At 59.6% G+C, this 55,707-nt stretch carries 58 protein-coding genes and 1 riboswitch (2 of these 59 cut by a window edge); of the genes, 29 read left to right on the forward strand and 29 right to left on the reverse strand.

Annotated elements, in window-relative coordinates; translation table 11 throughout:
• From NMD14_13105 to serA, 4 genes are all read left to right on the forward strand, one after another.
• Positions 1-1,141 carry the 3' portion of a Na+/H+ antiporter NhaC family protein gene (locus tag NMD14_13105; protein XEI31710.1) on the forward strand. It extends 194 nt beyond the left edge of the window, so 1,141 of the gene's 1,335 nt are visible here — the last part of the coding sequence; its start codon lies off the left edge, out of view; it ends in the stop codon at positions 1,139-1,141.
• Between the two features lie 315 nt (positions 1,142-1,456).
• A complete protein-coding gene (locus NMD14_13110) occupies positions 1,457-2,053 on the forward strand; it encodes a 5-formyltetrahydrofolate cyclo-ligase (GenBank protein XEI31711.1) in 597 nt (198 codons plus the stop codon).
• A gap of 161 nt (positions 2,054-2,214) precedes the next feature.
• Positions 2,215-2,868: a ribose-5-phosphate isomerase RpiA gene (rpiA, locus tag NMD14_13115; protein XEI31712.1), complete on the forward strand. Its 654-nt coding sequence runs from the start codon at positions 2,215-2,217 to the stop codon at positions 2,866-2,868.
• Between the two features lie 208 nt (positions 2,869-3,076).
• On the forward strand, positions 3,077-4,309 hold the full coding sequence (serA, locus tag NMD14_13120) for a phosphoglycerate dehydrogenase (GenBank protein ID XEI31713.1): 1,233 nt from the start codon (positions 3,077-3,079) through the stop codon (positions 4,307-4,309).
• Positions 4,310-4,498: 189 nt separating this feature from the next.
• Here serA and NMD14_13125 read toward each other — a convergent pair whose 3' ends face one another.
• The 4 genes from NMD14_13125 to NMD14_13140 all read right to left on the reverse strand — a co-directional run bounded on the left by NMD14_13125 (position 4,499) and on the right by NMD14_13140 (position 8,736).
• Entirely contained in the window at positions 4,499-5,914 is a 1,416-nt protein-coding gene (locus tag NMD14_13125) for a DASS family sodium-coupled anion symporter (GenBank protein XEI31714.1), read from the reverse strand.
• 245 nt (positions 5,915-6,159) lie between these two features.
• A complete protein-coding gene (locus NMD14_13130) occupies positions 6,160-6,885 on the reverse strand; it encodes a MaoC family dehydratase (protein ID XEI31715.1) in 726 nt (241 codons plus the stop codon).
• Between the two features lie 243 nt (positions 6,886-7,128).
• The gene (gene rlmF / locus NMD14_13135) at positions 7,129-8,100 is read right to left on the reverse strand and encodes a 23S rRNA (adenine(1618)-N(6))-methyltransferase RlmF (GenBank protein XEI31716.1); all 972 of its coding nucleotides are present in this window, start codon (positions 8,098-8,100) and stop codon (positions 7,129-7,131) included.
• 147 nt (positions 8,101-8,247) lie between these two features.
• Positions 8,248-8,736 carry an NlpC/P60 family protein gene (locus NMD14_13140; GenBank protein XEI31717.1) on the reverse strand — a complete coding sequence of 163 codons (489 nt, stop codon included), beginning with the start codon at positions 8,734-8,736 and terminating at the stop codon, positions 8,248-8,250.
• A 275-nt stretch (positions 8,737-9,011) separates the two neighbouring features.
• On the opposite strand from NMD14_13140, the gene NMD14_13145 reads away from it, so the two are divergent.
• Complete coding sequence (locus NMD14_13145) at positions 9,012-9,734, forward strand: 4'-phosphopantetheinyl transferase superfamily protein (GenBank protein XEI31718.1); 723 nt, start codon at positions 9,012-9,014, stop codon at positions 9,732-9,734.
• Positions 9,731-10,579 (forward strand): tetratricopeptide repeat protein, encoded by an 849-nt coding sequence (locus tag NMD14_13150; GenBank protein ID XEI31719.1) that lies wholly within the window; start codon positions 9,731-9,733, stop codon positions 10,577-10,579. The genes NMD14_13145 and NMD14_13150 overlap by 4 nt, the downstream gene beginning before the upstream one ends.
• Before the next feature lie 155 nt (positions 10,580-10,734).
• Here NMD14_13150 and NMD14_13155 read toward each other — a convergent pair whose 3' ends face one another.
• The gene (locus tag NMD14_13155) at positions 10,735-10,977 is read right to left on the reverse strand and encodes an Lpp/OprI family alanine-zipper lipoprotein (protein XEI31720.1); all 243 of its coding nucleotides are present in this window, start codon (positions 10,975-10,977) and stop codon (positions 10,735-10,737) included.
• A 225-nt stretch (positions 10,978-11,202) separates the two neighbouring features.
• The gene (gene ribB / locus NMD14_13160) at positions 11,203-11,856 is read right to left on the reverse strand and encodes a 3,4-dihydroxy-2-butanone-4-phosphate synthase (GenBank protein XEI31721.1); all 654 of its coding nucleotides are present in this window, start codon (positions 11,854-11,856) and stop codon (positions 11,203-11,205) included.
• A 104-nt stretch (positions 11,857-11,960) separates the two neighbouring features.
• Positions 11,961-12,117, reverse strand: a riboswitch (FMN riboswitch).
• 259 nt (positions 12,118-12,376) lie between these two features.
• Here ribB and purU point away from each other — a divergent pair.
• Positions 12,377-13,213 (forward strand): formyltetrahydrofolate deformylase, encoded by an 837-nt coding sequence (gene purU, locus NMD14_13165; GenBank protein XEI31722.1) that lies wholly within the window; start codon positions 12,377-12,379, stop codon positions 13,211-13,213.
• Positions 13,214-13,292: 79 nt separating this feature from the next.
• Here the strand turns inward: purU and NMD14_13170 are convergent, their stop codons facing one another.
• Together NMD14_13170 and cls are read right to left on the reverse strand one after the other, a co-directional pair.
• Positions 13,293-14,555 (reverse strand): YdgA family protein, encoded by a 1,263-nt coding sequence (locus NMD14_13170; GenBank protein ID XEI31723.1) that lies wholly within the window; start codon positions 14,553-14,555, stop codon positions 13,293-13,295.
• Positions 14,556-14,661: 106 nt separating this feature from the next.
• The gene (gene cls, locus NMD14_13175; protein ID XEI31724.1) at positions 14,662-16,143 is read right to left on the reverse strand and encodes a cardiolipin synthase; all 1,482 of its coding nucleotides are present in this window, start codon (positions 16,141-16,143) and stop codon (positions 14,662-14,664) included.
• Positions 16,144-16,240: 97 nt separating this feature from the next.
• Here cls and NMD14_13180 point away from each other — a divergent pair, with 97 nt between their 5' ends.
• Positions 16,241-16,783 (forward strand): DUF1439 domain-containing protein, encoded by a 543-nt coding sequence (locus tag NMD14_13180; GenBank protein XEI31725.1) that lies wholly within the window; start codon positions 16,241-16,243, stop codon positions 16,781-16,783.
• Positions 16,784-16,788: 5 nt separating this feature from the next.
• Here the strand turns inward: NMD14_13180 and NMD14_13185 are convergent, their stop codons facing one another.
• Positions 16,789-17,247: a GNAT family N-acetyltransferase gene (locus NMD14_13185; GenBank protein XEI31726.1), complete on the reverse strand. Its 459-nt coding sequence runs from the start codon at positions 17,245-17,247 to the stop codon at positions 16,789-16,791.
• 281 nt (positions 17,248-17,528) lie between these two features.
• Between NMD14_13185 and NMD14_13190 the strand changes: the two genes are divergently transcribed.
• The gene (locus NMD14_13190; GenBank protein ID XEI31727.1) at positions 17,529-18,248 is read left to right on the forward strand and encodes a lytic transglycosylase domain-containing protein; all 720 of its coding nucleotides are present in this window, start codon (positions 17,529-17,531) and stop codon (positions 18,246-18,248) included.
• Positions 18,249-18,336: 88 nt separating this feature from the next.
• On the opposite strand, the gene aqpZ is transcribed toward NMD14_13190, so the two are convergent.
• Positions 18,337-19,026: an aquaporin Z gene (gene aqpZ / locus NMD14_13195; protein ID XEI31728.1), complete on the reverse strand. Its 690-nt coding sequence runs from the start codon at positions 19,024-19,026 to the stop codon at positions 18,337-18,339.
• A 410-nt stretch (positions 19,027-19,436) separates the two neighbouring features.
• Between aqpZ and NMD14_13200 the strand changes: the two genes are divergently transcribed.
• Entirely contained in the window at positions 19,437-20,603 is a 1,167-nt protein-coding gene (locus tag NMD14_13200) for a transposase (GenBank protein XEI31729.1), read from the forward strand.
• A gap of 81 nt (positions 20,604-20,684) precedes the next feature.
• Here the strand turns inward: NMD14_13200 and NMD14_13205 are convergent, their stop codons facing one another.
• Positions 20,685-20,897 (reverse strand): DUF1653 domain-containing protein, encoded by a 213-nt coding sequence (locus tag NMD14_13205; GenBank protein XEI31730.1) that lies wholly within the window; start codon positions 20,895-20,897, stop codon positions 20,685-20,687.
• Between the two features lie 381 nt (positions 20,898-21,278).
• Here NMD14_13205 and NMD14_13210 point away from each other — a divergent pair, with 381 nt between their 5' ends.
• On the forward strand, positions 21,279-22,493 hold the full coding sequence (locus tag NMD14_13210) for a pyridoxal phosphate-dependent aminotransferase (GenBank protein XEI31731.1): 1,215 nt from the start codon (positions 21,279-21,281) through the stop codon (positions 22,491-22,493).
• Between the two features lie 194 nt (positions 22,494-22,687).
• On the opposite strand, the gene NMD14_13215 is transcribed toward NMD14_13210, so the two are convergent.
• Entirely contained in the window at positions 22,688-23,881 is a 1,194-nt protein-coding gene (locus NMD14_13215; protein XEI31732.1) for a trans-2-enoyl-CoA reductase family protein, read from the reverse strand.
• Between the two features lie 480 nt (positions 23,882-24,361).
• Here NMD14_13215 and NMD14_13220 point away from each other — a divergent pair, with 480 nt between their 5' ends.
• The 3 genes from NMD14_13220 (at position 24,362) to NMD14_13230 (ending at position 27,655) form a co-directional block, all read left to right on the forward strand.
• Positions 24,362-25,117 carry an ABC transporter substrate-binding protein gene (locus NMD14_13220; GenBank protein ID XEI31733.1) on the forward strand — a complete coding sequence of 252 codons (756 nt, stop codon included), beginning with the start codon at positions 24,362-24,364 and terminating at the stop codon, positions 25,115-25,117.
• Positions 25,118-25,480: 363 nt separating this feature from the next.
• Positions 25,481-26,824 (forward strand): anaerobic C4-dicarboxylate transporter, encoded by a 1,344-nt coding sequence (locus tag NMD14_13225; GenBank protein ID XEI31734.1) that lies wholly within the window; start codon positions 25,481-25,483, stop codon positions 26,822-26,824.
• Between the two features lie 174 nt (positions 26,825-26,998).
• Positions 26,999-27,655, forward strand: a complete 657-nt coding sequence (locus tag NMD14_13230; GenBank protein XEI31735.1) for a diphthine--ammonia ligase — start codon at positions 26,999-27,001, stop codon at positions 27,653-27,655.
• A 140-nt stretch (positions 27,656-27,795) separates the two neighbouring features.
• Here NMD14_13230 and NMD14_13235 read toward each other — a convergent pair whose 3' ends face one another.
• Positions 27,796-28,935 carry a M20 family metallopeptidase gene (locus tag NMD14_13235; GenBank protein ID XEI31736.1) on the reverse strand — a complete coding sequence of 380 codons (1,140 nt, stop codon included), beginning with the start codon at positions 28,933-28,935 and terminating at the stop codon, positions 27,796-27,798.
• Positions 28,936-29,069: 134 nt separating this feature from the next.
• Positions 29,070-30,446 (reverse strand): C4-dicarboxylate transporter DcuC, encoded by a 1,377-nt coding sequence (gene dcuC, locus NMD14_13240; protein ID XEI31737.1) that lies wholly within the window; start codon positions 30,444-30,446, stop codon positions 29,070-29,072.
• Between the two features lie 285 nt (positions 30,447-30,731).
• On the opposite strand from dcuC, the gene NMD14_13245 reads away from it, so the two are divergent.
• The 8 genes from NMD14_13245 (at position 30,732) to NMD14_13280 (ending at position 38,087) form a co-directional block, all read left to right on the forward strand.
• On the forward strand, positions 30,732-31,046 hold the full coding sequence (locus tag NMD14_13245; GenBank protein ID XEI31738.1) for a hypothetical protein: 315 nt from the start codon (positions 30,732-30,734) through the stop codon (positions 31,044-31,046).
• A 319-nt stretch (positions 31,047-31,365) separates the two neighbouring features.
• Entirely contained in the window at positions 31,366-31,716 is a 351-nt protein-coding gene (locus NMD14_13250) for an ArsC family reductase (protein XEI31739.1), read from the forward strand.
• Positions 31,717-31,738: 22 nt separating this feature from the next.
• Positions 31,739-32,866 carry a succinyl-diaminopimelate desuccinylase gene (gene dapE / locus NMD14_13255; GenBank protein ID XEI31740.1) on the forward strand — a complete coding sequence of 376 codons (1,128 nt, stop codon included), beginning with the start codon at positions 31,739-31,741 and terminating at the stop codon, positions 32,864-32,866.
• Complete coding sequence (locus NMD14_13260; protein XEI31741.1) at positions 32,863-33,552, forward strand: M15 family metallopeptidase; 690 nt, start codon at positions 32,863-32,865, stop codon at positions 33,550-33,552. Before dapE ends, NMD14_13260 begins: the two co-directional genes overlap by 4 nt.
• On the forward strand, positions 33,549-33,695 hold the full coding sequence (locus NMD14_13265) for a hypothetical protein (GenBank protein ID XEI31742.1): 147 nt from the start codon (positions 33,549-33,551) through the stop codon (positions 33,693-33,695). The genes NMD14_13260 and NMD14_13265 overlap by 4 nt, the downstream gene beginning before the upstream one ends.
• Positions 33,696-33,973: 278 nt before the next feature.
• On the forward strand, positions 33,974-35,701 hold the full coding sequence (locus tag NMD14_13270; GenBank protein XEI31743.1) for a potassium/proton antiporter: 1,728 nt from the start codon (positions 33,974-33,976) through the stop codon (positions 35,699-35,701).
• Between the two features lie 43 nt (positions 35,702-35,744).
• Complete coding sequence (locus NMD14_13275) at positions 35,745-36,848, forward strand: protein O-GlcNAcase (protein XEI31744.1); 1,104 nt, start codon at positions 35,745-35,747, stop codon at positions 36,846-36,848.
• A 30-nt stretch (positions 36,849-36,878) separates the two neighbouring features.
• Positions 36,879-38,087 carry a cation:proton antiporter gene (locus NMD14_13280; protein XEI31745.1) on the forward strand — a complete coding sequence of 403 codons (1,209 nt, stop codon included), beginning with the start codon at positions 36,879-36,881 and terminating at the stop codon, positions 38,085-38,087.
• Between the two features lie 73 nt (positions 38,088-38,160).
• On the opposite strand, the gene NMD14_13285 is transcribed toward NMD14_13280, so the two are convergent.
• Complete coding sequence (locus NMD14_13285; GenBank protein ID XEI31746.1) at positions 38,161-38,793, reverse strand: LysE family translocator; 633 nt, start codon at positions 38,791-38,793, stop codon at positions 38,161-38,163.
• Between the two features lie 231 nt (positions 38,794-39,024).
• Here NMD14_13285 and NMD14_13290 point away from each other — a divergent pair, with 231 nt between their 5' ends.
• The 3 genes from NMD14_13290 to NMD14_13300 all read left to right on the forward strand — a co-directional run bounded on the left by NMD14_13290 (position 39,025) and on the right by NMD14_13300 (position 41,646).
• Positions 39,025-40,647 (forward strand): methyl-accepting chemotaxis protein, encoded by a 1,623-nt coding sequence (locus NMD14_13290; GenBank protein ID XEI31747.1) that lies wholly within the window; start codon positions 39,025-39,027, stop codon positions 40,645-40,647.
• A gap of 175 nt (positions 40,648-40,822) precedes the next feature.
• Positions 40,823-41,353, forward strand: coding sequence for a DUF1523 family protein (locus tag NMD14_13295; GenBank protein XEI31748.1), 531 nt, complete (start codon positions 40,823-40,825; stop codon positions 41,351-41,353).
• Entirely contained in the window at positions 41,350-41,646 is a 297-nt protein-coding gene (locus NMD14_13300) for a winged helix-turn-helix domain-containing protein (GenBank protein XEI31749.1), read from the forward strand. Before NMD14_13295 ends, NMD14_13300 begins: the two co-directional genes overlap by 4 nt.
• Positions 41,647-41,781: 135 nt before the next feature.
• Here the strand turns inward: NMD14_13300 and NMD14_13305 are convergent, their stop codons facing one another.
• A complete protein-coding gene (locus NMD14_13305; GenBank protein ID XEI31750.1) occupies positions 41,782-42,249 on the reverse strand; it encodes a hypothetical protein in 468 nt (155 codons plus the stop codon).
• Positions 42,250-42,473: 224 nt separating this feature from the next.
• On the opposite strand from NMD14_13305, the gene NMD14_13310 reads away from it, so the two are divergent.
• Positions 42,474-43,169 (forward strand): RluA family pseudouridine synthase, encoded by a 696-nt coding sequence (locus tag NMD14_13310; protein XEI31751.1) that lies wholly within the window; start codon positions 42,474-42,476, stop codon positions 43,167-43,169.
• 167 nt (positions 43,170-43,336) lie between these two features.
• On the opposite strand, the gene udp is transcribed toward NMD14_13310, so the two are convergent.
• Entirely contained in the window at positions 43,337-44,092 is a 756-nt protein-coding gene (gene udp, locus NMD14_13315) for a uridine phosphorylase (GenBank protein ID XEI31752.1), read from the reverse strand.
• A 622-nt stretch (positions 44,093-44,714) separates the two neighbouring features.
• Between udp and bamE the strand changes: the two genes are divergently transcribed.
• A complete protein-coding gene (gene bamE, locus NMD14_13320; protein XEI31753.1) occupies positions 44,715-45,053 on the forward strand; it encodes an outer membrane protein assembly factor BamE in 339 nt (112 codons plus the stop codon).
• A gap of 136 nt (positions 45,054-45,189) precedes the next feature.
• Here the strand turns inward: bamE and folE are convergent, their stop codons facing one another.
• Entirely contained in the window at positions 45,190-45,846 is a 657-nt protein-coding gene (gene folE, locus NMD14_13325) for a GTP cyclohydrolase I FolE (protein ID XEI31754.1), read from the reverse strand.
• Between the two features lie 293 nt (positions 45,847-46,139).
• On the opposite strand from folE, the gene moeA reads away from it, so the two are divergent.
• Positions 46,140-47,372 (forward strand): molybdopterin molybdotransferase MoeA, encoded by a 1,233-nt coding sequence (gene moeA / locus NMD14_13330; protein ID XEI31755.1) that lies wholly within the window; start codon positions 46,140-46,142, stop codon positions 47,370-47,372.
• Positions 47,369-48,124: a molybdopterin-synthase adenylyltransferase MoeB gene (gene moeB / locus NMD14_13335; protein ID XEI31756.1), complete on the forward strand. Its 756-nt coding sequence runs from the start codon at positions 47,369-47,371 to the stop codon at positions 48,122-48,124. The genes moeA and moeB overlap by 4 nt, the downstream gene beginning before the upstream one ends.
• Before the next feature lie 66 nt (positions 48,125-48,190).
• Here moeB and NMD14_13340 read toward each other — a convergent pair whose 3' ends face one another.
• The 11 genes from NMD14_13340 to napH form a co-directional block, all read right to left on the reverse strand.
• Positions 48,191-48,967, reverse strand: a complete 777-nt coding sequence (locus NMD14_13340) for an alpha/beta fold hydrolase (GenBank protein ID XEI31757.1) — start codon at positions 48,965-48,967, stop codon at positions 48,191-48,193.
• A gap of 91 nt (positions 48,968-49,058) precedes the next feature.
• Positions 49,059-50,159 (reverse strand): molybdenum ABC transporter ATP-binding protein, encoded by a 1,101-nt coding sequence (gene modC / locus NMD14_13345; GenBank protein XEI31758.1) that lies wholly within the window; start codon positions 50,157-50,159, stop codon positions 49,059-49,061.
• Entirely contained in the window at positions 50,156-50,836 is a 681-nt protein-coding gene (gene modB, locus NMD14_13350; GenBank protein ID XEI31759.1) for a molybdate ABC transporter permease subunit, read from the reverse strand. The genes modC and modB overlap by 4 nt, the downstream gene beginning before the upstream one ends.
• A gap of 111 nt (positions 50,837-50,947) precedes the next feature.
• Positions 50,948-51,676: a molybdate ABC transporter substrate-binding protein gene (gene modA / locus NMD14_13355; protein ID XEI31760.1), complete on the reverse strand. Its 729-nt coding sequence runs from the start codon at positions 51,674-51,676 to the stop codon at positions 50,948-50,950.
• A gap of 87 nt (positions 51,677-51,763) precedes the next feature.
• On the reverse strand, positions 51,764-52,237 hold the full coding sequence (gene moaE / locus NMD14_13360) for a molybdopterin synthase catalytic subunit MoaE (GenBank protein ID XEI31761.1): 474 nt from the start codon (positions 52,235-52,237) through the stop codon (positions 51,764-51,766).
• A 101-nt stretch (positions 52,238-52,338) separates the two neighbouring features.
• Positions 52,339-52,584, reverse strand: coding sequence for a molybdopterin synthase sulfur carrier subunit (gene moaD, locus NMD14_13365; GenBank protein XEI31762.1), 246 nt, complete (start codon positions 52,582-52,584; stop codon positions 52,339-52,341).
• On the reverse strand, positions 52,581-53,105 hold the full coding sequence (moaC, locus tag NMD14_13370) for a cyclic pyranopterin monophosphate synthase MoaC (GenBank protein ID XEI31763.1): 525 nt from the start codon (positions 53,103-53,105) through the stop codon (positions 52,581-52,583). Before moaC ends, moaD begins: the two co-directional genes overlap by 4 nt.
• Before the next feature lie 9 nt (positions 53,106-53,114).
• Positions 53,115-53,621, reverse strand: coding sequence for a molybdenum cofactor biosynthesis protein B (gene moaB / locus NMD14_13375; GenBank protein ID XEI31764.1), 507 nt, complete (start codon positions 53,619-53,621; stop codon positions 53,115-53,117).
• Positions 53,622-53,861: 240 nt separating this feature from the next.
• On the reverse strand, positions 53,862-54,455 hold the full coding sequence (locus tag NMD14_13380) for a cytochrome c3 family protein (protein ID XEI31765.1): 594 nt from the start codon (positions 54,453-54,455) through the stop codon (positions 53,862-53,864).
• 11 nt (positions 54,456-54,466) lie between these two features.
• Positions 54,467-54,922, reverse strand: coding sequence for a nitrate reductase cytochrome c-type subunit (locus tag NMD14_13385; protein ID XEI31766.1), 456 nt, complete (start codon positions 54,920-54,922; stop codon positions 54,467-54,469).
• Positions 54,922-55,707, reverse strand: partial view of a quinol dehydrogenase ferredoxin subunit NapH gene (gene napH, locus NMD14_13390; GenBank protein XEI31767.1) — the 3' portion only. It continues 90 nt past the right edge of the window; 786 of the gene's 876 nt are visible here — the last part of the coding sequence; the start codon falls outside the window, past its right edge — the gene reads right to left on this strand; its stop codon occupies positions 54,922-54,924. Before napH ends, NMD14_13385 begins: the two co-directional genes overlap by 1 nt.

Below are 55,707 nucleotides of genomic sequence, written 5' to 3' on the forward strand. Positions count from 1 at the left end.
GGAGACCTTCTTCAAAGGGGTCGGCCACAGCAACATCATGGCGATGTGCCTTATCTATCTGCTGGCGGGGGCCTTTGCCAGCGTGGCCAAAGCCACCGGAGGCGTTGATGCCACCGTGGCGCTGGGTCTCTCGCTCATCCCCAGCTGGGCGCTGTTGCCCGGGCTGTTCCTCATCTCTGCCTTTATTGCTACCGCCATGGGTACCTCCATGGGCACCATAGGTGCCGTGGCGCCGGTGGCCCTTGGCGTGGCGCAGGCGGCCGGCATCGATCCGGTGCTGATGGCGGGTACCATTCTCTCCGGCGCCATGTTTGGCGATAACCTCTCCATCATCTCCGACACCACCATTGCGGCCACCCGCAGTCAGGGGTGCGAGATGAAGGACAAGTTCCGCGAGAACTTCAAGATTGCGGCCCCCGCCGCCATCACGGTGATCCTGCTCTATCTGACCCTGGGGTCTGTGGGTGAATCCCCTGCCAGCGGCAGCGCCATCGAGCTGTTCAAGGTGATGCCTTATCTGCTGATCCTGGGGCTGGCGCTCGCCGGAGTGAATGTGTTTGTGGTGCTGGGGATCGGTATTCTGGCCGCCGGTGCGGTGGGCATGATCAACGGCTACGCCATCGGTCAGTTCAGTAAGGATATCTATCAAGGCTTTACCGGCATGCAGGAGATCTTCCTGCTCTCCATGCTGATCGGCGGTCTCGGCGCCCTGATGGAGCGTCAGGGTGGACTGGCCTGGATAAGCGAGCGCATCAGCGCCCTGATTGCCCGTTTCACTCGCGAGCACAACGGCGAACAGAACGAGAAAGCGGCGGAGCTCGGCATCGCCGGGGTGGTAAGCCTCACCAACCTCTGCACCGCCAACAACACGGTGGCCATTATCGTCGCCAGCAAGGTGGCCCGGGATCTGGCCGAACACCACGGTGTCACCCCGCGCCGCGCCGCCTCCATGCTCGATATTTTCTCCTGCGTGGTACAGGGTCTGATCCCCTGGGGCGCACAGGCGCTGCTGCTGGGATCCATCTTCGCCCTGTCGCCGTTGGCGGTGGTGAGCATGAGTTTCTACCCGATGGCGCTCGCGGTGGCGGCACTGATTGCAGTGTTCGTGAAGCACCAGATGCACGGCAAGGCTGACAAGTAACAGGATAACGTCCATGCGTTTCTACACAGGATTAGCGCTCGCGGTGGCGGCACTGATTGCCGTGTTCGTGAAGCACCAGATGCGCGGCAAGGCTGACAAGTAACAGGCCAGACGCTGGCGTGCCGACATGCCATCAACAGGGGCCGCACCGCAGCCTCTGTTGATGCAGTATCGGATGCGCCAACGTTCATCCGCCCCCTTGGCATCAGCCGTCCGGGGCGGTTTTTCCCCTGTCGCCCCCTTAACGTACAGAGTGAATGTGCTAAGGTAGAGCGCGTTCAAGCCATTGATGCGCAGCTTTACCAGAGGTTCCCCATGCATGAGTCCCAACCCGAACGTCAATCCCTGCGCCAACTGGTTCGTCAACGCCGCAAAAATCTGAGTCCGGCCGAGCAACAAGCGGCGGCCCAACAGCTGCTGGCCCAGTTCAAGCAACACCCCGAGATCCTCGCCGCCAAGCGCATTGCCCTCTATCTGGCCAATGACGGGGAGATCAACCCCCTGCCCACCATCCATTGGCTGTGGGCCCAGCACAAAGAGGTCTACCTGCCGGTGCTCCACCCCTTTACCCCTGGTCACCTGCTCTTTTTGCGCTATACCGCCACCAGCCCCATGGTGCGCAACCGCTACGGCATTGAAGAGCCCGAGCTGGATATCCTGCAGGTGGTGCCCCACAGCACGCTCGATCTTATCTGCACCCCGCTGGTCGCCTTCGATGCCCAGGGTAATCGCCTTGGCATGGGGGGCGGCTACTACGATCGCACTCTCGCCATCTGGCATGAGCACAAGCTGGGCCCCAAGCCACTCGGCATTGCCCACGACTGCCAGCAAGTGGATGCAGTCCCGCAAGAGGAGTGGGATGTGCCACTGCCCCAGATCATCACCCCGAGTTACTGCTGGCGCTTTGAATAGGCTGTTTTTGGCCGGCGGCCCCGGCTTTGTGCGCGCAAACGCAGAATAAACAGGCAAACGATTTACAAAGTCCCTCTTTTTGCCCCGGAACGTGAGCAACAAGGTCGCGACGGGGTACCGGGTTGGATATAATGCGCCCGCTTTTTTCTTAAGGAATGATCATGACTCAAGATGAAATGAAGAAGGCGGCCGGTTGGGCTGCGCTCAAGTATGTGGTTCCCGGCACTATCGTCGGGGTGGGCACCGGCTCTACCGTCAACCACTTTATCGACGCGCTGGCGACCATGAAGGACGAGATCAAGGGGGCGGTATCCAGCTCCGTGGCCTCTACCGAGCGCCTCAAGGGCTTCGGCATCACCGTATATGATCTCAACGAGATCGACGCCCTCTCCGTCTATGTGGATGGCGCCGACGAGATCAACGGCACCCGCGACATGATCAAGGGCGGTGGCGCTGCCCTGACCCGCGAGAAGATTGTTGCCGCCGTGGCTGACAAGTTCATCTGCATCATCGACAACACCAAGACCGTCGAGGTGCTGGGCCAGTTCCCGCTGCCGGTGGAAGTGATCCCGATGGCCCGCGAATACGTGGCCCGCGAAATCCGCAAACTGGGTGGCAACCCGGTGTGGCGTGAAGGGGTGGTCACCGACAACGGCAACCACATTCTGGATGTGAAAGGCATGGCCATTACCGATGCCAAGGCGCTGGAAGTGCAGCTCAACGCCATCGTAGGCACCGTCACCAATGGCCTGTTCGCCGCCCGTGGCGCCGATGTAGTCCTGATCGGCACGCCGGACGGGGTTGTGACCCAATAATCACAGTATGAATAGACAACGGCGCCTGATGGCGCCGTTTTTATTTATCCCTCAACAAGTTGCATACGGATGTTTACAACAATCGTTGATAACTTCAAAGAATTTGACTTTCGTCACAAATATTCCCTCTCCCAAACGTTTTTGCTACTTTACGGTTTTCTTCGCACACCAAATCTGCACTTACGTTTGCACATACAGAGGGATCGTCATGACTGCCAAGTTTTCGTTGGACAAGGATAAAATCAAGGTTCTGCTGCTGGAGGGAGTCCATCCCAACACCGTAGAGACCTTTCGTGCCGCAGGTTACACCAGTGTGGAGTATCTCAAGACCTCGCTCTCCGAAGAGGAGCTGATCGAGCAGATCCGCGACGTCCATTTCATCGGGCTGCGCTCCCGCACCCAGATCACCGAGAAAGTCCTCGACGCCGCCAACAAGCTGGTCGCCATCGGCTGCTTCTGCATCGGTACCAACCAGGTGGAGCTGGAAGCGGCCCAGATCCGCGGTATTCCGGTCTTCAACGCCCCCTTCTCCAACACCCGCTCGGTCGCCGAGCTGGTTCTGGGTGAGATCCTGCTGCTGCTGCGCGGCATCCCCGAGAAGAACGCCAAGTGCCATCGCGGCGTGTGGGAAAAGCTGGCCAATCGCTCGGTGGAAGCGCGCGGCAAGAAGCTCGGCATCATCGGCTACGGCCACATCGGTACCCAGCTTGGCATCATCGCCGAAAGCATCGGCATGAAGGTTTATTACTACGATATCGAGAACAAGCTCTCGCTGGGCAACGCCATTCAGGTGCCGAGCATGGTCGAGCTGCTCAATATGTCTGACGTCATCAGCCTGCACGTGCCGGAGACCGCCTCCACCAAGAACATGATCGGTGCCGAGCAGCTGCGGATGATGAAACCGGGCGCCATCTTCATCAACGCCGCCCGCGGTACCGTGGTGGATATCGATGCGCTGGCTGACGTGATCAAGAGCGGCCATATCGCCGGCGCCGCCATCGACGTCTTCCCGGTCGAGCCCAAGTCCAACGACGAGGAGTTCCAAAGCCCGCTGCGTGGGCTGGAGAATGTCATCCTGACCCCGCACATCGGTGGCACCACCCATGAAGCGCAGGAGAACATCGGGCTGGAAGTGGCCAACAAACTGGTCAAATACTCTGACAACGGCTCCACCCTCTCCGCCGTCAACTTCCCGGAAGTGTCGCTGCCGGGCCACAAGGGCTCCAGCCGCCTGCTGCACATTCACCGCAACCAACCGGGCGTGATGAACAAGATCAACCAGATCTTCGCCGAAGAGGGGATCAACATCGCCGGTCAATACCTGCAGACCAGCAGCCATATCGGTTACGTGGTGATCGACGTGGAGACTGAGCACAGCGAGAAGGCACTCGCCAAGCTCAAGGAGATCAGTGGCACCATCCGTGCCCGCATCCTCCACTGATAACCCCGTTTATCAGGGCAGCAAAAAGCCCGTCATGATAGTAATGCCAGTCAGGTTAAACCTGACTGGCATCGTTTTTACTGGCTGTTATTCACACTTTACCTCTGTGGCCTTGGCTGTTTCGGTCATCTCCTGCCATGGCCCCCTCCGATGATGGCGCTGGCTACAGTTGAGATGCCAGCCTCACGCTCAAATCAGCCCCCAGGCGGCAATCTGGTAGATCCATACCATCGCCAACAGGGTACCGACCAGCCCCATAATGACGCCGATCCGTACCATCTGGCGGCTCTCCACCAAACCGGTGGCGTGGGCCAGCGCATTGGGCGGGGTACTGATGGGCAGCGACATCCCGAGCGAAACCGACATGGTAACGGCCAGGATCAGGGTGTGACTGCCGCCCCACTCGGTAAGCGTTGGCATGCTGACCGCCAGCGCAGCCACCAGTGGCAGCAGCAAGTTAGCGGTTGCGGTATTGGACATGAAGTTGGCCATCACCACCGCCAGCAAACAGGCCCCGACCAGCACCGCCAATGTGGAGTACTCGTGGAACGGAATGTGGGTGATGAGCCGCTCGGCCAGTCCCGAGTCCTCCAGCGCCAGCCCCAGCGCGATACCGCCGGATACCAGCCAGAGCACGTCGAGGGAGATCTTGTGCAGATCGTCCTTGGTGATGATGCCGGTGGTCAGGAACACAGCCACCGGGATCATGGCGACCACGTAGGAGCTCATGCCGTGCAGATCCCCCAGCAGCCAGAGCACTATGGTGGTGATGAAGGTGAGGTAGACCACCCAGGCGCGAGGGGTCTGCATAAAGCGACCCTCAATCTTGAGCTCCATCCGCTTGAGGGTGCTCGGGAAAAAGCGCCCCAGCAGAAACCAGCCGAGCAGCAACAGTAACACCACAAAGGGCACCGCAAATCCCATCCACTGGCCGAACGAGATGGCATGCTCGCCGGTCAGGTATTTGAGGGCCACCGCGTTGGGCGGGGTACCTATGGGGGTGCCGATCCCACCGAGGTTGGCCGCCAGCGGGATGGCCAGCACAAAGCCGATTTTGGCCGGGTCCTTGTCGGGAAACGCCGCCAGCACCGGGCTAAGGATGGCCAGCATCATGGCGGTGGTGGCGGTATTGCTCATAAACATGGAGAAGGTAGCGGTGATCAGCATCAGCCCCAGCATGACGATCCGGGGATCCTGACCGAACGGCCGCAGCAGTACCCGCGCCAGATTGACATCCAGATGGTATTTGGTCGCCGCAATGGCGAGGAAGAAACCGCCGAGAAACAGCATGATGACCGGCGAGGCAAAGGTCGCCATCACCTCGGTCGACTTGAGCAGCTCACCAAACCCCGGCTCTGCCTTGTCGGCAGTCATGAACCAGAGCCCCTTGTCGGAGAGCAGCAGCAGCTCCAGCACGATGATCAGCACCGAGGTAGCAAAGATAGGGATGGGCTCCAGGATCCAGCAGAGGGCGGCCAGCACGAAAATGGCCACGACCCGCTGCTCGATGACGGTGATCCCCTCCAGCGGGATCCAATGGGTCGGGATCAGCAGGATGGCGAGGCTCAGCAGCAGTGGCAGAATAATCTTGTGATTGATGGGCACTATTTTCTCCAGGATCGGGAGTAAGGAGTCAATAGTGGCATAACATGCTATCGCCTCACGCGGCTTTCTCGCCAAAATGAGAGCTGGCTAACTGCATGGCGCCCGGTTTTGTGAGTCGCATCAAGCTGGAGCCGGCGCACAATGGCTCACTCCTCAACGCTTGCAACAAACAGGCAAAAAAACGGGCCCGCTGTTCGTTGAACACGACAGCGGGCCCGTTTCACCATTCATGCCGGTGAGGGGGCTCAGAAGTAGATGCGGGTCACTGACTCGATGACGCAACCCGGGCGACGGATCCCTTCGATCTCCACCTTGATCTCTTTGAGCAGCTCCAGCCCGCCCTTGATGGGGGTGACCCGGGCCAGCTTGGTGCGGGCGCGGATGTTGCTGTCCACCTTGATGGGGTACGGGAAACGCACCTGATCCAGCCCGAAGTTCACCACCATGCGGGCGGTCGGGAACTCGGGGGTGGCCTCATCGACCGAGCCGGTCAACTGCGGCAGCAGCGCCAGCGTCAGAAAACCGTGCGCGATGGTGGTCTTGAAGGGCGACTCGGCAGCTGCGCGCTCCGGATTGGTGTGGATCCACTGGTGATCCCCGGTCACCGCCGCAAACTGATCGATCATCTGTTGGCTGACATGGAGCCACTCGCCGACATGGGTCTCTTCACCGATGCGGGCCTGCAGGGTGGCATAGAGCTCGGCCGCCTCGGCATCCAGCTCCACCGCAGGTTCCTGAGCCGCGACAGGCTGACCGTTGGCCACCTGTGTCGCGGTTGCTGCATCCTGTTGCTGCTCGCTCTGGGACTCGGCTTGCAAGTCCAGCACACGCCCCAGCAAAGGATGAAGATGTGCCTTTTGCTGAAACTCACGCCAGTAGTCGCGGATCGCTGGAGAGAGCCAATCCTTGAGCTCAAAGGGGTGCTGCGCCAGAATTTCGCGCTTGCGCTTCAGAAAATCGACAACTTTCATCTACCGATCCCTATTTGATTCAATGTCTGTAAAGAGGTCTAACCAGTCCTATTTTATTAAAGTTTCAGCTGTAAGTGCAAAAAATTCTCAGCGTACAGTTGTACCAGGTCAGAAGTTACTACTTACACCATGTAACCAGCACGATCTGCCAAAGAAGAAATAATTGCCAGTGATGCAGTCAGCAGGGGGAATTAACAGGGTTCATCATGAAAAAAGGCCCTCGTCGGGCCTTGTGATGGGGGGTCAGCGTACGCTCGACCAGCCGTTATGTAATTCCTCTTCATTCAGAAAGGTCCAGGCCAGGATCCGACTCACCTTGTTGCCCTGCGCCATGTCGATCACCCGAACCTGACGGGCACCCACCCGGCTCAATGCCTTTTTCGCCCCCGGCAAGTTCTCTTTTTTCGACACCAGCGAACTGAACCAGAGGCACTGAGTGGCAAACTCCTTGCTCTGGGCAATCATGTTGGCCAGAAACGCCGTCTCGCCCCCTTCGCACCAGAGCTCGGCCTTCTGACCGCCGAAGTTGAGCACAGGGGTGCCTGTCACCTCCTTGCCCAGATTGCGCAGCTTGCGCTCCGTCCCCTTGCTCGCCTCTTCCAGCGATGCATGGAACGGCGGATTACACAGCGTCAGGGCAAAGCGCTCCTTCGGCCCAATGATGCCGCGAAACACATGGTTGGGGTTGCCCTGCAGGCGGCACTCAATCTGATTGCCGAGCCCATTGCTCTTGGCCAGCAGGGTGGCCGCCTTGACCGAGACCGGATCGATATCCGATCCCACAAAACGCCAGCCATATTCGCGGCAGCCAAGCAGCGGATAGATGCCGTTTGCCCCCACCCCGATATCCAGCACCCTCACCCCCTTGCCGGTAGGAAGCTGGCCTGCACTCTCGGCCAGCAGGTCGGCCACCCGATGCAGGTAGTCCACCCGTCCCGGAATGGGAGGGCAGAGGTAACCGGCAGGCAAGTCCCAGTGGGCAATCCCGTAGTGATGGGCCAGCAAGGCGCGATTGAGGGTCTTAACCGCATCGGGATTGGCAAAATCGATAGTGCGGGTGCCGTAGTCATTGATAAAGACGTGGGCAGTCAACTCGGGCGTTCGCAGGCAGAGCGCCTCAAAGTCGTAACCCGCCTGATGGCGATTACGGGAGTGAAGTCCGGATTTACAGTCGCCCGACGTGGGGCCACCGGCTGATGGGGTGCGGGGTTTCATGCTGAGCCTGCCGAAGAAAACGGGCCCACACTATAGTGATTTGATTCGGGAAAGTCTAAACGATGGCATAAAAAACCGGGCTATCGAGCCCGGTTCAAGTGAGGTTGGAAAAACAGTCCGTACTGCGAGCCGTTTGTCCAGCCTGACTCAGATGTCGATCCGGCGAGCTTGCCAGAACTTGCTGCGCCAGTATTGGCTGTCCAGCTTGGAGCGAGTCACACCGGCACTGGTTGAGGCATGGATAAATTCGCCATTGCCGACATAGATACCCACGTGGTTGAGACGACGATTGATTTTGAAGAAGACCAGATCACCTTCGACCAGATCCTGCTTCGAAACGCGCGTCCCTTCGTGGACTTGGGAGCGAGTATCACGGGGTAATTCGACACCAACGGCATTGCGGAACACTTCACGAGCAAAAGCGGAACAATCGATACCGCGCTGGCTGCTGCCACCCATCCGGTACGGAACACCACGCCACTCTTTATATACGGTCAGAATTTCATTCACATCGGGTGTCTGGGAAGCTTCCGGTTCGATGACAGGTTCAACCATGGAAACTTCGATCTTGCTCACGACCTCGGGTTGGGGTGCCGAGGCACAACCCACCATTCCGAGCGCGACCAGCAGTAGCATCAGGTGGCGCAATCCTTTATCCCCGCTAAATAGTAAATTTTGTTAAAATATGGCCCCAAAGGGCAATTTATAAGGCAACAGCACCCGACTATATCCAAGAATTCTATCGAGGCAAGTGAAAATCCCTATCAAGCTCACATTTTTGCAAGAAAATGCACGGTTTTTCATAATTAATGTGATCATGACCAAACAATATACAATCGCAAAAAGAGCCATGGGGCTTATAGATAACTGGCTTTTATCCCTGCTTCAGCACCTTTTTTAAGTGAAAAACGATGATCGCAACCGATCTTTTTTTGTTAAATCCGGCAAGCATCTGCCAGGAAAAGCTCATTAAACTGCCTGAATTGTTATCTACCGATGAGCTACATATCTGGCACACCATGATCCACCCCGGGCGGCGTCAGGAGTACCTGGTGAGCCGCGCCCTGCTGCGCCAGCAACTGGCAGAGCGGCTGCAGCAACCCACCGCCAACTTGCAATTTTGCAACGGCCCCCACGGCAAGCCCCGAATACACGATGACGGCTGGCAGTTCAATCTAAGCCACAGTGGCGACTGGCTGGTGCTCGCTCTTTGTCCACAAGGGCCGCTGGGGGTGGATATCGAACTGGGCAAACGGCGGCATCATCCCCTCCCCCTGGCCCGCCGATTTTATGCACAGAGTGAATATGAGTGGCTCTGCACGCTGTCCGCTCAAGAGCAGGAGCGGGCCTTCTACCGGCTCTGGTCACGCAAGGAGGCGGTGTTGAAAGCCCACGGCGGTGGCATAGCCGCCGGGCTCGAGAAGGTGCGCTTTGTTCCGGAGCAAGGGTGGCGACTCGACAACCAGCTCGATGATACCCCTTATCAGGTCCAGGATTGGCCCTTTGGCAGCGGCTGGCTCAGCCTTGCCGCTGCAGAAACGCCAGTGAATCTTTACCGGTTGGATGAGCGCTTGAATTGCCACGCCATCAACCCCATGTTAATCCAAACACTTGCTGAAGAGTCCAACCCATGATCGTCGACATTACTCCCCAGAATTTTCACGCTGAACTTATCGATGCGTCGATGAAAAAGCCGGTTGTCATCTATTTCCATGCTCCGCAGATGCCGGAGTGTCAGGGGATGACACCGTTGATCGAATCACTGGTTGGGCCCGCCAATGAGCAGGTCACCCTGGCCAAGGTGGATATGAACGATCCCCAGTTGCAGCCGCTGGCCAGCCAGCTCGGCCTGCGCGCCCTACCGGCGCTGGTGCTTTTCCATCAGGGGCGCCCTGACGAACAGGGGATCCTAGAAGGGCCGCAAGATGAAGCCACCCTGCGCCAGTATTTCGCCGCCTTCGCCCCCAAAGAAGAGGAAGAGCTGCTGGCCAAGGGACAACAGGCACTGGCTGACGAGCAGCCCAGCATCGCCTATGCCCATCTGACCAAGGCGCACCAGCTGGCCCCTGAGCGTCACGACATCAGCCTGTGGCTCATTCAGGCCGCGCTCGACCTCAATTTGCTGGATGAAGCCCAGGAGCGCCTCGGCACTGTCCCGATGGTGGCGCAAGATGGTCACTTCCATAGCCTGAGCTCACGGCTCGCGCTGGCCCTGCAAGCGGCAGACAGCCCGGAGTTGCGTGCGCTGGAAGCCCGCTATGCAGCACAACCCGATGATTTTGTCCTCACTCAGGAGCTGGCGGTGCAATACAATCAGGCTGGCCGTCAGGAAGAGGCGTTGGGACTGCTGCTGGAGATCCTCAAGCGGGATTTGGCATTCGGCGATGCCAGAAAGACCTATCTCGACATTCTGGCGACCATGGGCAGCACACCGGCGGCGCAGAGCTACCGTCGCAAGCTCTATAGTCTGCTCTATTGATCCGATTCGAACTGGCGAGTCATGGTGGGGGAGTGCCGGGAGACCGGCATGACCTCATGGGTCAAGTACGAAGAGCGTGCAGTAGGAATAATGTTGAAACCGTGAATTTCAGGCAAAAAAAAATGGCGCATAACTGCGCCATTTTTTCGCATGGATTACTTCTTGTAAGAAGTAGCCATGTTGTCGATGCGCTGGTTAGCACGCATAGCTTCTTGCTTGGCTTCGGCAACATCAGCAGCAATTTTGGACTGATCAGCACGAACTGCGCTAACATCTTGAGCCAGTTGGTCAACTTTGTTAGACAGATTCTGAACGGAAGTTTCCAGTTCGCTGGTGTTTGCACAACCGCCCAGCAGAGCGGACAGACCAACAACACCTACCAACAACAATTTTTTCATTTTTAAAGCTCCCTTGAACTCGCCAGACGTTTAGCAAGCGGCGTGATTATGGCACAAAAAAAACCTACTTTGCATAGCCCCCACCACAGATAAATGTATTAAAACCCTCATTTTTTTTTGAATGAACAGTTTTTGTTCAGATCCGTCTAAAAAATGAGTGCCGAGTGGTAAGGGCACGAACAAAGGTTAACCAAAAATTTGCTTTTTTACAATTTCGTATGAGGCTCAGGCTGTACGTTCTGACAACAATTGGCGATATTGCACCAGATCCTCGATGGTCAGCACCGGCATCCGGTGCTGGCGACCGAACGTAACCAGGTCTGGCAGACGAGCCATCGAACCATCTAGTTTGGTCAGTTCACACAACACACCAAACGGTTTGAGACCGGCCAGTTGCATTAAATCGACCGTCGCTTCGGTATGACCACGACGGGTAAGCACCCCACCGGTTCGCGCACGCAGCGGGAAAACATGACCCGGGCGGTGCAGATCACCCGGTTTGGCGCCGTCGGCGATAGCTGCGCGGATGGTGGTGATACGATCTGCCGCCGAGACACCGGTCGTGACACCCTGCGCCGCTTCGATGGTCACGGTAAAGGCGGTCTGGTAGTGGCTGGTGTTGGCTTCCACCATCATGGGCAGTTCCAGCTGACGAACCCGCTCGTCGGGCAAGCAGAGACAGACGATGCCGGAGCACTCGCGGATCATCAACGCCATCTGTTCATTGGTCATGGACTGCGCGGCGAAAATGAGATCGCCCTCGTTCTCCCGATCTTCATCGTCGACCACCAACACGCCGCCTCCGGCACGCAAGGCCGTCAGAGCCGCTTCGACACGAGCAATGGGATCACCGAATTCACTGAGTAGAGACTGATTCATGGTAAAACTCCTAAACAAGACAAGGACCAGAATCAGGGCATAGAAAGGCAGACAGAGATGGGTATGCAGCGGCCAGCCCACCAGGGCAAACGCGGCAATATCTGTCTTATCCTCTTTCATCCGGACTATCACCGTCGGCTCCGGCCTCTCACCGGATCTGCTGACCCCAACCCGGTAATCAGCCGGGTCGGGCGCTCGCGGGCTCCCCGAGTCAATCGGGATACCGCCGGTGGGGAATTGCACCCCGCCCTGAGAATAAGCGCAGACAGCCTAAAGAAAAACGGTTGCAGATGCCAGCCAAAAACCCCCGCTAACTGAAAAGCGTTTCAACATTGCACTCAGGATCTCGATCTTCCACCTGCTCGCCAGCCCGAGAGGTCATGACCGGCGAATTTCTTTATGGCGCGGATCGGTTTATGGCATAGTGCCCGAAACAAAAAAACAGGGCCCGAAAAGAGAGCCTGAACAACGCTGCCGGCGCAGACAGCGGCACCAACACCACAAACGGAAAATGACAGAGATGGAAAAGAAAATACTGCTCACGGATTGCCCGGATGCCAAAGGGCTCATCGCCAAGATCACCAACATCTGCTACAAGCACCAGCTCAATATCATCAAGAACGATGAGTTTGTGGATCACGAGAATGGCCGCTTCTTTATGCGCACCGAGCTCGAGGGGCGTTTCAACGACGAGACCCTGCTGGCGGATCTGGACGATGCGCTGCCCACCGGCTCCCAGCGTCATCTGGTCAAGGCGGGCAAGAAGCGCATCGTCATCCTGGTGACCAAGGAGACCCACTGCCTCGGCGATATTCTGATGAAAAACTACGCGGGCGCGCTGGATATGGACATCGTCGCGGTGATCGGCAACTACGACACCCTGGCCGAGCTCACCGGCAAGTTCAATATTCCGTTCCACACCGTCAGCCACGACGAGTTGAGCCGTACCGAACATGAAGAGCAGGTACGTGCCATCATCGACAGCTATGATCCTGACTATGTGATCCTGGCCAAGTACATGCGGGTGCTGACCCCGAGCTTCGTCGAAGCCTATCCACGCAAGATCCTCAATATTCACCACTCCTTCCTGCCCGCCTTCATCGGAGCCCGCCCCTACCGGCAGGCTTTTGACCGTGGGGTCAAGCTGATCGGGGCCACCGCCCACTTCGTCACCGACGATCTGGATGAAGGCCCCATCGTCGAGCAGGACGTGATCCACGTCGGCCACGCCTTCAGTGCGGACGACATGGCCAAGGCGGGCCGGGATGTGGAAAAATCTGTGCTGAGCCGCGCGCTGGAGCTGGTGCTGAACGAGCGGGTGTTCGTCTACGGTAACAAGACGGTAGTCTTCAAGTAATCAGCCACCGCGGCACGTATGAACACACCAGAAACAACAACGGCTCCCGCGAGAGCCGTTGTTGTTTCTACGCCATGCATCAGAGCGGCAGATCGTTTACCGTCACGGCGCCCTTCTCCAGCTTCAGCTCGGAAGTCAGCGCTTGCTTGTAGGCCTTCAGATAGCCCATCAGGGTCAGCTGATCGAGCATGGGGGCCAGTTGCGGCACCGCCTTACCCAGCTGGTCGCTGAGGTTGGCATGCAGCACGCCGCTGAGGGCCTGCATCCCCGCCTCGCTGTTGAACAACTGCTCCAGCGAGGTAGAGGCCAGCTTTATGTCGCCTTTTATGGCCACCGCCTCACCGTTGAGCTTGGCGCTGAGATCGGCCAGCTCCAGGGTCGCGCCACGTTTGAGCATCTTGTCCAGCGCCTGCTGGATGGCGGCATCTTCAACCCCCTTGCCACCAGCGGCCTGCAGCCCCTGATACCCTTCCAGATCCAGACCGTTGAGGTTGAGCGCCAGCTTGCTGTCGGTAACCGCCAGCGTGTCAGTCTCGTTTTCCAAATCCAGCTTCGCAATCTTCACCTGATAGCTGCTGGAGAGAGTCTGGGCATCATCGCCGGTCAGCTGAGTCTCGGTGCTCATCCCCTGCAGGGCGACCTTGACGCTGTCAGGCAGTTGCACCGTGAGGGCCGCGAGGGTCATCGCGCTCTGTGGCGAGAGGAGCACACCGCTGATCTCGGCAATGTCGGCACTCCCTTTCAGATCGGCCAACACCAGGTCCATCTTGCGCTGCTCTTCGTGGACCGTCATCCCCTGCCAGGTCATGGTGAGGTGTCCACTCCCCTCCAGATTGCCGTGAAACTCACCGCTAAGAGGCAGGAAGCTGAACTCGTCCAGCCCCTGTTTGACCTTGAATTCGTTGGCCCAGAAGCGGCTGCTGTTACCCTGGGTCCAGAGGCTGGTGACCGACTCCAGACCGAGTTCCCACTGCTCCATGCCCAGTGCGGTAAAGACCGGCGCCAGAGTGCCATTATGGGTATCGAGCAGGAAGTGGCTCTTGATGTAAAGCGGCAGGATCTGGCTCTTGACCACCAGTTGCAGCTCGATGGGCTGACTGCCCTCCAGTTCGCTGTCGATAGCAGCCAGCTCCTGTGGCGACACCACGACCTTCAGGATCCCGTCACGGGTGAAGAGGTTGCTGCTACCTGGCTGCCACTGCATGTCGAGCCCGCTCTCTTTCTCCACCCTGGCGATCTGCTCCGCCATGATGTTGTCGAAGCTGTTGCCCGTGTACCAGCACGCAGCCAGACCACCACCTACCAGTGCCGCACCCACGGCAAGGGCCACTATCTTTTTCATATATCCATGGTCTCCAGGGAGTTGTCACTGCACTCTACGGGGCGGACTCGGGGCGAGGCAAGCCCAATCAGATGGCGAACCCCCATTCTTGCCGCTCGCCACCGCCTCACAGCAAGGGACTGAAGAGATAGAAGATATTCTCCATCGCCTTCTTGTACCAGGGACGTGCCTGCCATTGGGCCAGGGTCATCGGGGTGGCTTCCGCCATATAGCCCTGCACCAGCCGATTCATCTGGGCCACGAACGAGGGGTTGTCCACCAGCAGGGTCACCTCGAAGTTGAGCCAGAGGCTGCGCCGATCCAGATTGACCGTCCCCACCAGCGCGAAGTCGTCATCCACCAGCACGCTCTTGGTATGGAGCAGCCCCGCATCATAGCGGTAGATCTCCACCCCGGCCGCCAGCAGCTCCTCCATAAAAGCGTTGCAGGCATAATTGGCCATGATGGAATCGTTGCGAGCCGGTAACACCAGTTGCACCTGCACCCCGCGCACCGCCGCCGAACTGAGTGCCGCAGCCAGCGGATCATCGGGTACAAAGTAAGGCGTCGTCAGCACCAGATGGCTGCGCGCCTGATAGATGGCCAGCAGCAGGCTCTGCTGGATGCAGTCGCCACCAACGAAGGGGCCGGATGGGACCAACTGAGCACGGTAGTTGGTCTGGGGCCAGGCTTCCGGCTCATGCTGCAAGCTGTCGAGCAGCCGCTCGCCGGTCTCCATCTCCCAGTCCCAGACAAAGATCGACCACATCAGCGGCACCATGGGCCCCTGCACCCGGATCATGATGTCGACCCACTGGCCGACCCCGGCATCTTGCTTGAAGAAACGGGGATCCACCATGTTCATGGAGCCGGTGTAACCCACCCTGTCATCGATCACCACCAGCTTGCGGTGCATCCGCAGATCCTGACGCTGGAACAGAATGCGCCAGGCGCCGACCGGCAGCACCTCCACCAGTTTGACTCCCACCTTGCGCAGCTTTTTGGGCCAGTGAGAGCGGAAGAACTGCTTGCTGCCCACCGAATCGAGCAACAAGCGACAATCCACGCCGCGTTGCGCCACTTCAATCAGTGCCTCGCACACCTCGTCGGCATCGCCGCCCGGGTGCCAGATGTAGAACTCCAGATAGCAGGAGAGAGTCGAGCGGCGAATATCCTGAGCAATCTCGCGCAAGATCCAGTCCGGCTTGTTGAGCAAGGTCATGCGGTTGCCGGAGAGCATCGGCATGGCGAGCCGCCCCTGGATGAGATCGTGCAGCGGCTGCGCCTTGTCGCCCACTTCACAGCAGTGCTGGGGAAACAGACGGGCCAGCTGGCGGATCCAGATGGCGTAAGGGCGATACATGGCCTGGGCACGCTCGGCACGGCGGCGCCCCAGCTTTATTTCACCAAACAGCACATAGAAGCCCACCCCGGCAAACGGAATGGCATAGATCAACGCCAGCCAGGCCAGCGACACCCCGATGGGGCGGCGCTTCATCACCACCCGAAACGACACACCGGTGACGATAACTGTGTGAAAAAGCAGTAGCAGCCAACCCAGAAAACGGGAAAACAGCAGTTGAAGATCGTGTTCCAGACCGTTGAACAACGGGGACTCCTTCTAATCGACAAACAGCGCGATGGGCAGACCCCAACCGGCTGGGATGGTATGCTGTTAGACAAATCCATTCTATCAGGTCGCACGCATGATCCTGCAATCTATGCTGCTGAGCCTGGCCATGCTAGGCCAAGGCTCATATGACATCAATGAGCAACAGATAAACCAGTACCTGCAATCTCAGGTACAAGTCGATAAACAGCTGGAGCTGCCGGGCATCATCAAGGCCCATGTGCAGCTGGAGCAGAGCGATGTCCAGATCGGTCGCCAACGTCCCGATACCGCTCGGGTCTATGGCAAGGGCAAGCTCAAAATCGCTCTGCCAGACAATACCGAATATGACGCCCGCCTGCAGATGACCTATGAGGCGAGACCCCGCTATGACAAGGCCCAGAGCGCGCTCTTTCTCGACAACATGAAACTGGTGGAGTACAAGCTGGAGCCTGAGGCAGCCGAGAGGAAGTTCGGGCTGATGCTCAACATGCTGCTGCAAAGCATGGAGCAGCGGCTCGAGACCAAGCCGGTCTACAAACTCAATGACAAGGATCCGGATCAGGCCTGGCTGAAGGCAAATCTGCTGGGGCTGGAGCTGTCACCGGGCAAGATCCACCTGCTGACCAAACCCCGCTAAACCGCTCAATTCAGGAGGGGCTGAGTGGTATCCCGTACCAGCAGCTCCACCTGATAGCCCTGCTGCTGCTGCCGCTCGTAGAGGGAGAAGAGCGACCCGCTCAATTGATTGAGGGGCATATCGGCAAAACCGGCCTTGAGATAGAAAGGCTTCTCGAAGGGCAGCGCCTGACAGACCACAGGTTTGTCCGCCAGACCGTGGCAGGCGTGCTGCAGCAGCCGTGACCCCAATCCCAGCGATTGGTAGTGGGGCAACAGGCGAAAGCCACACAGATGGTAAAACTCCTCCTCGTCCCGCAACCGTACCGCCCCCACCAACCAGTGAGCATCACGCACGACAAAGACCCGCTCGGCCAAGTCCGGCACATAGTGGGAAAATGTCGTCTCGTAATAGTCCCTGATAAGGGATAAGTCGGCATCGCAGTACTCTTCGAAAGTGAGTTCTATCGCCAGCTTGCTTGTCACAGACAAATCCTTTGATATTCAATAAATAAGATTAGAGATGGCAAACTAATCCGACCAGCTGACGCCTGCACGATAGCATGCCTTCAAGCCACCAGCCACTACCAGAAGATCTGCACCATGATAACAACTACTTATCACAACGGATACATTGATCCCGGTCACTGAATCGGATCATTTGCCCCCTGCTCGCCGCTTGTTCTGCCCTCGTCATGATGCTTTACTCAACATGGTCATCACTGGAAGGAGTATTACGGTTGAAAGCATGGCTGTTAGCAGGGTATATGTTGTTGATTCCCTTGAGCGGATGGAGCCAGACTCCCCCGCCCGCGGAGGTGATCTTCCTGACTGCCGCCTCCCCACCGCGCCCGGTCAACGAGCCCTCGCCCGCCCAGCAACCCGAAGCCGCTCAAACAGCGGCAACCGCGTCTAACGGCAAGCAGCAGATCCAGGTCTATAAATCGGTACAGCAGAACGGGGTGGTACGCTACTCCGACATGGCGCCCGAACAGGGCCATTACGAGCTGCTGCTGTTCAACGACTGCTTTGCCTGCGACCCCAAATCCAGCGTCAACTGGCAGACCACAGGGCTGTTTCTCTATGACTATGCCAGCACCATCAAGGCGGCCGCCAAAACCTATCAGGTTGAACCTGCGCTGATCCGGGCACTGATCCATGCCGAATCCGCCTTCAACCCGCTGGCGGTCTCCCGCAAGGGTGCGATGGGCTTGACCCAGCTGATGCCCGCCACGGCGCGGGAACTGGGTGTCGGCAATGCCTTGCTGGCGGAGCAGAATATCTTCGGCGGGGTGAAATATCTGGCAGGACTACTCAAGCAATATGACGGCAACGTGGCGCTGGCAACCGCAGCTTACAACGCCGGGGCTGGCGCCGTACAAAAACATGGTGGTATCCCGCCCTATGCGGAAACCCGTGCCTATGTGGAGCGCGTCCAGCTCCTTCACTTGCGCTACAAAGAGATGCTGCAGGCCAAAGGGCTCTAGCCCTCGGTGCGGATAATTCACTCTTCCCCTCCAGAAACAAAAAACACGCCCGCAGGCGTGTCGATACCACACGTTGTTTCGCAAATGATTACTGCTGCTCAGCCGCCACCAGGCGATATGCCAGCGCACCCAGAATGGCACCGACAATCGGGGCAACCCAGAACAGCCACAGCTGGCTAACAGCCCAGTCACCGACAAACAGCGCAACACCGGTACTGCGGGCCGGGTTGACCGAGGTATTGGTCACCGGAATGCTGATGAGGTGGATCAGGGTCAGGCACAGGCCGATGGCGATCGGCGCGAAACCGGCAGGCGCGCGGCTATCGGTGGCACCCATGATGACGAACAGGAAGAAACCGGTCATGACAATTTCACACACCAGTGCGGCAGTCAGGCTGTAACCACCCGGAGAGTGCTCGCCGTAGCCGTTGGAGGCAAAACCGGCAGAGAGATCAAACCCTGCCTGACCGCTGGCAATCACGTAAAGCACCGCAGCAGCAGCTATGCCACCCAGCACTTGCGCCACGATATAAGGCAGGACACCGGATGCCGGGAAACGACCGCCCGCCCACAGACCAACGGTGACGGCCGGATTGAGGTGGCAACCGGAGATATGGCCGATGGCAAACGCCATGGTCAGCACGGTCAGACCGAAGGCCAGCGAGACTCCCAGCAAACCAATCCCGACGTGAGGGAAGGCTGCAGCCAGCACGGCACTGCCGCACCCGCCCAATACCAGCCAGAAAGTGCCCATAAACTCAGCAGCAACAGGTTTCACATTATTTCTCCCATTTGAGATAACACCGAACAAGACCCGAGGAGGGCCCATGCTTGAACACTCGCAGTATTATGGGAGTGTGAGTCCAGATTGCGAACTCTGCCGACAAGGTTCACTAGATGTGACACTTATCACAATTTATTGATTGGATAAGAGATTTGTCATTAATGCCGCTGGCTGCACGTCTTATCCACAAGGGCGTCATGCGACAACTTGTGACGCCTTTAGCAGATGCCCCGTAAACCCTAGCCCAATCGGGCGGGGATATAAGGGGAGCTAATCTGATGCGTTTGCGAGCCCGCCTATGTCTTCAGTGTCTCGATAGTCGCGCCTGCCGCACGTCCGCAGCGGTTGTTGATTTCACTGGCACGCGCTATAACTGTACTTATATACAGCCTGTGTTTTTAATCATGAAAAGAGCCACAAAAGTACGCATTTACCCCACCGACGAACAAGCGGCATTCCTCAATGCCCAGTTCGGCGCGGTGCGGTTCGCGTACAACAAAGCCCTTCATATTCAGCGGCACATGTTCCAGCGCCACGGGGTTTCACTGAAACCCAAACGCGACTTGAAACCCCTGCTCGCTGTGGCAAAAAAATCGCGCAAATACAGCTGGCTGAAAGAGTACGATTCACAAGCCTTACAGCAGGCGGTGATCAACCTGGATAAGGCATTCGCCAATTTTTTCAACCCCAAGCTCAAGGCCAGGATGCCCACCTTCAAGAGCAAGAGAGGCAGGCAATCGAGCTACCACCCCAATGGCAAAGTGCTGACCGATGCCATCCTGTTACCGAAGATGACGCCCATCCGAGCTGTCATTCACCGAGATATTATCGGCGTGGTCTCCAGCATCACGGTCAGCCGTGGCCCGACAGGGAAATACTATGCCTCCATCCTTTGCGATGATGGCCGTGAGGCTCCCGCCAAGCCCTCCCTCATCACAGCGGTGACAGGCTATGATATGGGGCTGTCCCACTACCTCATTGCGTCGAGTGGCAAAAAGATGGCCAACCCGCGCCATCTTATCAACGCCAGTCGCAATCTGCGGCGAAAGCAAAAAGCACTGTCTCGCAAGAAAAAAGGCAGTGCCAATCGTAGTAAGGCCAAATTACAGCTGGCCGCCCTGCACGAGCGGGTAGCCCATGCTCGCGCTGATTTTCAGCACAAACTCTCTCGCACGATAGTTGACGATAACCAAGCGATCATCGTGGAGACGCTTAAAACAACCAATATGATGAAAAACCACAAGCTGGCCCGCGCCATTGGCGATGCTGGCTGGTATGGTTTTATCATGAGGCTGGAGTACAAAGCCCAAGCGGCGGGCCGCCACCTAATCAAACTCGATCAGTGGTTTGCCAGCTCTAAACCATGTAGCGAGTGCGGCCACAAGATGCCGGAGATGCCACTTCACCAGCGACAGTGGGTATGTCCAGCGTGTGGGGCAGAGCATGACCGCGACATCAACGCGGCCATGAACATTCGACAGCAAGGAATATTGGAATTAAAAGCGGCGGGGCTCGCCGTTTCTGCCCATGGAGGCCAGCGTAAATCCGTCAATCTGACGGTAGCGGCCTAAGAAGTGGGAAGCCTCGCCGCTTGCGGCGGGGAGCAGTCACCTCAATTGCTCATCTGTTGAACGATATAAACGGAGGTGTGGTCAGTTTCCTGCCGGTGCAAAGCGGCTGACAATCTGTCCCTGATGCTCAATCCACTCCATGAACATGGCGACAGGGCGGGCATAGACCTGACCATCCTGCTCCGATTGATAGATCACCAACTGCTCCTGGGTTTCGGTATGCAGGGCCAGGGCCAGCACTTGATAGTAACCCCCCTTGAAGTGGCGATAGCGGCCGGGAACGGGTGCATGCATGGGAAAACCTCGCAGGAGTAAAAGTCGATGAGCGAACCACGTAAAGATGACACCGTCGGTGTCATGCAACTCATCGAAAAGGGGGACGAATACGATTTTTCACACAAGCCAATCGTGCCATAGGATCCGGATATTGCAACACAGTCGGGCAGCTTTGTTAATTCACTCCCCATGTTTCACTGGTGAACCTCGGCTAGCACAAACGATCATGCTGAATTTAACGTTCTGGCAACCCTGTTTTATGGCTAAAAATCAGGGAATTCTTCTAAAAAGAGGATTGTTCTAGCATTCAATTCTGTGAAGAATAGGGGAAAAGAAATTTGATACTAAAAATCGCCTTTTTCGCCAACGCGTCCCCATGGGGAAGGAATCACAGTCACCATGTTCACTATCGACAAGTCGCACAAGCTCGACGATGTCTGCTATGACATCCGCGGCCCGGTGCATAAAGAAGCCCGCCGTCTCGAAGACGAAGGTCACCGCATTCTCAAGCTCAACATCGGCAACCCCGCTCCGTTTGGTTTCGATGCGCCAGAAGAGATCATCAAGGATGTGATCCTCAACATGCCGCTGAGTCAGGGCTACTGCGACTCCAAGGGGCTGTTTTCTGCCCGTAAAGCGGTGATGCAGTACTACCAGCAAAAAGGGATGCGCAAGGTCGATATCGATGATATCTACATCGGCAATGGCGCCAGCGAGCTGATCGTGATGGCGATGCAGGCACTGCTCAATAACGGCGACGAGATGCTGGTGCCCTCCCCCGACTACCCGCTCTGGACTGCCGCCGTCACCCTCTCCGGTGGCCATGCGGTGCACTACCGCTGCGACGAAGGGGCCGATTGGTATCCGGATCTCGACGATATCCGCGCCCGCATCACCCCGCGCACCCGCGGCCTGGTGCTGATCAACCCCAACAACCCGACCGGCGCCGTCTACGGCAGCGAGTTCCTGCTGGAAGTGATCGAGATCGCCCGCCAGCACAACCTCATCATTTTCGCCGATGAGATCTACGACAAGATCCTCTACGACGACATCTCCCACACCAGCGTCTGCACCCTGTGTGACGACGTGATGGTGGTGACCTTCAACGGCCTCTCCAAGGCCTACCGTGCCTGCGGCTTCCGCCAGGGCTGGATGGTCATTACCGGCCCCAAGGGCCGTGCCCGCGGTTACATTGAAGGACTGGAGATGCTGGCCTCCATGCGGCTGTGTGCCAACGTGCCGATGCAGCACGCCATCCAGACCGCTCTTGGCGGCTACCAGAGCATCAACGAGCTGATCCTGCCGGGCGGCCGTCTGCGCCGCCAGCGCGACAAGGCATGGGAGCTGCTCAACGACATTCCTGGCGTCTCCTGCGTCAAACCCAAGGGGGCACTCTACATGTTCCCGCGCCTCGACCCCAAGGTGTATGACATCCGCGATGACCAGAAGATGGTGTTCGACCTGCTGCAACAGGAGAAGCTGCTGCTGGTGCAGGGTACCGGTTTCAACTGGCCGGCACCGGATCACTTCCGGCTGGTGTTCCTGCCCCGCGAAGAGGAGCTGGAAGAGGCCATTGGCCGCCTCGCCCGCTTCCTCAAGAGCTACAAACAGTAAGCATAACTCATCGCAACAAAAAAAGGCTCCTTTGGAGCCTTTTTTTGTTGCGCACCATGATGCTGGCAACTCATGTGGCACTATCCCTCTCACGACCATAGTGCGAGGTAACCACGCCACCGCAACACCATTGCGTTGATATAAAAGCCCCCTCTTTTTCCAAAGAGAGGGCCCTGTTTTCACTTGCGTCAGGATCAGAGCTCGACCACGTCGAATTTCACATCCGGATTCACATCCGCATCGTAATCGACCTCGGCCAGACCGAAACCGAACAGGCGCAGGAACTCCTGCTTGTAGCCGGTGTAATCAGTCAACTCGGAAAGATTCTCGCTGGTAATGGAAGGCCACAGGTCGCGGCAGGTCTGCTGCACGTCTTCGCGTAGTTCCCAGTCATCCATGCGGATACGAGCCTGATCGTCCAGCGCCATGTCGGACGCGTAGAGACGGGTGCGCATCATGCGATCCACCTGCTCCATGCAGCCCTCGTGAATGCCCTTCTCCTTCATGATCTTAAAGGCCATGGAGATATAGAGCGGCATCACCGGAATGGCGGAAGAGGCCTGGGTCACCACGGATTTCAGCACAGCCACGTGAGCGGTGCCACCCTTGGCAGCCAGGTCACCACGGATGGCGGCAGCGGCGCGGTCCAGATCTTCCTTGGCGCGGCCCAGAGTACCGTGCCAGTAGATGGGCCAGGTCAGATCGGTGCCGATGTAGGAGTAGGCCACAGACTTGGCGCCGTCGGCCAGCACGCCGGCATCACGCAGGGCAGCCATCCACAGCTCCCAATCCTGACCGCCCATCACGGTGATGGTGTTCTGGATCTCTTCCTCATTCGCCGGCTCGACGGTGGCGGTGATGATCTGATCCTTGTTGGTGTCGATGGCAGTGGTGGTGTAGACCTCACCGATGGGTTTGAGGGCAGAGCGCACCACTTCGCCGGTGTCCGGCAGCTTGCGCACCGGCGAGGCCAGGGAATAAACCACCAGATCAATCTGACCCAGATCCTGCTTGATGAGCTCGATCACCTTGGCGCGGCACTCGTTGGAGAAGGCATCGCCGTTGATGCTCTTGGCGTAGAGACCTGCCTCTTTGGCGGCCTTGTCGAAGGCGGCGGAGTTGTACCAGCCAGCAGTACCGGTCTTTGACTCGGTGCCCGCTTTTTCAAAGAAAACGCCGAGGGTGGCAGCGCCGGAGCCAAAGGCGGCGGCAATGCGGGAAGCCAGGCCATAACCGGTGGAAGCGCCGATCACCAACACCTTCTTGGGACCATTCTCGATGGTGCCCTTGGCCTGGGTATAAGCGATCTGGCGACGAACATTGGCTTCACAACCGACCGGGTGAGTGGTGGTGCAGATAAAGCCGCGAACCTTGGGTTTGATGATCATATGGGGTCTCGGATCCGTTTAATGGATGAAATCGGGGCATAAGATACCTCATCTTGCCGCGATAAGGTGCTCTGATGTGTAGCCCGCCGCCGAAAATGAAAAAGACTGACGGGAAAATGAAAAACGACCCGCCCGGCGGGTGCCTGATCCCGAGGCCGTGGCAGCCCCACTCCGCGAGGCGCTCGGCACCCCATCGAGTAAAAGAGGTTGTTTTCCACATCGCGCCCCCAATCATCATGAGAACTCACTCGAACCACCGACACCGACAGGGAACAGCGTCGTCTCTCGTGACTGGTCGCGTTATTAGTACGACGGCGTGCGGCTAGAGCGGGAAAACGGCTCACAGACAGGCTAGGTACATTGACGCAAACGATGTCCGAAAATCAGTTCAAGCTTGCAGATAAGGAGAAGTCCAGACTTTTTTATTACCCCCATTATGGGTAATACTCAGAACCAATCGACACAAGGAATCGGTCGTTCATGGGATATCGTCAGCTTCTGACACTCTTGCTGCTATGGCTTCCCCTGCAACTGCGGGCAGAGCCTGTGCACCTGACCACCCTGGAGTGGCCGCCCTATACCAGCCAACATCTCCCTGATGGTGGCCTTATCGGCCATATCGTCAAGCGCGCCTTTGCCGAGGCGGGGCTTGAGGTACAATTTGACTTTTATTCCTGGCAGCGAGCCATATGGCTGGCGTCCGATCCCACCCAGCACTACAGCGGCTACTTCCCCAGATACTTCGCCGATGATCTGGATAAACGGTGGCATATCTCCACCAGCGTGGGCAATAGTGTGCTGGGCATGGCGCAGCAAGCCGGCCCTCTCATCCACTGGCGTCGACTCGAAGATCTCGCCTCCTACCGGATTGGCGTCGTCGCCGGTTATATCAATACCCGTGAATTTGATGCCCTGATGACAAGCAAGCGCCTCAACACCTTTGCGGTGGACAGCGATCACCTCAACTTGCGAAAATTACAGCGAGATCGGCTCGATCTGGCTGTTATCGATCGGGATGTTTTCTACTGGCTCACCTACCACGATGACAAACTCCACCCCGCACAGTTGCAGTTCAACCCGAAGCTCCTCGGGCACAAGAGCCTGCACATCATGTTCCGTCCCGATCAGCAGGCGCTGCAGCAGCGGGTGGACAAGGCACTCGCCAGACTCGATATCAAGAAGTTAAGCGAACAGTATCAGCATCACTATCTGCTATCAGCGCCTCCCCTCCAATGAGCCGCGTCGTAGAACGCCCCATTTGGCGGAAAAAGATGGCGTGAACCCGCGTTTTTCCTGCCTCTTATCCCGAGTTCAACACCTTTCTTACCGCTGTGTTTCTCATCACGATGCCCCTGACTGCGTCCTGACAAACAGGCCTTGATTGACACCAATTACCTGAAAGGTGAGGTTTTTTGTCAGCACGTAGTTTTTAAGTTCTTTAATCTGACATTCATCGAGTTATTGAAGTACTTCAACTTTTTCGTCGAGACGGGAGAGCAGAATAGCAACTAACCCTTTTGGGCTAAATAAAACAGACAATGACAATTCATGGTTCAGGCTACCCGCGGCAATATGGGTTGAATCACACGAGGTAACGGAATGATCTTGATGGAATTTTTGGTGGTACTCGGCTGCTTGCTGCTGGGTACCCGCTTTGGGGGCATGGGACTCGGTCTCATCAGTGGTATCGGTCTGTTCCTGCTGACCTTCGTCTTCGGCCTGGTGCCGGGCGAACCGCCGGTGCAGGTGATGCTGACCATTCTGGCGGTGATCGGCTGTGCCGCCACCCTGCAGACTGCCGGTGGCCTCAACCTGATGATGCAGGTGGCCGAGCGTCTGCTGCGCCGTCACCCACAATACATCACTATCCTGGCGCCGCTCACGACCTGGACCCTCACCTTCCTGTGCGGTACCGGCCACGTGGTCTACACCATGTTCCCCATCATCGCTGACATCGCGCTGCAGAAGAACATCCGTCCCGAACGCCCGATGGCCGTGGCCTCCGTTGCCTCCCAGATGGCCATCTGCGCCTCCCCGGTCTCCGTTGCCGTGGTCTCCATGGTCTCCATTCTGGCGGCCGGTCACGGTATCGGTCAGGCTTACGGCCTGCTCGACATCCTGATGATCGCCATCCCCTCCTCCCTGACCGGTGTCATCGTGGCAGCCCTGTGGAGCCTGCGTCGCGGCAAGGATCTGGACAAGGACGAAGAGTTCCAGGCCAAGATCAAAGACCCGGAGCAGCGTGCCTTCATCTACGGCGGTGGTGAAACCCTGCTCAACACCAAGTTCCCGAAAGAGGCCTACTGGTCTACCTGGATCTTCTTCGCCGCCATCGCTGCCGTGGTATTGCTCGGTGCCAACGAAGGTCTGCGTCCGGTGTTCACCATCAAGGACAAGACCGGCCCGCTCTCCATGAACCTGGTGATCCAGATGATGATGCTGATCGCCGGTGCCATCATCCTGATGCGCTGCAAGGTCAAGCCGGGCGAGATCGCCAACGGTGCCGTCTTCAAGGCGGGTATGGTCGCCATCTTCTCCGTATTCGGGGTGGCATGGATGAGTGAGACCTTCTTCCAGGCCCACATGCCGCTGCTCAAAGAGACGCTGGCCCACGTGGTACAGGCCCAGCCCTGGACCTACGCCCTGGTGCTGTTCCTCATCTCCAAGCTGGTAAACAGCCAGGCTGCCGCCCTCACCGCCATCGCCCCCATGGGTCTGGCGCTGGGTGTTGAACCCAAGCTGCTGATCGCTTTCCTGCCGGCCAGCTACGGCTACTTCGTGTTGCCGACCTACCCGAGCGATCTGGCCTGTATCGGCTTCGACCGCTCCGGCACCACCCGCATCGGCAAGTTCATCATCAACCACAGCTTCATCATTCCAGGGCTGATCGGGGTGGTGACCTCCTGCTCGCTGGGCTTTATCCTGACCAGCATCCTGCTCTAATCGCAGCGGCATTTACCACGCCATTGCAATACAGGCCCCCGCTTCGGGGGCCTGCTCTTTTCCCCGCACTGTTACCCCAACCATTTCCCCGCAGCCATTTCCGGACACTATGCCTTTACCTCTGCCCCCGCCGCTGGGTAGCATGCCCCCTCGTTCACCACCGGAATCTCATTCATGTCTCGCGTCATCCTGCTCTGGAGCGGTGGCAAAGATGCCATGCTGGCCCTCTGTCATGCCCGTCAGGCGGGCCATCAGGTGGTGGCACTGGCCACCTTTGCGCCACCAGAGCCCCACTTTCTCGCTCACCCCTTGCCGCTGGTGCGCCTTCAGGCGGAAGCCCTCGGGCTGCCCCATCTGCTGGTTACCATAGAAGCGCCGTTCGAACAGAGTTATGAGACGGCGCTGAGTCGCTTGCAGCAGGAGTGGGTTCTGGATGGGGTGGTGACCGGCGATATCGACAGCGTAGGGGGCGCACCAAACTGGATCCGCGAACGCTGCCAGCCGCTCGGGCTCACCGTCCACACCCCGCTCTGGCAGCAATCTCGTCAAACCTTGCTGGCGGATATGCTGGCCCGCGGCATCGTCGCCCACCTCTCCTGCGTCGATACCCGGGTACTGACCCCCGAGTGGGTGGGACGCACCCTCGATGCCGCCACCCTCAGCGATCTGCAGCAACTGGCCGAGCGCGAGGGCTTCGATGCCTGCGGCGAGCAAGGGGAGTACCACACCATGGTGACCGACGGCCCGGGCTTTGCCGCCCCGCTGCGCCTCGATGGCTGGCAGGTGGCGCGGCAGGATCATCTGGCCTATCTGGCCAAGCCGCAGGGGTAACGGCCTCAAACCATCTGGCCTTCTCACTCCGCGCGCGCGAAAAATCGAGATAAAAAACGGGAGGCAACAGCCTCCCGTTGGGGGTTGAGCGAACCCATTTTGAGCGGACCAATGACGCCCAGGACAGGGGATAAAGCGGCTTATTTCGCCAGCTTGCCCAGCACCCGCTGCAGCAGACGGATGCGCGGCTCGATGCTGTCGAGCAGCAGGAATTCCGCCTCCGAGTGGAAACCACCGCCCATGGGGCCGAAACCATCGAGGGACGGCACCCCCTCGGCGGCGGTGAAGTTGGCATCCGAACCACCACCGGCCTCCAGCCAGTTGAAGGAGATCCCCTCCTCTTTCGCAGCCGCCTCCACCAGCGTCATCAGCACCTCTGTGTCGCCACTCGGGCGCATCGCCGGCTTGAAGGTCTGGCGATCCACCTCGACCCGACAGCCTGCGAGGAAGGGGTTGTTGGCCATAAAGGTGAGCCGGTCGTGCACCGCAGCAGCCTCTTCGTTACTCCAGAAGCGCAGATCCACGATCGCCTCGGCAAAGTCCGGCACCACGTTGACGCCGGTGCCGCCCTGTACCACCCCCACGTTCATGGTGGTGCCCGTGGTCATGTTGACCTGCTCGTTGATGGCCAGCACCCAGTGCGCCAACTCGGTGATGGCAGAGACCCCTTCGGTCAGGGCCGAACCGGCATGGGACGCCTTGCCGTGGAAGGTGATGCGGTACTTGGCATTGCCCTTGCGAGCGCTGATGAGATCCCCGCTGGGGCGCGCCGCTTCAGCCACCAGCACGCAGCTACTCTGCTTGGCACGCTCGACTAGCCAATCCTTGGACCAAGGGGAACCCACCTCCTCGTCGCAGTTGTAGCAGACCAGCACCTTGAGCTTGGCAAGCAATGCCGGATCCATCTCTTTGAGGGCATACCAGATAGAGAGCAGGCCGCTCTTCATGTCCGACACACCGGGGCCAAAGGCTTGATTGCCTTCGATTTTAAGTGGGCGCTTGGCCGCCGTCCCCTCGGGGAAGACGGTATCCATGTGGCCGCACAGCATCACGTCGTAGTGATCGGCACCCGGCGCATTGGTGATCTCGAGGCAGGGGCCACACTCGGCAGCGAACTGGTGGCGGGTCACCTGCCAGCCGATGGCCTCATATTTCTCGGTCATGATGTCGGCGACCCGAGCTACCCCGGTCGGGGTGCGGGTACCGCAATCAAGATTGATAAGCGGGGCCAGATCGGCCAAATAGCTATCGAGGGAAAACGGGCTCTTTACAACTGTCATTATCGTCTCCATGCACCAATCAGCCTTGATAGCCGATCGTCTATTGCAACAATGCGACACAGTGAGAAAAGGGCGGGCAGCCATGCCACCCGCCCGACCGGTAACGTCCAAATACCACTACATGACCCACATCACTACATAAACAGCAGATAGTTGAGTACCAACGCCGTCACCAGTGCGCCAGCCATGGGCACGCTGGTGCGCTTGATCACCACGAAGGGCGATACCTTGGCAATCCCCGCGCAGGCGATCACCACCGCCGCGATGGGGGAGACGGTGCGCCCGATACTGGAGGCCAGCTGCATCGGCAGCAACATGGTGACCGCCGGTACGCCAAACTTGGCGGCCACCGCCGGTGCCAGGCTCGAGAAGCTGAGGAACGCTGCGTTGCCGGATCCCATGATGACCGCAGCCACCATGATCAGCGCCACCATCACCAGCGTCATCAGGCCGCTGCCGATACCGGCATTGCTGGCAGAGTGCAGCAGGGTGTCGATGGCACCGATGGCCTTGAGGGATTCGGCAAACAGCTCGGCACAGACGATCAGCGCAACTACCGGGCCAAACACCTTGCCCATGCCGTCGAGGAAGCTCGACAGCCCGGCAAACGCGGTACGCACCGAGCGGCTACGCAGCAGCTCGCACAGCATGCCGATAAAGACCGACAGCAGCATGGCAACTTCCACGCTCATCTTGATGTCGCTCACCAGCAGCTTGGAGAAGGTCATCATCAGCGCAAAGGGGATGATCGGCAGCAAGGCATACCAGGTCGGCGCCGTTACCTCATCGGCACCCTGCTCGTCCAGCTCGGCGTGATCGCCGCGATGCAGGGCCGGATCCCAGCCATCCTGGCGATCGCAGTGACGCTGCCAGAAAAAGTGCAGCACCATGGTCACCAGCAGCATGGGGGCCACCAGCCAGATCTGGTAGTCGACGAAATAGCTGGTCGGATCCATGCCGGATTGACCAGCCGAGAAGATGGCGTTGGTCTGGGTCGGGCCGATTTCAAACGCCTGGGAAGTGGCGATAACGCCACAGGCGGAGGCCGGACTGATGCCGAGGTTGCGCATTACCGGATACATGGTGACCATCAACAGCAGGCCAAGACCGGTGGCAGAGGTAACGAACAGGGAGACGAATACCGCCACCAGATAGCAGATGGAGAGCATCAGGTAGCTGGACTGGATGCCCGCCACCGGCTTGACCGCCACCCGCACCAGCGCCTGGGAGGCACCTATATGGGACATGTAGGTGGCAAAACCCGCCACCGCCATGATGGTGAGGCCCAGCCCTGCCGCACGGTAGGAGAAAATCCCCTTGAACACCTCGAACAGGTCGAACAGGGCGAAGCCGGTGCTCTTGTCAGCGGGCAGAATGGGGTGCAGCCCCAACCAGTAGGCCACGGTGAAAATGGCCATACCGGCCAGCGCCAGCACCGCCTGCGGGTTGTAATCCTTGATAATGCCGTAGACCACGACGACCAGAACGAGCAAGACGAATAAAAGTTCCAATATTCACTCCTGATAAATTTATTGAAGGGCGAAATCTAGTGTTCTGACCACGGTTTGCCTTTGATCCCTATCAAGAAAGGTGCCGTCATCGGGATTTATCAGCAGAATATGTCAGCTATGTAACAATTTTTCGTTATTTCAACTACCGAAAAACCTTTGTCACCCCTTATCCGGGCATTGTGTGACGCGACTCCCCTCTTTTTTGCGTTGGATCAACATATGACGACGCCGAAGTGGCGAAGATGCGCTTCGACATATAGCGACCATTTCGCGCCGGAGAGAGTTATGACAAGCCAAGCCACCGCAGGTGCTTCGACCTGCGACTACAAGCTGTGGGACATCCTCGTCGAGTCTGCAAAGGAACGCACTACCATTCGTTACTCCAAACTGGCCAAGCAGGCCGGGCTGGAGCAGTGCCAGGATGAACTGCGCACCCTGCTGCAACGCATCCGCATGTACTGCACCGAAAACAACCTGCCGATCCTCTCCGCCATCGTGGTGGACGACGTGGGCAAATACACTGGCCTCTCTTCCGGCCTGCCTGATGCCCCCTGGGAACGAGCCCGGGTCTTTGACCATGAGTGGAGCACCCTGCACTGATTGAGGTGCTTGATGATGCCGACCAAAACGCGCCCGCTGGCGCGTTTTGGCTATCTGGCGTTTGCCCCGTCTCTTTTTCTCCAGCAATAGCCGCTTTTCTCCCGCAATAACCGCCCCCATCGGACACTCCCGCCGCACAGCTTCTCACCTTGAGCTCAAAAGTGCCGTTCAGGTGCGACCAGTCACGATAATCCCCTCACTCCAGACCATCGGCGTTGCCATGGGATCGCCACAATGCCAGAATCGGGCCCTTGCACTCTGTTGATTCGGATTTTCGGGACGCGGCCCACGGCCAGCGCCCACAAGAGAAGGACGCCCCATGGCCACCACCCTCTATGGCATCAAGAACTGCGACACCATCAAGAAAGCCCGCAAGTGGCTGGATGAGGCCGGTATCGACTACCGTTTTCACGACCACCGCGCCGACGGCCTGAACCCCGACGATCTGGACAGCTGGCTGGCAAAACTCGGCTGGGAAGCCCTGCTCAACAGTCGTGGCACCACCTTCCGCGCCCTGCCGGATGAGGCCAAACAGGGGCTCGATACCGCCAAAGCGCGCGCCCTGCTGCTGGAACACCCGGCCATGATCAAGCGCCCGCTGCTGGATCGTGACGGCGAGCTGACCCTGGGTTTCAAGGCTGATCACTACCAATCCCTCTTCTCTCGTTAAACTTTTTTGCTAAGGAACGCTGATGTCGGATGTCATCGCACTGGCCAAGGATCTGATCCGCCGCCCCTCCGTTACCCCCCTCGATGAAGGGTGCCAGACCCTGATGGCGGAGCGCCTCGCCAGGATCGGGTTTGTTATCGAGCCCATGGTGTTTGAGGACACCACCAACCTCTGGGCCCGCCGTGGCAGCGAAGGGCCGCTGTTCTGCTTCGCCGGCCACACCGACGTGGTGCCCGCCGGGCCGCTGGACAAATGGCACACCCCACCGTTCGAGCCGACCATCAAGGATGGCGTGCTCTACGGGCGCGGCGCCGCCGACATGAAGGGCTCACTGGCTTCCATGGTGGTAGCGGTCGAGCGCTTCGTGGCCGAGCATCCGGATCACAACGGGTCGATTGCTTTTCTCATCACCTCCGATGAGGAGGGGCCCTTTATCAATGGCACCACCCGGGTGATCGACACCCTGGAGGCCCGCAACGAGAAGATCCGCTGGTGCATCGTCGGCGAGCCCTCCTCTACCGCCGTGGTAGGGGATGTGGTGAAGAACGGCCGCCGCGGCTCCATCACCGGCGATCTGCTGGTGCGCGGGGTGCAGGGGCATGTGGCCTATCCCCATCTGGCTGACAACCCGATCCACAAGGCGGCGCCAGCGCTGGCCGAGCTTGCCGCGACCGTGTGGGATGAGGGCAACGCCTACTTCCCTCCCACCAGCTTCCAGATCGCCAACATCTCGGCCGGCACCGGCGCCTCCAACGTCATTCCGGGCGAGCTGCACGTCCAGTTCAACTTCCGCTTCAGTACCGAACTGACCGACATGGATATCCGCGAGCGGGTCGAAGCGCTGCTGGATAGACATGGCCTCGATTATCAGCTGAGCTGGACCCTCTCCGGCCAACCTTTCCTCACCGACACCGGCGCACTGCTCGATGCCGCCGTGGCGGCCATCGAGGCGGTGAACGGTCAGCGACCAGCCCTGCTCACCACCGGCGGCACCTCCGACGGGCGCTTTATCGCCCCCACCGGCGCCGAGGTGATTGAGCTTGGGCCCGTCAACGCCACCATTCACAAGGTGAACGAGTGCGTGAAGGCGGACGATCTGGATCTGCTGGCGGACATGTACCAAGGGGTGCTCGAGAGATTGCTGGCATGACGCAGGAACAACTGCTGGGGCTCGATGAGAGCCACCTTATTCTGGTGGGGCGCGGCCCTCATCGGCTGACCGCAGCCACCGCGGCGGCCTTCAACGACATGCAGGTGGCGGCCGCCTATGAGGGGTTCAACCTGCAGGCAGCCTCCAGCTGGCGCAGCTTCGAGCGCCAGCTCGCCATCTGGAATGGCAAGTGGCGCGGTGAGCGACCGCTGCTCGATGCCAACAGCCAGCCCATCGATGCCCTGCAACTAAGCGAGGTGGAGCGGCTGCACGCCATCCTGCGCTGGAGCGCCCTGCCCGGCACCAGCCGTCACCACTGGGGGACCGATCTCGATATCTACGACCCGGACTGCCTGCCCGCCGATACCAAACTGGCACTGGAGCCGTGGGAGTATGAAGCCGGGGGCTGGTTTGCGGATCTCAGCGAGTGGCTCAGCGATCATATGAGCGACTTCGGCTTCTTCCTGCCCTATGCCAAACCAGTCGGTGCAGGTAGCGGCGTCGCCTACGAGCCCTGGCATATCAGCTTCTCGCTGGAGTCCGACGAGCAGCGACTCGATCCCGCGGCACTGGCGCTTTGTCTGCAACAGGCGGATATTGAAGGCAAGTCGACCATATTGGCCAACCTTGATGAAATTTTGGCCCGTTATGTCACCACCTGTCCTGACGAAAGGAAAATCCCATGAATCTCTGGCTGTGGATAGGGTTGCCGCTGCTGTTCCTGCTCGGGCTGTTTCTCAATGCCATCAAAGACATGAAACGGCTGGAGAAGCAGTTGCCCAACTACAAGGACAAGATCCGCGAAGTGAAGGATGACGAGGACGACTGAATCCCGCCCCCATCCCGTGGGGAGCGCCCTTGTGCTCCCCTCTCCCTCTGCTGTGCCGTTTCGCGTTTCCCGCCCTCTCCGTCCTGCGCATCCTGAAATCGACGCTCCTTTGACTCCGCTTTCGTTAACCCCGTTACAGTCAGAATATGGCGCTGCCATGCAGGGAAAAGGGATTAAAAATGTAAAAAAATGCAAATTGATGCACAATAAAGCCACACAGGGGGGGATTAACTGCATATAATGTGCCTACTTTGCACATTACAGGAAGGAGTTCGCCCTTGGATGCCGCTACCATCAACAGTTTCTTTTTTGTCGCGGCCCTGTTGGTGGGAGCAAGCGTACTGTTGAGCGCCCTCTCTTCCCGCCTCGGTATTCCCATTCTGGTCATCTTCCTCGCCGTCGGTATGCTGGCGGGTGAGGATGGCCCAGGTGGCATCCACTTCGCTGACTACTCCATCGCCTATCTGGTGGGCAACCTGGCGCTCGCCATCATCCTGCTCGACGGCGGCATGCGCACCCGGGTCTCCTCATTCCGGGTGGCGCTCTGGCCTGCCCTCTCGCTCGCCACGGTCGGGGTGGCCATCACCACCGGCCTGACGGGTCTGGCCGCCGCCTGGCTGTTTGACCTCAACCTGATGCAGGGGATGCTGATCGGCGCCATCGTCGGCTCCACCGATGCGGCAGCGGTCTTCTCACTGCTCGGCGGGCGCAGTCTCAACGAGCGGGTAAGCGCCACCCTGGAGATAGAGTCAGGCAGCAACGACCCGATGGCGGTGTTTCTCACCGTCACCCTGATCGAGGTGCTCGCTACTGCCCAGCAAGGACTGGATGGGGGCTTCCTGCTGCTGCAACTGGTCAAGCAGTTTGGTCTTGGCGCCGGGATTGGCCTTGGCGGCGGCTGGCTGTTGTGGAAACTCATCAACACCGCCCGCCTGGCCCCCGGCCTCTATCCGCTGCTCACCGTCAGCGGCGGCCTGCTGATCTTCGCCCTCACCACGGCGGTGGGTGGCAGCGGGATCCTCGCCATCTATCTCACCGGCCTGTTGCTCGGCAACCTCTCCCTGCGCAGCCGCAGCACCACCTTGTCGGTGCTGGACGGTCTGACCTGGCTCAGCCAGATCGGCATGTTTCTGGTGCTGGGCCTGCTGGCGACCCCCAGCAACCTGCTGCCCATCGCCCTGCCGGCGCTGGCGCTGGCGATGTGGATGATCCTGTTTGCCCGCCCGATGTCAGTCTGGATCGGGCTGCTGCCGTTCAAGAACTTCGCCCCGCGCGAGCGCTGGTTTATCTCCTGGGTCGGCTTGCGCGGCGCCGTGCCGATCATTCTGGCGGTGTTCCCCATGATGGCGGGGCTGCCCAACGCCCAGCTCTACTTCAACGTCGCCTTCTTCGTGGTGCTGGTCTCGCTGATTTTGCAGGGTAGCTCGCTGCCGCTGGCATCAAAACTGGCGCGGGTGGAGGTGCCAGCACCGCCGTCGCCCATCAACCGCTCCGGGCTCGAGATCGATCTCGACAGCCAGTGGGAGACCTTCGTCTACCAGCTGGGGGAGGAGAAGTGGTGCATCGGTTCGCCGCTGCGGGATCTGCAGATGCCTGCCGGCACCCGGATCTGCGCCCTGTTTCGTGGCCGCGAGCTGCTCCACCCCTCGGGCAGTACCTGTCTGCAGGCCGATGACATCCTCTGCGTGATCGGCCACGAGCGCGACCTCCCCGCCCTCGGCCAGCTGTTCAGTCAGGCGCCGGAGCAGGATCTCGGCCCCCGCTTCTTCGGTGACTTCCTGCTGGAGGCGGCGGCACGGCTGGTGGATCTCGCCCCTCTCTACGGGCTGGATGTGAGCGAGGTGGCGGATCAGACACTGGGGGATTTTATTGCCAGCCAGTTGGGCGATAATCTGGTGGTCGGTGACAACATCGAATGGCAGGGCCTGATCTGGACCGTGGCCGAAATGGACGAGAGCGTGCCGAGCAAGATCGGGGTGCGCTTTCAGGAAGAGGACCCGGTCTGACCGACCGTCCCGTATCAAGTCCCCAGCAAGAAGGGAGAGTGTTATGCCATATCAAAGTTTACTGTCCGGCCCCCTGCCCCCCGCGGCCAATCTGGGGGTCATTGAAGGCTTTTTTGGCAAGGGATGGAGCTGGCAGGCCCGCGCCCGCTACGCCCAGTGGCTGCCGCGCCACGGTTACGGCTTCTATATCTACGCCCCGAAAGAGGATGGTTATCTGCGCAAGCACTGGGCACTCCCCTGGCCCGAGCAACAGCTGGCGGATCTCGCCGAGCTGGCGCGCCAGTGCCGCGCCAACGGGCTCGCCTTCGGCGTGGGCTTAAGCCCCATGGGGGCGCATCACGACTACGATCGCAAGCGCCCGGCGCTGCTCGAAAAAGTGCGCCTGATCGACGAGATGCTCCAGCCCGATATTTTGGCGGTGCTGTTTGACGACATGAAGGGGGATACCCCGGATCTGGCCCGTCACCAGCTCACCATCGCCCACGATATTGCAGCGTACAGCAAGGCGGCCCGCCTCATCTCCTGCCCCAGCTACTACTCGACCGATCCGGTGCTGGAGAAGGTGTTTGGCGCCATGCCCCCCCGCTATCTGGAGGAGCTTGGCGAGCAGCTTGACCGCCGCTTCGAGATCTTCTGGACCGGCCCCAAGGTCTGCTCCAGCGAGTATCCGGCGAGCCACCTCAAACAGGTGACCGAACTGCTCGGCCGCAAACCCTTTTTGTGGGACAACTACCCGGTCAACGATGGCAGCAAGGCAAGCAGCTACCTCCATCTGCGCGCCTTCGAGAACCGCCCCGCCGAGCTGGCAGAGCTGGTCAGTGGCCATGCGGTCAATCCGATGAAGCAGGCGGCGCTCTCCGCCCTGCCGCTCGCCACCCTGCCGATGAGCTACCGACTCGGCAAGCAGTACGATCCCGACAAGGCGCTGCACGCCGCCCTCAACGCCACCTGCGGCCCGCAGATCTCGGCGATGATCGAGGCCGATCTGCCGCTGTTTCAGGATCTGGGGCTGGCGCAGCTCACCCCCCAGCAGATTACCACCCTCAAGGTGCGCTATCTGCCGTTTCGGGATCAAGCCTGCGTCGACGAAATCGTGCGCTGGCTGGATGGGGAGTATGTGTTTGACCCCGACTGCCTGACTGATTAAACAGCCCCGCAGGGGCAGAAAGGAGGTTGTATGGATGCACACCTGCTTTACCAGAACCTGGCGGTGATCGCCGCTTTCTTGATGGTCTATAGCCTGATCGCCGGGCGCTTCGAATCAAAACTGGTCAACGGCCCCTTGCTGTTTATGCTGGCGGGCTGGCTGCTGGGGCCGGGTGGTGTGGAGCTGATCGCCCTCTCCATCGACAGCGATGGCATCAAGCTGCTGGCCGAGCTCTCGCTGGTCATCGTGCTGTTCAACGATGCCGCCAACACCAACTGGCAGGTGTTGCTGGCCAACCGCCAGCTCCCGATCCGGCTGTTGCTGATCGGTCTGCCCCTCACCCTGCTCTGTGGCGCCCTGTTTGGTCACTGGCTCTTCCCCGACTTGCCACTGCTGGAGATGGCGATCCTCTCCACCATACTCGCCCCCACCGATGCGGCGCTCGGCAAAGCGGTAGTAAGCAACCCGGCCGTACCGGCACCGGTGCGCGAAGGGCTCAATCAGGAGAGCGGCCTCAACGATGGCATCTGCGTGCCGGTGCTGCTTCTGCTGCTGGCCCTTATCGCCCCCACCGAGCAGCACACAGGCACCGCGACACTTGCTATCACCCTGATGCTGGAGGAGATCGGCATTGGCCTATTGGTCGCCTTTGTGCTGACCAGCCTCACCATCCGGCTGCTAAAAATCTCCTATCTCAACGGCTGGCAACTGCCGCTGTGGCGCCAGCTCACCATGCCGGGGCTGGCCCTGCTCTGCTTCGCGCTGGCCCAGAGCCTGGGAGGCAGCGGCTTTATCGCCGCCTTTGTCGGCGGTCTCTTTATCGGACGCAGACTCGGTGAACACAAGCACGCCTATATGGATAGCTGCGAGGGGTATGGCGACCTGCTCTCAGTGGTGATCTGGATGGTGTTCGGCGCCACCCTGCTCCCCATGCTGCCGGAGCTGATGCACTGGCAATACTGGCTCTATGCGGTTGCCAGCCTCACCCTGCTGCGGATGGTGCCAGTCTGGCTGAGCCTTATCGGCACCGGCCTCAAGCCGGAGCTCAAGCTCTTTATCGGCTGGTTCGGGCCGCGGGGCCTTGCCAGCATCGTCTTTGCGGTGATGGTGCTGCAAAACCAGCCGGCGCTGCTCGGCCAACGCCCCATCATCGCCACCGTGCTCTGCACTATCATCCTGAGCGTGTTGCTCCACGGCCTCACCGCCAACCCCTGGGTCGCACGTTTCAAACCCCGCTGAACCACTTGGCACTCATAAAAAATGCCACCGACCGGTGGCATTTTTCTTGTCTGGTGCGGGTCACTGACAGCTCTTAACCAAGCGCCAGCCAGACGCCCACTCCCAGCATCAGGGTACCGGCGATGCGGTTCATCAGAGTGACGTTGCCGCTCTTGGCGAGGAAGTGACGCAGGGTGCGACCACCACTGGCGTAGAGCAACAGGCAAGAGAACTCGATGATCAGAATAAGCGCCACCAGCGAGGTGATCTGCGGTGCCATCGGTTTGCTGGCCGAAATAAACGGCGGCAACAGAGAGATCATAAAGGCCCACCCCTTGGGGTTGGCGATGGCGGTGACAAAGCCCTGCACCGCCAGCCCCATGGCGCTGGTCTGCTGGCCGGCCGAGAGATCCGCCGGAATGGCCATCTTCCCCTTGGCCTGCCACATCTGAATGCCGAGCCACACCAGATAGGCCCCCCCCACATATTTGAAGGCGGCGAAGATCCCCGGATAGTTGAGCATGATGGCGGCCACCCCGATCACCGACAGCACCGAGACCAGCCCGACCCCGATCAGCTCCCCCCACATCATGTGCAGGGTACGGCGCACCCCCAGACTCATCCCCAGGGTCATCGACAGGGTCATGCACATGCCGGGGGTCACCGAGACAAAGAAAAAGGTCGGGATAAACAGAGCCAGAATGGCCGGATCGATCCAGCTGGACACAACACACCTCCATACGACGAGCGCGGGAAATCACGAAAACGGGACAGGATTGACACAACCCAGCCAGTTGTACCACATATTCAGGGGATAAAGCGCTCAGCCATGCCTAAATGGCCCCTTTCTCACAAGAAAAAACCTTATCTTCCGCTCATTTCAACAATAAAAGCCTGTGACAGATCCTGACGTTCACGTGTAATATCTCGGCTCCTCCAATTCCGGATAGAACCATTTATGTCATTGAATAATATATCAATACGCATCCAGGTCTTGATACCTTTGCTGCTGGCCAGCCTGCTGATGATGGTGATGATTGCCATCAGCAAACAGGGTCTGGACGAAGCCATCAGTGACATAGATGAGACGACCCAGAGCGTGGTCCAGAACAAGGACGACATCGCCAAACTGATCCACGCCACCTACCATCTGCGCACCAGCGCCATCTATGGCCTCTACGATGCCAAGCAGTTTGCCGCACTGCCCACCAACCTCAACAACGCCGAGCAGGAGATCAACACCATCCTCGGCCGGCTGGTGATCCACGGGGCCGAGCAGGATAACCGCCAGGTCGCTGCCGCCCTGCAGGCCTACCTCAGCCATACCCGCGGCAACATGCTGCCGCTGCTGGCGCAAAAACATCAGGGTGGCGGCGATCCGGTCGCCTACGAGGCGGCCCGCCTCCATTTTCGCGAGCTGGGTGAACAGCTGATCAAGCAGATCGACAGCCTGTCGGCCCACATCAATCAGCTGATCCAGCAAGAGCTGGCCCGAGAGCAGGCCCACTACGATGCCACACTGTTGCGTACCCTGCTGCTCACCGCCGGCACCCTGCTGGCGGCGCTGATCTTCGGCTGGGTGCTCTCCGGTCGCATCGTCAGCCCCATCGGTCAGCTGCAAGAGGTGATGCACGCCGTGGCGCAAGGGCGCTTCAACGTGCGCGCCAAAGCGGAGGGCAACAACGAGCTGACCCGTTTGGCCAAAGATATCAACCTCACTCTGGGGCAACTTGGTAGCACCATCGAAACCCTGACCGGGATCAGCAACAGCGTCGCCTCCGCCGCCACCGAGCTGGCCGCCGTGATGACCCAGTCCGAGGCCAATGCAAGGCAGCAGCACAGCGAGATCGAACAAGTCGCCTCCGCCGTGACTGAGCTTTCCAGCACCGCTGACAACGTCAACCACAACGCCGCCATCGCCGATGAACTGGCGCGCGATGCCAATGGCCGGGTCGAACAGGGACTCGCCCTCTTTACCGAAAGCATCGCCGCCAACAGCCGGATGGCGGGCAGTCTGGAAGATGCCGCCGCCATCGTGGCCCAGCTCAAATCCCAGTCCGAGCAGATCGGCAAGGTGATTGAAGTGATCCAGGGGATCTCCGAGCAGACCAACCTGCTGGCGCTCAATGCCGCCATCGAAGCGGCCCGTGCCGGTGAAACGGGGCGTGGTTTTGCGGTGGTGGCCGACGAGGTGAGAATGCTGGCGGCCCGCACCCAGGACTCCACCAAGGAGATCCAGACCATCATCGAGCGGCTGCAGAGCCAGTCCCAATCCGCCAACAACGGCGTGCAGGAGACCCTGGAGATCCTCAGCCATAACCAGCGCCTCTCGGCTCAGGTGCAGGAGCTGCTGAGCGGCATTACCGGTGCCGTGCGCCAGATCAACGACGCCAACGCCCAGGTGGCCACCGCCGCCGAGGAACAATCCTGCGTCACTGCCGACATCAACCGTAACATCACCAACATCCACGAGATCGTGAGCCAGAGCTCCGCCGGCATCAGCCAGAGCGCCAGTGCCAGCAACGACCTCTCCCAGCTCGCCGAGCAGCAACGCAAGCAACTGGCCCAATTCCAGCTGTAAGCGCACAAAGTGAACCAGACAAAAAGGCCCGCGAGGGCCTTTCTTGTTGATGGGGCAATGGCTTTGTCTCTGTTTTAAACACGATTTTTTGGCTTATGGAGCCATAAGGGGCTGGGCTGCCCCCTCAAATATCGGTATGGTAGAGGCACGTTACTCCCCCTCACGTGAGCACACCATGAGCCTGAGATTCAAAAAACCCGCCTTTATCGCTTTAGGGCTCATCGCCCTCATTTCCGCCACCTGGCTCGACTTCTATCTGCCGGAGCACACCATCGCCACCATCACCGGGGTCGAGGTGAAGCGTACCGACAAAGATGGCCCCATCAACCAGAAGAACCCGGCTGACGGCCCCACCACCGACGTCTACTACATCTATACCGAGCGCCCCGGCGAGCAGATCCGGGTGTTCCGCAATGAAGATACCGAGTGGGGCTGGCCCTTCTACTTCAAGTTCAACGCCGCCGATGTGCAGGCCAAAGCCAAATCAATGGAGTTCGAGAAACGTCTGGCCATCATTACCTCCTACGGCTGGCGCGTGAACATGTTCTCTCTGTTCCCCAACGTAACAAAAATTGAGAGTACTGAGCCTGACGCCTCCACCTGGAGCTTCTTCCGCTGGTTCTGGTTCGGTCTCTGGGCACTGGTGATGGGCAAAGCAGCCATTGCGACCTGGCGCTACTTCGATCGTCTTGAGGACGAGATATGAGTGAGCCGAGTAAAACCCGCACCAGTTTCTACCGGCGGCTCTACGTGGCTTGGCTGATCAGCCAGGGCACGGATACGGTGCCCGCCATCATGGAAGCGACCGGCATGCCGCGCCGCACCGCGCAAGATACTCTAAGCGCGCTGGCCGAACTCGACATCAGCTGCGCCTTCGAGCAGACCGAAGGGGCTCGCCACCTGCAGGGACACTACCGCATCAGCAACTGGGGTCCCATCAATCCTGACTGGATCAAGGCTCAGCTGCCGCTTATCAAGGAGACGCTGAGCTATCCCTGATCCGGGAAACGCTCTGCCTCAGCAATAACACTCTCTACGAGATAAAAGAGGGACCAGCCGACAAGGCTGGCCCCTCTTTTTCCGGCCGCGTATTTCAGGCCGCAAGAGAAACTGAGGATAGGGTGATTGGCAGCCCTACTCGGGCATGGCCGCATCCTCCAGCTCTTCGTCAGACTCCCCCTTGGTGCAATCGATGATGGATCGCTTGGGGTTGTTGGGGTCGCGCAGCAGCAGGGGGGCAGAACCCTCGCTGTGCTTCTGTTCATCGCCAAACTCGCTGCCGTAGGCGTTGTGGGTCAACCGGCGGGCGTTGGCGATGGGCGTATCGACAAACAGGGCGTGTACCTCGAAGCTGGCGGCGGGCACGATAAAACCGACCACCGGCAGGCCGTGCAGCTCCTCGTGCACCTTGTACCAGGCAAAGCCGTCGCTCACCTTGTAGGGGGTGTAGTTGGCCAGCTGTAGATTGGCGGCCCTGCCGCTCTCATTCACATAGAGATCGGTAAATTCACAGGTCGCCAGCCCCTGCCACATCCGCTCGAATGGCGTCGCACAGCCCGCCAGTTGCAACCCAGCCAGCAGCATCAACCCTCTCTTCCACATTCCCCGCCCCTTCTTGCAAAAATGAATCGGCGCTCAGTCAAACGCCCGCAGCCGGATGGCACCTGCGAATTGGCCAGCTTACCCTTCAGACCATACTATCCGCCACCGCTGTATCATCGGCAAGGGCACGGTCAGGTGCAATAGCCACGCATCATTTAGCCCCACACACAGATCCAGATCTGGCATTGAGGTATGATGACCGCCCTTTTTCTAGCGGCTTCGTCATGTCGACCATCATAGATACTTTTATCGCCCCGCCCTGCAGTGCCGCCATCGAGATCCTGTTTGAGGATGAGCACCTGCTGCTCATCAACAAGCCGAGTGGCCTGCTGAGCCTGTCGGGCAAGAACCCGCAGAACCTCGATTCGGTGCACTATCGCTTGGTGCAGGATTATCCTGGCTGCACCCTGGTGCATCGCCTAGATTTTGGCACCTCAGGCATCATGGTGGTCGCCAGAAACAAGGCCATCAACGCCCTGCTCTGCCAGCAATTCAGCCAGCGCGCGGTAAGCAAGGCCTACAGCGCCCTGCTCTGTGGCCATCTGGCTGACGATGAGGGGGTGATCGATGCCCCCATCGCCAAGGATCCGGCGATTTTCCCGCTGATGAAGATCTGCGCCGCCAGCGGCAAACCCGCCCGCTCCCGCTATCGGGTGATTGAGCGGCTGGCGCAGCAGATGCAGGGGCAGACCGTGCCACTGACCCGGGTAAGGCTGGTGCCGGAGACCGGCCGCACCCATCAGCTGCGCATTCACAGCCAGCTGCTGGGCCACCCCATCCTCGGCTGCGATCTCTATGGCGGTCTGCGGTTGCCTGGCTGCAAGCAAGCCCCGCGGCTGATGTTGCATGCCAGCGATCTGGATTTTGCACATCCGGTGAGCGGTGAGCCGATGCAGATCCGCTGTGCAGCGCCTTTTTAGGGGCAATCAGTAGAGGCCGTCAGTAGATGGCAATAGACGCGAGTGCGGCGGGAACAGTGAAAGGCGTGACGGGAGAAGAAAGGGACAAACGGCGGATAAAGATAGGGGCCGCGCTTTCGCAACGGCCCCCACCCCCCACTCGGTACTCTTTGTTACAAAGAGGGCTATCAGATCAGCTTGCGGGCGGCGCCCAGCACGATCTTGATGGCATCAGATTCGGTCTTCGCCATGGTTTCGGCGTTCGGGATTTCCTGCTGGGTACGGTTGACGATAACGCCAGCTACCATACCGGCACGCAGGCCCTGGCTGGAGCACATGGTCAGCAGGGTTGCAGACTCCATCTCATAGTTCAGCACGCCCATGGCTTGCCACTCTTTCATGGAACCCTGGAAACGGCTCACTACGCGGCCGGATACGGTGTCGTAACGCTCCTGACCCGGGTAGAAGGTGTCGGAGGAGGCAGTCACACCGATGTGCAGCTTGGAGCCCATCTCTTTGGCGGTGTTGACCAGCGCGGTGGTGCAGTCGAAGTCGGCAACAGCCGGGAACTCCATCGGTGCGAAGTGCAGGCTGGCACCGTCGAGGCGCACGGAGCCGGTGGTCACGATCACATCACCCACGTTCAGGTGCGGCTGGATGGCGCCGGTGGTGCCGATGCGCAGGAAGGTGCGGATACCCAGCTGGGCCAGCTCTTCTACTGCGATGGAGGTGGACGGGCCACCGATACCGGTAGAGCAGATGATCACGGCCTTGCCGTCCATCTCGCCGCGCCAGGTAGTGAATTCACGATGGCTGGCCAGGTGCACCGGGTTATCCAACAGCTCTGCGATGCGCTTGACGCGCTCGGGGTCACCGGGGACGATCGCCAGGGTGGCGCCTTGCAGATCCGCTTTCTTCAAACCCAAGTGAAATACATCAGACATAGTGGACTCCTGGTTGCCCCCTGCCAGCATGGTCAGGACGCAAATTAAGATGATTCTTTGTGGTACTTTCCAGCCGTTACCCCCCTCTTTGGGGAGGCGCCAACTATGGTCGAAAGCGCTTTCCAATTCCTTGAAGCGCCTCACACTTCCACGCATTGACAGTCACAAACTCCGCGCAAAACGTTTGCTAACTCAATGAAATAATTGACAAACGTTTTTCTTGGAAATGAGCGCAAAGCGGGAAAGTCAAGCCTAGTTCAACGCTTAATTAACGACTCGTGATCGACCCGTAAAGTTGCAAACAAATTGCTTTTGTATCCCTTTCATGAGGCTAGTTTAGCCACCAATGACCACTTAATGGTGTAACAATGCCGTGCGACTGCCCCTGGTTCAGGCCCACAACGTTTTGAAGATGCCTGCGACTTCACCAACCCGAAACCGGCACGCGACAAGAAGATCGTCGCCATCTTCAGCGCGGCAATGTAATAGTTGCCTGCTTGCCAGAAAGGGTCGCAGTACGACCTTTTTTATTGGCTGATGGATCAATGGCTTTTTACTTCCGTGGAGGGAGTCGGTATGATTTGCCGAGCCAAAAAGACTGTATGGATGATCTTAACTCGATATGCGGATGAAACACCTGATTGCCGCGGCTTTGACCGCCCTCACCCTCTCCGGTTGCAGCCTGGTCTATCGCATTGATATTCCTCAGGGCAACTATGTGGAACAAAAACAGGTCGACAAACTGCGCCAGGGTATGACCCGCGAGCAGGTCAGCTATGTGCTGGGAACCCCCATGCTGCGCGACGGCTTTGACCCCAACACCTGGTACTACCTCTATGAATTCCAGCCGGGCCACGGCGACAAGGAACGCAAAGAGTTCACCGTCACCTTCGCCAACGACAGGCTCACCACAGTGACGGGCGACTTCCCGCTACCCGCAGCTTTCAGTACCCCGCTCTGATATCCCACAAAACCGGCCTCGCGCCGGTTTTGTTTTATCCAGCCATCGCCCTCATCGGCGCACTCAATGAAAAACGCCAACAATGGCTGCTGGCGTTTCGTTTATTCAGCGCAGTGGTTACAAAAGAACCGAAATTTTATCCGCGCAGGCCGCCCAGAAACTCGGCACGGGTATCGGGCTGGGTCTTGAACACCCCGCCGAGGGAGGTGGTGGTGGTGTAAGAAGTCGAATCCATCACCCCACGCGCCTTGACGCAGTAGTGGGTCGCCTTGATGCTGATGGCCACGTCCTTGGTGCCGAGCAGGGTCTGCAGCGCCAGCAAGATCTGCTGGGTCAGCCGCTCCTGCACCTGGGGACGGCGGGCGAAGAACTGCACGATGCGGTTGATCTTCGACAGGCCAATCACCTTGCCACGAGGGATATAGGCCACATGGGCCAGCCCGTCGATGGTGACGAAGTGGTGTTCGCAGGTGCTGGTGAGGCTGATGTCCCGCACCATGATCATCTCGTCCACCTGCATCTTGTTCTCGATCACCGTCACCTTGGGGAAGGTGGAGTAATCGAGGCCGGAGAAGATCTCGTTGACGTACATCTTGGCGATGCGGTGCGGCGTCTCAGCCAGACTGTCATCGGCCAGATCCAGCCCCAGCGTCTCCATGATGGAGCGCATATGGCCTTCGATCTTCTCCCGCTTCTGCTGGCTGTTCAGCTCGTTGGCGACCAGGGGGGTTTCCAGTCCCTGGGCTTCGAGGGCAGCCCTGACCAGCAAGGCTTCCGGACTTAAGGTTGTCATTATCTTCTCTCCCACGCTCAGGGACTATAAGGGCCGCTCAAGGAGCAACCCCTTATGTTATGGCGGCGCACAGGGCCGACAGCATCGCGATGATGGTAGCCACACGGGATGTGACGGCCATCGGTTATGGCGGCATAGTAAACGGCCATTGCCGCCAAGATTCAAGTCAACTTGTGCGTCACCTCATACTTTATGGCCGTTTCAGCACCAATTGCCTCGAGATTCCCTTGAGATAACCTGCCCATCCCCGGGGATTTTTGTGATAATCCCGCCTTCAATCATAGAAAGAGGTCATGACGATGGGATTTGATACCAGCGGACTACTCCCCTTAAGCGATGCCCTGCAAGGGATGCTGGAACAACTCGCCTGCTGCTGCGACAGCGAGCAGCTGCCCCTGCCAGAGGCCCTTGGCCGGGTGCTGGCCAGCGACATCGCCTCCCCCCTCGCCGTGCCCCCCTTCGACAACTCCGCCATGGACGGTTACGCCGTGCGGTTGGCCGATCTCGCTGCTGGCACCCCGCTCATCATGGCGGGCAAGGCCTTTGCCGGTAAGCCCTATCAGGGCGAGTGGCCCGCTGGCCACTGCGTGCGGATCATGACCGGCGCCCCGGTCCCCCCAGGTACCGATGCGGTGGTGATGCAGGAAGAAACGCAGGCCGACGGCGATCGGATCACTTTTCTGGCACAACCCGAACCGGGCCAGAATATCCGCCGCGCCGGCAGCGATATCGGCAAGGGCGCCTGCGTGCTGCCAGCCGGTACTCGCCTCACCCCAAGAGAGATGCCACTGCTGGCCTCCCTCGGCGTGGCCACCGTCGCGGTGCGCCGCCCACTGAAAGTGGCCATCTTCAGCACTGGTGACGAGCTCAAACCGGTCGGCACCCCGCTTGCCCACGGCGATATCTATGACTCCAACCGCTATGGCGTGCGGGCCATGCTGGCGCGTCTGGGCTGCGACTGCCTCGACCTTGGCATCATCCCGGACGATCCCGCCCAGCTACGCGCCGCCTTTATCCGCGCCGATAAAGAGGCCGATGTGCTGATCACCACCGGCGGCGTATCGGTGGGGGAAGCGGACTTCACCAAACAGTTGCTGGACGAGCTCGGCGAGATTGGCTTCTGGAAGCTCGCCATCAAACCGGGCAAGCCGTTTGCCTTTGGTCGCCTGCCCCGCGCCTGGTTCTTCGGCCTGCCGGGCAACCCGGTCTCCGCCATGGTCACCTTCGATCAGCTGGTGCAACCGGCGCTGGCCAAGCTGGCGGGTCAGCACTTCGAGCGCCCGCTCCAGCTGCAAGCCATTGCGGCCGAGCTACTCAAAAAGAGCCCCGGCCGACTCGACTTCCAGCGCGGCATTCTGAGTCAGGGGCCAAATGGCCTCGAGGTGCGCAGCACCGGCTCGCAGGACTCCGCCGTGTTCAGCTCCCTGTCACGAGCCAACTGCTACATCGTTCTTGAACGGGAACGGGGCCGCGTCGCCGCGGGCGAGACGGTGACCGTGGAGCCATTCGGGGGATTGCTGCTGTGAGCGAGATCCTGAGCGACGCCGAACTGCTGCGCTACAACCGCCAGATCATCCTCAAATCCTTCGACTTCGAGGGGCAGGAGGCGCTCAAGCAGGCCAGGGTGCTGGTGATCGGCGCCGGTGGCCTTGGTTGCGCCGCCAGCCAGTATCTGGCGGTGGCCGGGGTTGGCCAGCTCACCCTGGTCGATTTCGACAAGGTGGAGCTCTCCAACCTGCAGCGTCAGGTGCTGCACAACGATGAGCGGATCGGCCACCACAAGGTGGACTCTGCCGCCCGGTCACTGCGCGCCCTCAACCCCTGGCTCAACGTGGAGACCCACGCTGCCGTTGCCGACGAGGCGCTGCTCGATAGCCTGCTGCCACGGCATCAGCTGGTACTCGACTGCACCGACAATCTGGCCATTCGCAACATGCTGAATCAAAAGGCTCGCCAGCATGGCGTGCCACTGGTCAGCGGCGCCGCCATCCGGCTGGAGGGGCAGCTCTGCAGCTTCACCTGGCAGGAAGATGAGCCCTGCTACGCCTGCCTCAGCGCCCTGTTTGGCGAGCAGGCCCTCACCTGCGTCGAGGCGGGGGTACTCGCCCCCGTGGTGGGATTGGTGGGCAGCCTGCAAGCACTGGAAGCCATCAAGCTCCTAGCAGGTATGGGCAAAAGCTACAGCGGCCGCCTGCTGATGATCGACGGCCTGAGCGGCACCTTCCGCGAGATGAAGCTGCCCAAACGCCCCGACTGTCCGGTCTGCTCCCATCCTTAAACCCGCGCGATACCCACAAAAAAGCCGAACCCTGTGGTTCGGCTTTTTTGTATCCCGGACCCACATTCAGTGGGTGGAGAGGATCCGCTGCAGCAGGTGGTTAAAGCCCGAGGGATCTTCCGCGGGCCAGGCGTGGTGGCCGTTGGGTGTGTGGATGGTGGCGTTGGGCAGGGCGGCAAACTGCTCTACCCGTTTGGCCAGCGGCAGGTAGTCGTGACTGGTGGAAATGATGGCCACCGGCTGCCAGATGGTGCCGAGCCGGGCGCGTACCGACCAGCCGGGTAACGCCTCCAGCAGCGCCTTGTAGGTTTTCTTTTTATTGCGCACGAAACGCAGCCGGAAGGTGTGACGCACCTGCGCAAGATCCGGGCCCGGGAAGAGCTCGCGTCCCAGCCACCAGGCGAGCGGGCGCATGCCAAACCAGCGCAGCCACTTGAGGCGCTGGGCGTAACGCTCCTGCTCTTTGGGGGTCTCCAGCAGAAACTCGCTAAAACCGTTGACCAGCACCAGCCCCTGCACCTTGTGGGGCAGTTGCAGCGCCAGCTCCAGCGCCACCATGGCCCCGAGCGACAATCCCACGACCCAGGCGGGCTCGGGCTGCTCGTCGAGCCAGTTCACCACATCGGCTGCCAGGGTCGCCACATCGAACGGCCCCTCCTGCATGCTCTGGCCGTGGCCGCGCAGATCCAGTGCCACCACCCGGTAGTGTTCGGAAAACCGTTCGATCTGCGCCTGCCAGTCGAGGCTGGAGGAGCCCAACCCATGCAGCAGCAACAGCAAGGGGCCCTCCCCCGCGCTGCGCAGGGCAAGACCGTTGAATTTCATCACCTGATTGCGGCGCATCAGTGTATTGCCTCTCGACTCATCACCTGAATCATCTCTTGTTGTTATGTCGCCCGTGGCCATCCTGCCACGTTATCAGCACGGCGCCCAATCAGCCTTCGCTGACCAGACTCACCGCCTTGATATAAGCGTAGATCTGCTGCTCCGGTGCCAGCGCCAGGCGCCTGGCGGAGCGGCTGGTGATCCGGGCCAGCAGTATCTGCTCACCCAGCGCCAACTGCAACAGGGTCTGGCCGGGGCGCACCTCGCGCACCGCCAGCAAGCGAGTGACGAGACAGTTGGAGAGACTGGAGTGCTCGATGGGGGCGGTAGCGATCACTACATCGCGCCCCGCCACCTTGATCTGCAAGGGGCCGCTCTCATCCGGCACATGGGTCATGGTAACCCGCAACTGCTGCTCGCCAAGCTGCAGGGTCGCCATCTGCTCGTCATCATCGTAGTGAGAGAGGGTCGCATCCAGCATCACCCCGGCATCGTCACGGCTGGCGAGTGACAGGTCGGTACGGGCGAAGATCTCGCTCGGCCGCCCTTGCGCCTCCACCCTGCCACTTTCCAGCAGCACCAGCTGATCGCAGAGCAGGCTCACCTCCTCCATCGCGTGGCTGACGAAGATCATCGGGATGCCGCTCTCCTGCTGCAAGCCTTTGAGCACATGGGCCTGATGGATGCGGCTGCGTCGATCGAGCGCCGAGAAAGGCTCATCGAGCAGCAGCAGATCAGGCTCGGCCAGCAGCGCCCGCCCCAATGCCACCCGCTGGCGTTGACCGCCAGATAGGGCATGGGCAGGTTGCCCCAGCAGATCGGCAAAACCGAGCCGAGCCGCCAGCGCTTCGGGCTGCCAGCGCCCTCGCCCCTTGCGGGCCGCCAGTTGCAGATTGCCGAGCACCGTCAGATGGGGGAAGAGCCGCGAGTCCTGAAACACCAGTCCGATCCGGCGCGCTTCGGGCAGAAGTTGAGCATACTCCCGATCGCGCCACAACAAGCGATCCCCGCTTTGGCGATCGAGCCCGGCGATGATGCGCAGCAGGGTGCTCTTGCCGCAGCCGGAGGGGCCGAACAGGCCGAGGATCCCCCCCAGCTCGAGGGCCAGTGCGCAATCGAGGGTAAAGGGGCCAAACTCACGCCGGGCATGGAGGCTCAAGGCATGGCGGTGCGGCACGTTCACAGGCGGCATAGTGGCGGGCTGGTTCATCCAAACACTCTCCGCTGTCTGCGCTGCAGCACACCATAGACCAGCACCAGCATCACCAGCGAGAAGACCATCAAGCCGCCTGCCAGAATATGGGCGTTCTGGTAATCCATCGCCTCTACATGATCAAACAGGGCAATCGAAAGCACCTGGGTCTCGCCGGGGATATTGCCGCCAATCATCAGCACCACGCCAAACTCCCCCAGGGTGTGGGCAAAGCCCAGCGCTGCCGCCATCACGAAGCTGGGCAGGGTCATCGGCAAGATGATGTGGAAGAAGCGCTCCAGCGGGCCGAGCCCCAGGGTCGCAGCAGCTTCCAGCTCCTTGTTGCCCATGTTGACGAAGGCGGAGGTGAGCGGCTGCACCACGAACGGCAGCGAATAGAGGATGGAGGCAAACAGCAGGCCGAGAAAGCTGAAGGCGAGCGGGGCGCCAAAGGTGTCGCGCCACCAGGCGCCAAAACCATATTCGGGGGAAAAGGCGAGCAGCAGATAAAAACCCAGTACCGTGGGAGGCAGCACCAACGGCAGTGCCACCAGCGCCTCCACCAGCGGCCGCAGCCGGTTCTGACTGCGCGACAGCCACCAGGCGAGCGGCGGTGCCAGCAACAGCAAAATCGCTGTGGTGCAGGCCGCAAGCTTCAGGGTGAGCCAGACCGCCAGCAGATCCCCTTCACTCATTGCCGACCTCCCGGTTGATAAGTGCCCCCAACGGCATGGTCTCCATCCTTATTGCAAAGAGTGGCCGACCCGAAGGCCGACCACTCAGGGTATCGCATCAGCCCCATCCCCTTATTGGGGCAAGGCATAACCAGCTGCCTTAATCTGCGCCTGACCCGGCCCCTTGAGCCAGGCCACCAGCGCCTCGACCGCGGCGCCTTTCTTCAATACCAGCCCCTGCTGCTCGATGGGGGGATAGAAGCTCGCAGGCACTGCCCAGGCTTCACCAGTCTTGCCCGCTTCCACCAGATTGGCCCAGGCGACAAAGCCCAGCTCGGCATTGCCGGTGTCGACAAATTGCCAGGTCTGGCCGATGTTGGCGCCGGTCAGCAACCGGTACTGCTTGGGATCGATCTTGAGATGGGTGAGGGTCGCCATGGCGGCAGCACCATAGGGTGCGGTACGGGCATTGGCGATGGCAAGGTTGCCTTTCCAACTGCGCAGGGTCGCCTCGTCAGGGGCCGGCCCCCCTTTCTTCCACAGCCCCAGCTGGCCGATGGCGTAGGTGAAGCGATCGCTCCCCTTGCCCTCTTTTTCCAGCTTCTCGGGGGTCGCCGCATCGGCAGAGAGGAAGAGATCGAACGGTGCGCCGTGACTGATCTGGGTGTAGAGCACTCCGGTGGCGGCAGACGAGATGGCCAGGGTGTGGCCGGTCTTGGCGGTGAACTCCTTGCCGATACGATCTATGGTGCCCTTGAAGTTGGCCGCCACGGCCACTTTCACTTCATCGGCCTGAACGGCACCGGTATGCAAGGTGGCGGCGCAGATGCCTGCGATAACAACAGATAACAGCGGTTTCATTCCCTTTCTCCTGATGGGGCCCGCACATCCGCGCCCCTTGACGGGGCCGTGGTTCCCGTTGAACCTGCGCCCCTCGTGATGAACAGGTCAGGCTTGCCAGCGGGCAGCGGCGGCGTTATCGCTCTCCTTGGCCTCGACCCAGCGTTGCACACCCTCGGCGGTCAGCTCTTTTTTCCAGAACGGCGCCCGGGTTTTCAAGAAATCCATGATGAAGTGACAGGCATCAAAGGCGGCGTTGCGGTGGGCACTGCTCACCGCCACCAGCACGATCTGATCGCCAAGCCACAACTCGCCGATACGATGAATGAGGGTACACTCCTGCAGCGGCCAGCGGCGACGGGCCTCCTGCACGATATCGGCCAGCGCCTTCTCGGTCATTCCGGGGTAGTGCTCGAGGGCCAGCCCCTTCACCTCCTCCCCCTGATTGAAGTCGCGCACCTTGCCAACGAAGGTGACGATAGCGCCACTGTCTGGGCGGGTGGCGAGGCGGGCATATTCGTCCGCCAGCGAGAAATCCTCCCGCTGCACCACAATGCGATCTGTGATGGCTACGTCGTTCATGGCTCAGCCTCCGGTCGTTACTGGAGAGAAAGGAAAGAAGGCCACTTCGTCACCACCGCACAGCTCAGTGGTGCGATCCACGGTCATTATCTCGCTCATCCTTAACCTCCGGTCACCGGCGGGAAGAAGGCCACCTCATCGCCATCGTTGATGGGGGTATCGAGGGGCACCAGGGTCTGGTTGACCGCCACCAGCAGTTTGCCAGCTTCAAGCGCCAACGCCCACTTGTCGCCGCGCTCACAGAGCGCTGCGCGCAGTTGTTCGGCGGTGGCGTAGTCGCACGGTAGGCTCAGCTCATCGCAGGCAACCAGCTCTCTTACTTGCGCAAAAAACAGTACCTTGATCATGCTTGCTCCCCACTATTTGACCCCAGCTGAAAATGGCCGGACTTGCCGCCCTTTTTCTCGACCAGTCGCACCTGCTCGATCACCATGTCCTTTTGCACCGCCTTGCACATGTCGTAGATGGTCAGCGCTGCAACCGACGCGGCGGTCAGCGCCTCCATCTCGACACCAGTCTTGCCTGATAGCTTGCAGAGAGTACGGATATGCACCTTGTGCTGCTCGGGCAGCGGCACTATCTCCACCTCGACTTTGGTCAAGGCCAGCGGATGGCAGAGGGGGATAAGATCGGAGGTCTTCTTGGCGGCCATGATGCCGGCGATACGGGCGGTGGCAAACACGTCACCCTTGTGGTGCTGGCCGCTCAGGATCAGCGCCAGCGTCTCGGGGGCCATGGCAACAAACGCCTCGGCACGGGCTTCGCGCTCGGTCACCAGCTTGTCGGTCACATCCACCATATGGGCTTCGCCACTCTGGTTCAGATGCGTCAGGTTGGGCTGGGTCTGCTTGGGATCGGTCTGGTTCATCGTTGGCCCTCAGAGGTGGGAGACAAAGTTGCACGGCTTGGTGCGGGCATCGAGCTGATCGCGGATCAGTTGCTCCCAGCCCAGCTGGCAGGCGCCGGTGGAGCCGGGCAGGCAGCAGATTAGAGTGCGATTGGCGAGTCCCGCCAGCGCACGGCTCTGCATGGCGGAGCCTTTAATCTCGGCAAAAGAGAGCTGACGGAACATCTCGCCAAAGCCCTGTACGGTGCGCTCGAACAGCACACCGACCGCTTCCGGTACCCGGTTTTGTTCATTGAAGCCAGTGCCGCCATTGATCAGCACCACCTGCACCCCTTCATCGGCGATCCACTCGCTCACCCGCGCCCGGATGCGAAACAGGTTGTCCGGGCAGAGCGCCCGATCGGCCAGCTGATGGCCCGCATCGGTGAGGGCCGAGACCAGATAGTCACCCGAGCTGTCATCGGCGGCGGTGCGGCTGTCGGAGACCGTCAGCACAGCGATCTTGAGGGGAATAAATGCGTTTTTTTTCTGTCCCATCGGGCAGCTCCTTGTGGCTATGGACCGTCAACGAGGCAGGAAGATAAGGGGTATGAGAGGCCAGCTGTCAGGGCTCAGAAACTGACGCGGACAGGTGTGACCAACTTGCTCAAGCGTGTGACGGCGGGCTGATTCTATCAAAGGTTTCACGAGATATGGGATTTAAAAGACAAACATCTCAATGCTTGTCCCAGATATGAACAAAAGCAGGCCGGGGTAACCCGGCCTGTCGTCGCAGGATCAGAACCCTTTAACCCCGGTCATGTCGGGCAGCTGGTGAGCAATCCCCTTGTGACAGTCGATGCAGGTGCCCTGCCCCTCCTTGCCGAGGTTGGCCGAGTGCATCTTGGCGGCGCGCTGCCCCTGCAGGGAGAAGTCCATGTACTCGAAGTTGTGGCAGTTGCGGCACTCACGCGAATCGGTCTCTTTCATTCGCTGCCACTCCCGCTCCGCCATCTCGCGCCGGTGCGATTCGAACTTCTCGCGGGTATCCACCTTGCCGGTGATCATACCCCACAGCTCCTTGGAAGCCTGCACCTTGCGGATGATCTTGTAGGTCCACTCGTGCGGCACGTGGCAATCCGGGCAGCTGGCCCGCACGCCGGAGCGGTTGGCGTAGTGGATGGTGTCTCGGTACTCCATGAAGACGTTGTCCTTCATCTCGTGACAGCTGGTACAGAACTTCTCGGTGTTGGAGGCCTCCATGGCGGTGTTGAAGCCACCCCAGAAAATCACGCCGCCGAAAAAGCCCATCAGCAGGATGACCCAGAGGGCCGCCCTGGACGGAGACTTGAAGGTGGTCCACAGACGCTGGATAAAGCCGGGTAATTTCATCTATGGATTCCTCAGTTCAGCGCTTCAACCGGTTTAAAGGTATTTTCCACCAGCGGCTTGGCATCCGCTTGCGGCACATGGCACTGCAGGCAGAAGTAGCGACGGGGGGAGACTTCACCCAAGGTCAGGCCGTCGCGGGTCTCGAAGTGAGTCGGACTGATCTTGGGGGCCTTCATGGCACTGGCATTCTTGAAGCTGTGGCAGGCCAGGCACTTGTTGACCTTGGTATCCACCTCGTAGTTGCGAATGTCGTGGGGGATCAGCGGCGGCTGATGCATGTACTGGCGATCATAGGGCGCGCCATCCTTGCGGAAATTTTTCAGCGGCGCAGCGGTGTCTTCGATCACCAGATCGGTGGCACCACGCTCGGACTTGAGGCCACCGGTACTGTTGGTGATCTCGGGGGCGGCGGCCATCAAGGATCCCGCCATCAGGCAGGCCAGCATTGCTCCAATCAGCTTTTTCATTATTTGTTCTCCGACGTTTTTTCTGCCTTGACGGCAAAACCTACAGTGATTTCAAAAACTTGTTCCGCGCAGACATCGATGCAGCGGCCGCAGTTGGTACACTCCTGAGCCGCAATCAAGGGCCCGTGACCGCGCTTGGCACCGTGAACAGGCCCGCGCAGGATGGGACGCTCCGGGCAGACCGCATAACAATCCATGCAGTTGTTGCACCGCTCGCGCCCCTTGGCAGAAATCTTGATAAACCCGACCCGGTTGACCAGGGCATAGAAGGCCCCCACCGGACAGAGATGACCACACCAGCCCCGCTCAACAACGAACAGATCGAACAGGAACAGCGCCACCAGCAGGGCCCAGCCCGCCCCCATGCCAAACAGCAGACCGCGCATGGCGAGCGACACCGGATTGACCAGCTCCCACGCCATCACCCCGACCACCGCAGGCACCACCAGCACCATGGCCAGTAGCCAATAGCGGGTCGCACGGCTGAACTGGCCATTGCCCTTGAGGCCAAGGCGCCCCCTGAGCCAGGCCGCCGCATCCGTGATGAGGTTGACCGGACAGACCCAGGAGCAGAACACCCGCCCACCGACCAGCCAGTAACCGGCCAGCACGATGATAGCCCCCAGCCAGAGGGTGGTGATGGGCCAGTGGCCCGCCGCCAGCGACTGCAGCAGGGTCAGCGGATCGGTCAGCGGCAAAGTCTCCAGCAACAGCGAGCTGGAGAGGTTGCCCTTGAGGATCCAGATCCCCGCCAGCGGCCCCAGCAAAAACAGCGCGAGCACGCC

The sequence above is a fragment of the Aeromonas veronii genome, assembly GCA_041319085.1.
GTDB lineage: Bacteria > Pseudomonadota > Gammaproteobacteria > Enterobacterales > Aeromonadaceae > Aeromonas > Aeromonas veronii_F.

What these genes read in the sequence shown, in the direction of transcription:
- NMD14_13265 (XEI31742.1), top strand. Translation starts at nt 33,549, where the DNA reads ATGAATCTCTGGCTGTGGATAGGGTTGCCGCTGCTGTTCCTGCTCGGG.
- bamE (XEI31753.1), top strand. Translation starts at nt 44,715, where the DNA reads ATGCGGATGAAACACCTGATTGCCGCGGCTTTGACCGCCCTCACCCTC.
- NMD14_13275 (XEI31744.1), top strand. Translation starts at nt 35,745, where the DNA reads ATGCCATATCAAAGTTTACTGTCCGGCCCCCTGCCCCCCGCGGCCAAT.
- NMD14_13220 (XEI31733.1), top strand. Translation starts at nt 24,362, where the DNA reads ATGGGATATCGTCAGCTTCTGACACTCTTGCTGCTATGGCTTCCCCTG.
- rlmF (XEI31716.1), bottom strand. Translation starts at nt 8,100, where the DNA reads ATGAAACCCCGCACCCCATCAGCCGGTGGCCCCACGTCGGGCGACTGT.
- purU (XEI31722.1), top strand. Translation starts at nt 12,377, where the DNA reads ATGGAAAAGAAAATACTGCTCACGGATTGCCCGGATGCCAAAGGGCTC.
- modA (XEI31760.1), bottom strand. Translation starts at nt 51,676, where the DNA reads ATGAAACCGCTGTTATCTGTTGTTATCGCAGGCATCTGCGCCGCCACC.
- NMD14_13230 (XEI31735.1), top strand. Translation starts at nt 26,999, where the DNA reads ATGTCTCGCGTCATCCTGCTCTGGAGCGGTGGCAAAGATGCCATGCTG.
- NMD14_13155 (XEI31720.1), bottom strand. Translation starts at nt 10,977, where the DNA reads ATGAAAAAATTGTTGTTGGTAGGTGTTGTTGGTCTGTCCGCTCTGCTG.
- moeA (XEI31755.1), top strand. Translation starts at nt 46,140, where the DNA reads ATGACGATGGGATTTGATACCAGCGGACTACTCCCCTTAAGCGATGCC.
- NMD14_13145 (XEI31718.1), top strand. Translation starts at nt 9,012, where the DNA reads ATGATCGCAACCGATCTTTTTTTGTTAAATCCGGCAAGCATCTGCCAG.
- NMD14_13260 (XEI31741.1), top strand. Translation starts at nt 32,863, where the DNA reads ATGACGCAGGAACAACTGCTGGGGCTCGATGAGAGCCACCTTATTCTG.
- NMD14_13110 (XEI31711.1), top strand. Translation starts at nt 1,457, where the DNA reads ATGCATGAGTCCCAACCCGAACGTCAATCCCTGCGCCAACTGGTTCGT.
- NMD14_13280 (XEI31745.1), top strand. Translation starts at nt 36,879, where the DNA reads ATGGATGCACACCTGCTTTACCAGAACCTGGCGGTGATCGCCGCTTTC.
- NMD14_13200 (XEI31729.1), top strand. Translation starts at nt 19,437, where the DNA reads ATGAAAAGAGCCACAAAAGTACGCATTTACCCCACCGACGAACAAGCG.
- NMD14_13380 (XEI31765.1), bottom strand. Translation starts at nt 54,455, where the DNA reads ATGAAATTACCCGGCTTTATCCAGCGTCTGTGGACCACCTTCAAGTCT.
- NMD14_13190 (XEI31727.1), top strand. Translation starts at nt 17,529, where the DNA reads ATGTTGTTGATTCCCTTGAGCGGATGGAGCCAGACTCCCCCGCCCGCG.
- NMD14_13385 (XEI31766.1), bottom strand. Translation starts at nt 54,922, where the DNA reads ATGAAAAAGCTGATTGGAGCAATGCTGGCCTGCCTGATGGCGGGATCC.
- ribB (XEI31721.1), bottom strand. Translation starts at nt 11,856, where the DNA reads ATGAATCAGTCTCTACTCAGTGAATTCGGTGATCCCATTGCTCGTGTC.
- NMD14_13250 (XEI31739.1), top strand. Translation starts at nt 31,366, where the DNA reads ATGGCCACCACCCTCTATGGCATCAAGAACTGCGACACCATCAAGAAA.
- NMD14_13340 (XEI31757.1), bottom strand. Translation starts at nt 48,967, where the DNA reads ATGCGCCGCAATCAGGTGATGAAATTCAACGGTCTTGCCCTGCGCAGC.
- udp (XEI31752.1), bottom strand. Translation starts at nt 44,092, where the DNA reads ATGTCTGATGTATTTCACTTGGGTTTGAAGAAAGCGGATCTGCAAGGC.
- NMD14_13130 (XEI31715.1), bottom strand. Translation starts at nt 6,885, where the DNA reads ATGAAAGTTGTCGATTTTCTGAAGCGCAAGCGCGAAATTCTGGCGCAG.
- dapE (XEI31740.1), top strand. Translation starts at nt 31,739, where the DNA reads ATGTCGGATGTCATCGCACTGGCCAAGGATCTGATCCGCCGCCCCTCC.
- moaB (XEI31764.1), bottom strand. Translation starts at nt 53,621, where the DNA reads ATGGGACAGAAAAAAAACGCATTTATTCCCCTCAAGATCGCTGTGCTG.
- NMD14_13235 (XEI31736.1), bottom strand. Translation starts at nt 28,935, where the DNA reads ATGACAGTTGTAAAGAGCCCGTTTTCCCTCGATAGCTATTTGGCCGAT.
- NMD14_13140 (XEI31717.1), bottom strand. Translation starts at nt 8,736, where the DNA reads ATGCTACTGCTGGTCGCGCTCGGAATGGTGGGTTGTGCCTCGGCACCC.
- NMD14_13300 (XEI31749.1), top strand. Translation starts at nt 41,350, where the DNA reads ATGAGTGAGCCGAGTAAAACCCGCACCAGTTTCTACCGGCGGCTCTAC.
- NMD14_13215 (XEI31732.1), bottom strand. Translation starts at nt 23,881, where the DNA reads ATGATCATCAAACCCAAGGTTCGCGGCTTTATCTGCACCACCACTCAC.
- NMD14_13245 (XEI31738.1), top strand. Translation starts at nt 30,732, where the DNA reads ATGACAAGCCAAGCCACCGCAGGTGCTTCGACCTGCGACTACAAGCTG.
- serA (XEI31713.1), top strand. Translation starts at nt 3,077, where the DNA reads ATGACTGCCAAGTTTTCGTTGGACAAGGATAAAATCAAGGTTCTGCTG.
- NMD14_13305 (XEI31750.1), bottom strand. Translation starts at nt 42,249, where the DNA reads ATGTGGAAGAGAGGGTTGATGCTGCTGGCTGGGTTGCAACTGGCGGGC.
- moaC (XEI31763.1), bottom strand. Translation starts at nt 53,105, where the DNA reads ATGAACCAGACCGATCCCAAGCAGACCCAGCCCAACCTGACGCATCTG.
- modB (XEI31759.1), bottom strand. Translation starts at nt 50,836, where the DNA reads ATGAGTGAAGGGGATCTGCTGGCGGTCTGGCTCACCCTGAAGCTTGCG.
- NMD14_13180 (XEI31725.1), top strand. Translation starts at nt 16,241, where the DNA reads ATGATCCTGCAATCTATGCTGCTGAGCCTGGCCATGCTAGGCCAAGGC.
- NMD14_13210 (XEI31731.1), top strand. Translation starts at nt 21,279, where the DNA reads ATGTTCACTATCGACAAGTCGCACAAGCTCGACGATGTCTGCTATGAC.
- NMD14_13150 (XEI31719.1), top strand. Translation starts at nt 9,731, where the DNA reads ATGATCGTCGACATTACTCCCCAGAATTTTCACGCTGAACTTATCGAT.
- modC (XEI31758.1), bottom strand. Translation starts at nt 50,159, where the DNA reads ATGAACCAGCCCGCCACTATGCCGCCTGTGAACGTGCCGCACCGCCAT.
- NMD14_13225 (XEI31734.1), top strand. Translation starts at nt 25,481, where the DNA reads ATGATCTTGATGGAATTTTTGGTGGTACTCGGCTGCTTGCTGCTGGGT.
- NMD14_13170 (XEI31723.1), bottom strand. Translation starts at nt 14,555, where the DNA reads ATGAAAAAGATAGTGGCCCTTGCCGTGGGTGCGGCACTGGTAGGTGGT.
- rpiA (XEI31712.1), top strand. Translation starts at nt 2,215, where the DNA reads ATGACTCAAGATGAAATGAAGAAGGCGGCCGGTTGGGCTGCGCTCAAG.
- moaD (XEI31762.1), bottom strand. Translation starts at nt 52,584, where the DNA reads ATGATCAAGGTACTGTTTTTTGCGCAAGTAAGAGAGCTGGTTGCCTGC.
- folE (XEI31754.1), bottom strand. Translation starts at nt 45,846, where the DNA reads ATGACAACCTTAAGTCCGGAAGCCTTGCTGGTCAGGGCTGCCCTCGAA.
- moaE (XEI31761.1), bottom strand. Translation starts at nt 52,237, where the DNA reads ATGAACGACGTAGCCATCACAGATCGCATTGTGGTGCAGCGGGAGGAT.
- NMD14_13295 (XEI31748.1), top strand. Translation starts at nt 40,823, where the DNA reads ATGAGCCTGAGATTCAAAAAACCCGCCTTTATCGCTTTAGGGCTCATC.
- NMD14_13290 (XEI31747.1), top strand. Translation starts at nt 39,025, where the DNA reads ATGTCATTGAATAATATATCAATACGCATCCAGGTCTTGATACCTTTG.
- NMD14_13205 (XEI31730.1), bottom strand. Translation starts at nt 20,897, where the DNA reads ATGCATGCACCCGTTCCCGGCCGCTATCGCCACTTCAAGGGGGGTTAC.
- NMD14_13310 (XEI31751.1), top strand. Translation starts at nt 42,474, where the DNA reads ATGTCGACCATCATAGATACTTTTATCGCCCCGCCCTGCAGTGCCGCC.